Here is a 57,026-nt window from a genome sequence, read left to right as displayed (position 1 = left end):
CTGGGGGTCATGGGGGTATTCCAGCAACTCCGACAACTCGGACTGGGCCGTGGTCTCAGCGGTCACCAAGGTCGACGGCGCACCCGTCACCACCTGGTTCATGGTCGAGATGAAAGATCTCGAGCTCGATCACGGGAGCTGGGATGTCGCCGGCCTCGCCGGGACGGGCAGCAAGACGCTCATCCGCAAGGAGCCACTGTTCGTGCCAGACCGGCGAGTAGTGCGAGTGGACGACATCACGCTCGAGCAAGCGCCCGGTCACCACATTCCCGGCAACGAGATGGCGCGGTGGAACTTCTCGACGCTCGGTGGCGTCATTCTGGTCGCGCCGCTGCTGGGTGCCGCTCAGGGTGCGCTGGACTGGTTCGTGGAGGCGATGCGCACGAAAGTGAAGACGTCACTCAAAGCCGGAAGTTCCGCTCCGGCGGCGGCCAACCCCTTCATCCAGGCGCGGATCGGCGAGGCGGCGGCGCGGATCGACGCGGCGATGGCCTTGCTGCTGACGGGTCTGGCGGCTCATGAGAACAACGTACGGACCGGTGCGGAGGTGTCTGTCGCGGAGCGGGTTCGCCTGCGCCGGGACATCGGATTCGCCACTCGTCAGGCGCTCGAGGCCGTGACCATCCTGGTCGAGGGCGCCAGTGCCTCCGCGACCTCGCTGGACGTACCGCTGCAGCGGTTCTGGCGTGACGTAGTGGCCGGTAGCCGCCACGTCACACTGGATGTCGACGGCATCTACACCATGTTCGGACAGGAGCAGCTGGGCCTGCAACCGATCGGGCCGCACTGATCCGCCCGGTGCATGACGACATCAGCAGGAGCGGCCCGCCGTCGTCGCGGAGTCGGCAGCCGGATGACCGAAAAGGATCCCGCACCCATGACCGCACCCACAGTACCGCCGAGCCGAATTGATGCGGCACACTTCCGCCGGGCCTGCCGACTGCTCCCCACCACGGTCGTCGTGGTGGCGGGAATGCGTGACGGCAAGCCGATCGGAATGGTGGTCGGCACCTTCACCACCGTGTCGCTCGAGCCGTTGCTGGTCGGATTTTTCGGAGACGACAAATCATCCACGTTTCCGATATTGGCCGGTCTGGACCGGCATTCTTTCTCGGTCCTGGACCAGGACGACGCCGGCACAGCGGACCGTTTCCGCCTGCCACTCGACCAGCGGTTCGAAGGGCTGGATTGGTCGGTTTCCGGCCACGGCACGCCGGTGCTCGCGTCGGCGTTGCTGACTTTCCACACTCGACCGCACTCCGTCGTTCCCGCCGGAGACCATCGGTTGATGCTCGGGGAGGTCCTGGATATGGACACGGCTGCCGCTGAAGCGGGCCGGCCACTCCTCTTCGCCGAGGGACGGATGACCCGGTTGGCCACTATGCGGGATTCCTGATCGGTTCAGGGAGCAGGAAGCCCGCGTTCGAGCGTGACGGAGGGTATCGGGGTCGGTTTGTGGCGAGCGACCTCGATACCCTCCGGCGATCTCAGAAGCCTCGCTCGATCCACTCGGCCAGATGAGGCGCCTCGGTGCCGATGGTGGTGCCCTCACCGTGTCCGGTGTAGACCCGGGTGTCCTCCGGCAGCGCGAACAGCCGGTCGCGGATCGATCCGATGATGGTCGGGAAATCGGAGAACGATCGGCCGGTCGCGCCCGGGCCGCCGGAGAACAGGGTGTCTCCGGAGAACAGGGCTTTGGCCTCGGGCAGGTGCAGGCAGAGCGAGCCGGGCGAGTGGCCCGGCGTGTGGATGATCTCGAGCACTGTTCCGGCCAGCGCGATGCGCTGACCATCCGTGGCGTGCTGATACGACTCCCCCGGGTGCGTCATCTCCCACAGCTCACCATCGCCCGGGTGCAGCACCACCGGGGTGTAGAGCGTTCTGCCGAGTTCCGGTGCAAACGTCACGTGGTCGTTGTGCCCGTGGGTGCACAGCACCGCTGCGACATTGCGGCCCGCGACGGCCTCGATGATCGGCTTGGAGTCGTGGGCGGCGTCGATGACGACGACCTCGTCGTCATCACCGACGACCCACACATTGTTGTCGACCTCCCACGATCCTCCGTCGAGTTCGAACACCCCCGAGGTGACGACCCGATCGATCCGCAGCTGGCCACTCACAGGACAACCACCGACCGCAGCACGTTCCCGGCGTGCATGGTGTGGAAGGCGTCTTCGACCTCGTCGATCTTGATGCGCTCGGTGACGAACTTCTCCAGCGGCAGACGCCCTTGACGGTAGAGATCCACCAGTACCGGGAAGTCGCGATCGGGCAGACAGTCGCCGTACCAGGACGACTTCAACGCCCCACCGTGGGAGAAGAAATCCAGCAACGGCATCTCCAACCGCATCTCCGGCGTCGGGACACCGACCAGCACCACCGTGCCCGCCAAGTCGCGGGCGTAGAACGCCTGCTTCCACGTCTCCGGACGCCCGACCGCGTCGATCACGACGTCGGCGCCGAATCCGCCGGTGAGCTCCTGCACCGCCGTCACGACGTCGGTGTCGGTGGCGTCGACCGTGTGGGTGGCGCCGAGGTCGCGGGCCCAGGCCAGCTTCTTCTCGTCCCGATCTACCGCGATGATCTTCGAAGCACCCGCCAGCCGCGCGCCGACGATCGCCGCGTCTCCGACGCCACCGCAGCCGATCACCGCGACGGAGTCTCCCCGCCCGACCCCGCCCGTGTTCACCGCGGCACCCAACCCGGCCATCACACCGCACCCCAGCAGGCCGACCACCGCCGGATCCGATGCGGGATCGACCTTCGTGCACTGACCCGCATGCACCAGGGTCTTCTCCGCGAATGCCCCGATGCCCAGCGCGGGAGTCAGTTCGGTGCCATCGAGCAATGTCATCTTCTGGCCGGCATTGAACGTGCTGAAGCAGTACTGCGGCCGACCACGCTTGCAGGCCCGGCACTGTCCGCACACCGCGCGCCAATTCAGGATGACGAAATCACCGACAGCCACCGACTCGACATCCGCGCCCACACTCTCGACGACACCGGCGGCTTCATGCCCCAACAGGAAAGGGAACTCGTCGTTGATGCCGCCCTCCCGATACGTCAGGTCGGTGTGGCAGACCCCGCACGCAGCCACCGCGACGACCACCTCACCAGGACCCGGATCAGGGATCACGATGTCGGTAAGCTCGACGGGCGCTCCCTTCGATCGGGCGATCACACCGCGTACCTGCTGTGGCATGTTTCTTCGGTTCCTTCGTCTCGAGCTGGACAACCATGCACCTCTCGGCATGTCTCCCTGAGAGGCTAGGTGCCGCCGACCTCCGCGGTGACTAGTCGAAAGACCAGAAAAACCTATCCAGAACACCGGGTCGCCTGCCGAGGGGCCTACGGCTCGCAGAACTATTCGCCCTGCGTAAAATCGCCGGAATGTCCGAGATGATGGCCCCAGCAGCCGACGAAGGCGCCGCGGAGTTGGGCGCTCTCCGTGATGTCATCGCGGGCCCCCTCCATGCGGTCGCGCGTCGATTCTCCCGCTTCCTCGCCCCCCGGTGGCCACATACGGCTTTGGTGATCTTCACGCAGGAATGCACCGGTCGTCCACGCAAAGTCGCCGGCGCTGCCGCGATAGTCGACAAGATCACCCTCGAGGAACTCGAAGACCTCAAATCCGGACTCGAGCCAGGGGCGTCCTCGAGCACCACCGCGTCGATCGGCGGCACCCAACGGTGGGTGTGGGCACTGCGCGACGTCACCGACACCCTGTTGGTCCTCGTTCCCCGCACCTCAGGTCAGCAACTCGCGGCACCGGCCGAGTTGGCCGCGGTGTTCGGGGTCGTCGCCACGTCCATCAGGCAACAGGTCGCCCAAGCCAGCCCGGAGTATCTAGCGGAGTCCCGCGCCGCGTCGAGCGAGCGAGCGCGGACGATCGCCGAACTGACGGCCGCCCACGAAGCGGCACTCGTCGCCATACTGAACACCCTGCGCTCGACCGGCCTGGACGACAGCAGCGCTCGCCTCGCCGCTGCGGACTCCGCCTCCCAAGCCTTGGTGGCACTGCGCTCGACACAGAGCTCCGATCGGGAACGATCCGAAGAGTCGGCGAGCACCGCGTTCACACGACTGCGTAACGAAGTCCGGCAACTGCTGCGACACCACCCCGCGCGCGTCGACTTCGTGCCGCCACGCGGCGACGGCAAACCCCTGCCCGGCGAAACCGCTTACGCGGCGAGGGCGATGACGCGCGCTACCGTCCTGGCCTTCACCACCCAACCCACGCTCGCGCGGCTGCGCATCGCCTGGGCATGCGACGGCACCACCCTCACCGTCGATGTCCGCGACCATGAATCCGGCGAGCTCGACACCTCGATCCTCCGGCAGCAACTCCAAGGCAGGACGCAGACGTTGGGCGGCGACCTGCGCATCGAGACCGTTCCACAGTGGGGCAGCCGAGTAACCATCGAACTCCCCCTCCAACCCCCAGCCGCCCGTCCCGGCGAAGACCGACTGGCCGCACTGAACCGGCGAGAACGCGAAGTACTGGCCTTGATCAGTGCCGGAAAGCGGAACAAGGCGATCGCCCTCGATCTCGGCGTCACCGAGAGCACCGTCAAATTCCACGTCGCCGGGATCCTCAAGAAACTCCGAGTCACCTCACGCGGAGAAGCCGCGGCGCTGGGCCTGCGCGTACCCGCCGGACGCGCACCTATCGCCGACCCATTCTTTCCGCACGTCTAAGTGGCGCCCGGGCAGGATCGTCCCGAGTCGAACGTGCTCGAGCGGTACGCTCGCCGAGCAAACGGGGCGGGGGCCTGGGCACCAGGGATCCATGCCGCGACTCGGCGCGATCACTCCGGCGCGGAAAGGTGGGGCCGAGACCGACACGATGGGTTTCGCGGATCGGTGCTGACCGCGAAGACCGGGAATCTGCCTTCCCGGGGATGGGGCTGGAATCGAACGCGCACCGAGCGGTCCGGAGACGCCGGGATCTCCCCTTCGAGGGAGGTGTAGACCCACGGGCCTTCGTCGAGCTCCACGATGGCGATCGTCAGCGGCACCAACCCGCCTTGCCGGTCGGTCGGGGCCCGGTCCACTACCCGCCACGACACGACGGAACCCGTACCCGACGACGGCACGCTCTCGAGCTCGTTGGATCCGCAGGACGAACACCCGGACGTTATCGGCGCGAGCAGCTTGGCGCACTGCACGCAGCGATAGATCATCAGCATGTCATCCACGCGCAGTTCGCTGCGGTCTCCGACGACATCCGAAGTACGTTCCACCTGGTTCGTGTGCATACGAGCCTCCCCGAGACGGCGCTGGCAAGTCGTGTTCCAGCCTGTCCCGAGAACCGGTGTCCGGCGACGGTCGAATGACCGAGGGGTATACCTATTTTTCCGCCGCTGCGCGGTCCCGTTACGGGCGTTCCGCCGTTCCCCCGCCGTCGTCGCGGGTCTCGATAGCCTTGACGGTCTTGTCGAGGGCCTGTCGCAGGACGCGTCTGCCGACGGTCCCGACCACGACTTCGAGGACCCGGCCCTTGAGATTCTTGCCCTCGCGCACCACGACGACATCCACATCGGTCTTCCCATCGGGCCTGCGCTCGAAGGTGTAGGTGTGACCGGAGTGGCCGCCCCACACGTTCGAGTCGGTGGTCGTCATGACGACCCGGTCCGGGTTCGACCAGTCATAGTGCAGGCGTTCCCAGATGCCGTGCGAACCCTCCGTGACGTCGGCCTCACGGCGGCCCCGGTTGTGCACCTCGAGGTATTCGTCGGCGCTGTTGCCGAACACCTGCGAGCGGCCGGGGCCGAAATCGGTGAGTGCGGCCACGAACTGCTCCGGTGTCGAGTTCGTCGTCTCCTTGAAGTGGATGGTGGACATTGTCTGCTCCTTCGCTGTGGAGTGACGTGCCACGGTTCGGGCGTCTGCGCGCAGCTGGAATCACCGCACGTCTCGCAGGCCCGTGTCGCTCCCGCCGGCATCGACGGCACTGGTGCGAAGCCAGGAGATGAGAATGCTCTGAGCGATGTCCTCCTCTGGGTGTTCGCGCACACCGGCACCGGCCCGTGGTAGATCTGCCCGGACGATCAGGACCGCATGACGGCCCTCGACGTGCGCGGTGTTCCTGTTCATGAAGCATGAGACCTCGGCACACGCCGGCGCAAGGCTCGGGGCGCGATCGTGAACACATCCTTCGCCGGTTTCGCTACCCCGCTACGCAGGGCGCCGAGATCGCCAGGTCCGAGGGGGGCGGCATTCGAGGCGCGAGTGTCGCGAGCGGCATATGTCCCGGTAGCGACGACTTGGCGAACTCCACCTAGGAATTCGATCTAGGGCGGAGCACAATGTGTGCAGGGATGTTCCAGGATGGCCTGCCGTGCCGACAGACCACTTCGCCCACCGATGGAGGGCGGAACCGACAACATGCACCGAAACGGCGAGCGCCCGAAAGGGCTTTCGGTTTCCGCGCTGGCGGCGGTAGCGAACCCGTCGTACTCGCGCATCGACACGTGGAATCTGCTCGACGACGCGTGCCGTCGGCTCGCCGATGTCGGTCGTGCCGGGTTGGACACCACCCACGAAGCCGCCCGGGTGCGGCGTCTGCTCGATCGTCTCGGCACCTATGAGCGGTACTGGCTGTACCCGGGCCCGGCGAGATTGGCGGCGTTCCGCGGATATCTCGACGATCTGGCAACGGCGCGGCTCACCGAGGAAGTGTCGCTGGCCGTGCGCCTGCTTTCCGAGTACGGCGACCGCGCGGCTGTGTTCGACACATCGGCGCCGTTGGCCGATCAGGAGCTCGTGGCGCGAGCAAAGCAGCAGCAGTTCTACACCGTCTTGCTCGGCGACGATTCCCCGCCCGAGGCTCCCGACGGCCTGGCGGACAGCCTCCGGGCGCTGCGCGACCCTTCGGACGATGTGCAGTTCGAGCTGCTCGTCGTGACCAGCATCGAGGACGCCATCACCGCCGTCGCGTTGAACGGCGAAATCCAGGCGGCGATCATCCGGCACGACCTCCCCCTCCGCTCCTCCGACCGGGTCCCGCTGATGACCACCTTGCTCGGCGCCAACGACGACGTGGTCGTGACCGACCGCACCCGCGACTGGGTCGAATGCGGCGAATGGATCCGGAAACTGCGGCCGCATATCGACCTGTATCTGCTCACCGACGAGTCGATCGCCGCGGAGACCGAGGACGAGACGGACGTCTACGATCGGACGTTCTATCGGCTCAACGACGTCACCGACCTGTACAGCACGGTGCTCGCCGGCGTTCGCGCCCGGTTCGCCACACCTTTCTTCGATGCCCTGCGTGCCTATGCGGCCGCGCCGGTCGGCCAATTCCACGCGCTTCCCGTCGCACGCGGCGCCAGCATCTTCAACTCCAAGTCGCTGCAGGACATGGGCGAGTTCTACGGTCGCAACATCTTCATGGCCGAGACGTCGTCCACCTCCGGCGGGCTGGACTCACTGCTGGATCCACACGGCACGATCCGGGCGGCGATGGACAAAGCCGCCGAGACGTGGTGCGCGGATCGGACGTACTTCGTCACCAACGGAACCTCCACCGCCAACAAGATCGTCGTGCAGGCCCTCACCCGGCCGGGCGACATCGTTCTGATCGACCGCAACTGCCATAAGTCACACCACTATGGCTTGGTGCTGGCCGGGGCGTACCCGATGTACCTGGATGCCTATCCGCTCGAGCCGTTCGCTATCTACGGCGCCGTGTCCCTGCACACCATCAAGAAGGCGCTGCTGGATCTCGAGGCGGCCGGACAGCTGGACCGAGTGCGGATGCTGCTGTTGACCAACTGCACGTTCGACGGCATCGTCTACAACCCCCAGCGCGTGATGGAAGAGGTCCTCGCGATCAAACCGGACATCTGCTTCCTGTGGGACGAGGCGTGGTACGCGTTCGCGACCGCGGTGCCGTGGGCGCGACAGCGGACCGCGATGGTTGCCGCCGAGCAACTCGAATCGAGGTTGTCGTCGCCCGGGTACGCCGAGGAGTACCGCACGTGGCGCGCGTCCATGCAGGGAGTCGACCGTGCCGAGTGGAGCGACCGCCGGTTGCTTCCCGACCCCGGACGTGCGCGGGTACGCGTGTACGCGACGCATTCCACCCACAAATCGCTGTCCGCTCTGCGGCAGGCGTCGATGATCCACATCCGGGACCAGGATTTCACCGCTCTCGTCCGCGAGACGTTCGCCGAGGCATTTCTGACCCACACCTCGACATCGCCGAACCAGCAACTCCTGGCGTCGTTGGACCTGGCGCGCAGGCAGGTCGACATCGAGGGCTTCCAGTTGGTCCGCAACGTCTACGACATGGCGCTGGTGTTCCGGCACCGCGTCCGCAAAGACCGGCTGATCGGCAAGTGGTTCCGCATTCTCGACGAGGACGACCTGGTGCCCGACGAGTTCCGCACCTCCGAAGTCAGGTCGTACCGGCAGGTCAGACTGGGTGGCTTGGCGCAGTGGAACGAGGCGTGGCGGTCGGATCAGTTCGTGCTCGACCCGACCCGGGTCACCCTGTTCCTCGGCAAGACCGGCATGAACGGGTACGACTTCCGCGAGAAGATCCTGATGGACCGGTTCGGCATCCAGATCAACAAGACCTCCATCAACAGTGTGCTGTTGATCTTCACGATCGGCGTCACCTGGTCGAGCGTGCACCACCTGCTCGAGGTGCTGCGCCGGGTGGCCACCGACTTCGACAACAGCCGCAGCGCGGCCGGTAAAGCCGATCGCGCCCTGCAACAGCGCCGGATCGACGAGATCACGAAGGATCTGCCCGCACTGCCCGACTTCAGCGAGTTCGACAGCGCTTTTCGTCCCGACGGCGCCAGTTCCTTCGGTGACATGCGATCGGCCTTCTACGCCGGGTACGCGGAGTCCGACCGTGAACACGTCCTGCTCGGTGACGCCGGGCGACGGCTCGCCAGAGGGAAGCCCCTGGTATCGGCCACGTTCGTCGTCCCCTACCCGCCCGGTTTCCCGATATTGGTTCCGGGGCAAGTGGTATCGACGGAGATCTTGTATTTCCTGGCCGAACTCGACGTCAAGGAAATTCACGGATACAACCCCGATCTCGGGTTGTCGGTCTTCACCGACGCCGCGCTCGCGCGGCTGACCGCGGCTCGGCACCCGCGTGTCACGGCGCCCGACGGCGCCGGCAGGCAGCAGTCGGCCGTCGGCGGCACGGCGGTTCAGCCACTCCCGCAGTAGACGTCGCTCCGCGCGGTCTCGAGGATCCCACCGCAACCGAACCCCACCTTGGTGGGATCGAACCATGTGCAGGGTGCGGTGGTGTGCACCCTGAGTGTCCTTTCGCCTCGGTCCGGCGTCGATGAGTCTGGACAGCGTCCCAAACGACAGCGGGACCGCCCCGCGACACCGACCCGAAGGAGCACCCCGGATGACGATGAACCGACGGTCCACCCGCCGCTCGGCCCGCGCCCTCGCGATCGCCGCAGCACCCGCCCTCCTGGGCATGGGCCTGGTGACGGCCGGCGTGGCCCAGGCCGGCCAGGACGCCAACCCGCCGATCTGCTCCGGGACCAACCTGGTGTGCGGCCCGCAGACCGATCCGACCCCCGGCGGCCCGACCAACCTCACCCCCGGCACCGTGCCCCGCACCCCCGGTATTCCCGCCGACCGCACTCCGGGCGCTACCCACCAGCCATCGCACGCCCGGCCGATCGGCGGGTAGCCCGGCTCATGATGACGGTGCCGACATGCGATCCCGCCGACATTCGGAGCAGCCCGGCTCTCAACCGGCTCTGACTCCGCTCGACTGGGTGTCGTCGTCCTCGCCGCGCATCGTGTAGACGCGCTCGAGGAAGTCACGATGCGCGCGCAGCGTCGAGTCCAGCAGTTCACGCCAGGTGCGGCGATCGATGCGGCTGTCGCTGTCCAGCGACGACAGCGACGCCGGGCGCAGCTTGTCGGTGTGATCGACGATGAAGGTCAGTCTGCGACGCGGAAATTGCGCGCCGATGCGCGGATTGTCGTTCAGGAAGGCGTCCAGCGCGTAGAGGTAGTTGATCGCGCGGTTGTACTCCTCGTCGGTGAGGTGATAATCCATGCGCTTGATCTCCACGATCCACAGTTCGCCGGAGTCGTGCAGCAACACGAAATCCGGTTCGCGTTTCGCACTGCCTATCGCGGTTGTCACCAACGTGACCCCGAACCGCTGCGCGTACCAGCGCTCGAAGCTCGCCCGCACCCGCTGGAGGGATTCGTTCATGCCGAGTGGCGTCCACTCCGGGGCCAGCAACCACGGCGCGCTTTCGATCAGCTCTTGGAACGGCCGCTCCAGCGACCGGTCGTCGTCGATGAGGCTGCGCAGGCGGTCGACCACGGCCACCCGTTCGCTGGCTATCTGGCCCAGCGAATAGATTTCGGCCACCCGTGCCCGTTCGAACAAGGCGACGACCACGTCCAGTCGCGTGTCGTCGTCCTCGGCGATCTCTTTCAGCGTTTCCAGCAGACTGCGCTGCGGTCCGAGCGACAGAGCCAGCCGGACGATGCTCTCGACATGAGCGGGGTCTTCCAGCGCGGCGCGGTCCTTGTGCGCGACGAGGATTCGCGCGGCGTCGATCACCGAATCGCGGAACAGCCGGTCCCCCGGTGCGATCTCCTCCAAAGTCGCGTGGACGTGCGACTTCTCGACGAACTCTTCCCATACCCGCCGGCGGATCGACCTCTCCCCCATCCGGCCGATCTCCTTGATCAGCTCGCGTCCCCACACGGCCAGGGCTTCGCCGCGAGGGGAACTCCACATGATGTCCTGTCGATCGGACCGGACCAGGTCCTCCTCGTCGTCGAGCCAGTCCACGTGGATGGCTCCGACTAGATACGAACGCAATTTGAACTCGCCGGTGAAGCCGGCCGCGATGCCGAAATCCCTGGTCTGGGCAACGATCTTGCCGCGCGCGTAGATGCGGACCCCCGCCATCGCCTCGTCCCGGTAAGGCTGTTTGGAGTAGGCGACCCATCCCGCGACCGGAAGGAACTGGTGGCCCACCCGCACCGGACGGGGGCGCACGTCGATCCGCGTCTCCTCCATCACGTCGATCGGAAGATCGCTGAGAATGAAGCTTTCCGCCGCGCCGTCGGCCGCGCTGTTGTGCACTTCGACCCGCCAATCCGGCCGCTCGATCCCGAACCGCGCGGCCAGCTGCCGATTCAATTCCGGTCCGGAATTGACGCGCTTGCGGAAGAATTCACGCAGGATCACCGTGGTGCCCGGGTGCGGGGCGAAAGTGCCGTCGCGGATCCCGATCTGCGGGTAGTAGTCGCGCTCGGTGTCCGACAGCATGTCGTGCAGATCCAGCACGATGTGCGATACCGGCCAACCCCGCTCGGTCCGGCCCGCAGGCCCACCGCCCGCCGTGATCACCTCGATAGTGCGGCAGATGCCGAAAGCGGCCAGCTTCCCGATTCCCTTGCGGCCCATCACCGGACGTTTGCGGTCCCGGGACAGATCCGAACCCATCCGCATCCGGCGATCGGACCCGACCATCAAATAGTGCGCGTTGACCTCCGCCGCGGTCATGCCGTGGCCGTTGTCGGTGACCACGATCTCGTACTGGGGTTCCTCCGCGGAACGCACCGTACCCGCCAGCGTCACTCCCCACGGCAGCGAGACCTCGACCACGGTGGCGTCGGCGTCGTAGGAGTTGGCGATCAATTCGGCGAGTACCGCCGAGACCCGGTCGTAGAGTTTGATTCCGAGCTTGTCGATGGCCAACCGGCTGATCCGCATCGTGTACTTGTGCTCGCGCGAATCACGTCCTCGGTCGGTGGCCGGAGCGTCCGTATCCATCGTGGGACCCCATCTCCCCTCCGGCAGCCTCATACCGGCTGCCCCTGGCACCATCCAACTCGCACCGTTTGACCAGGGCCTGAACGCCCGAGGGCCAGTCCATAACGGCATGGTCCCGAAATGCGCACGCCGATAACCGGTGGCAACGGACCGATCTCGATCACGGCGCCCGGCGAGTCGCTGCCCACCGCACCGGCCCTGCCGATCGAAAGCGGATCGCCCAGCGGCGGAGCCGAAGCGGTGACGGACCGATAGCCGGAGGTCACCCGCGGCTATGCGCTCATCGCTCTGCGGCGCTGCGCAATTCACGACGCCCCTGTCGAGGGGCCGCAGTGTGGAGGCGAGGTATCGGCGCGATCCCGGACAGATCGCGGCGCACGACATGGTTGCGGTCGGCGAGCGAGCCCAGGCTGTAGCGTGACTGCAGGCCGAACAGCTGAGTACGGGTGCGGGCGCTCCAGCGGCGGGCGGCGGCCGTGCGGGTGGTGTGGAAGGTGACCATGTATCCGCCCTCGTACAGTCGCAGCAACGAGTAACCGGCGGGGTATTCCTTGATCGAAGCCACCTCCAAGAACTCCACCGGCACAGAAGTGTCCGGGCGTGTGCGCCGATTGCGGTGCGTATGCCCACTGTGGTGCAGGAACACACCGGGAGAGTGCCCGTAGAGCTGGTGCACGGTAGCCGCGTCGTGCCGGTTCAGGACGAACCCGGGGCCGCCGAGGTTGGTCATCCCCGCCTCCCGGGTCACCGGGTGGTGGCCGAAAACCACAGTCGGCTGGTCGGGTTCGTCGCGCAGCACATCGCGCAGCCGGGCCATCTGCTCGGCGTCGATGCGGCCACCCGAGCCGTCGAGATCCGTGGTATCCAGTGCGATCATCCGTAGTCCGCCGAGGTCGTAGCTGAACAACCGCTGCCGGGGCAGGAATTGCGGACCCCAGCAGTCGTGATGTCCGGTTCCCCGCAGACGCAGCCCCGACTGCCAGGCCGCACCGACCCGCGGCCGGTCGTGATTGCCGCGGCACACCAGTACGTCTCGGCCGAGCTCACCCCACGTGTCGAGCCGACGCCGCAGGTCACGCGATTCGGCGGGAGTGCCGCGATTGGTGAGGTCGCCTGCCAGCACCAGGTGGTCGACGGCGCGATCCGGCTCGCGCACATCGTGCAGCAGAGCCTCCAGCATCACCGCTGGATACGGGGCCATCCCGGGCTCCTGCCGGACACCGGTGGGCAGCGCGGGCACGATCTCGCCGCTCACCTCCTCACCGAAATGCAGGTCGTTGGCCAGCGCGATGGTGCGCAGCAACCGCCCCGGTGGCGGTGTCAGAGTGCGGAACTCGTGTCCGTAGTCGTCGTTCCACCACCAGCGCGCGGCCGAACCGGAAGCCACCCGCACGCCCCGGGAGCGGGCCTCCAAGCGATAGCGCCTGCCGGGTTCGAGCCCGGTGACTTCGACGTAATGGAAGGCGGTGGGCGTGGCGTCGGAGTGCACGATCGGCAGCGGCTTGGACGAATCCGCCGGCCCGAGCGCGAGTTCGGTATCCGCCGCGACCGGCCGTGTGCGTCCGATCCGGTCGACCGCCGCGGTCGTCCAGGTGACCGCCACCGACCGGTCACTCACCGTGATCAGTTCGAGGTCACGGGCTGCCATCCCCGGAGCCTCGGACGCGAGCAAGGCGAATCCGTCTACCGGGAGTACGGCCAGTGCGGTGAGTGCGGTCCTGCGAGAGACTCTGTGGTGGCCCATCGCAACCCCTGCCGTAGGCTTCGCCGATGTGTCGACGGACTCGACGGTATCGAGGCAACCGTGCCGGCCCGTGAACAACGGTCGAGCGCTGCCGGTCGATTGGCCGCCGGTTATCTGAATAGCCCACTGTCCACGTCGGCCTGCACTGCCGCAGCTGTCGCGCATTCGGTCCACCCTCGCGCAGGAAAATCGAGGAGATCCTCGCCCGGATGGATTCGCACATGGAAACCGAGGAGTGATCGCAGCGGCGGCAGGAGCACCCCCGCGCCGGGCGGCACTCAGCGATCGGTGAGCCGGAGCGGGCCGCGTATCTGGCGGGCCACCGCACGGAACCAGCCGGTGTCGTATCGGCCACCGTCGGCGTCGAAGGCGGGCCGCAGTTCGTACCAGCGCAGGCCGGGGCGCCGATGATGCACGCCGTGCAGATTGAAGCTCAGCGCCAGAATTTGCAGTGGCGCGGGCAGTTTCAAGTTCAGCGCCTCGAGCGGCTCGTCGAGATCGGTGCCGTAGTGGTAGGCGTTGTCCGACAGCGAGACGATCAGGCCGCGCCCGGCCGACGCCACCAGCAACATCCACCACTGCGAACCGTAGGCGGCGAACGCCGCGCCGTGCAGCACCACGACCACGACCGCGTCTACGCGGAACTGCCGGAACGTTTCGGGTCGCGTGACGCGTTCGAGCAGCGGCCGCGCCACCGTGTCCGGCCCGTCCAGCGCGCGGGCGAGCCGGCGCACCGCCGCCGCGGGCAACGCCGCCAGCGCGATCGCCGCCACCTCGAGCAGGTACAGCCCGCCGAACAGCCGCAGGTAGTACCCGGGCGCGACCTTCGCCCAGCTGGTACTCGCCGGGTCGTAGACCTCGGCCCGCTCACGAGTCCGGTTGTAGCGGTGATGGAGCAGGTGACCGGCTTTGAGCAAGGCGAACGGCGACCCGTACAGCACGGCGAGCACGCGCCCGTACCGGTCGTTGCGGGAACGCAGGTGGTGCAGATTGCCGTGTACGGCCTCGTGGATCACCGACCAGAGCGTCGTCGTCAGCAGCGCCATCGGCAGCAGCACCCATCCCCACGCGCGGTCGCGGGGGATCAGCAGCAGCGGGAGCACGAAGAGCTGGACGATGTTCAGTACGACCGCCGTGGCGGTCAACCACGATCCGATCCGCCGCCCGTCGTCGCGCCGCTGCGCGTGGACAACGCCACCGGTGCGCCGTTCGATCATCTCGCCCCCGGTCACCTCTCCGGTCTTCTCCGGGCTTCGAGCCTGCACGACCTGCCCCACGAACATCCCTACGGGGCCTGTCGCCCCTCTTACGTCCGTGCGACGAAACGGTGCTGCGGGAGACGGCCTACGACGGCCACCGATTGCCGAGCTATCGACACCCGCCGCTCACCACCGGCGCCGTCGTGCAAGCCGACGACGTGGTACCGGGAGCGGAACGAACAGATAACGGTTTCATGGATCGCCGGCTCGCCCGTGGCAGGCCGGGAAAGGCGAATCCATGAAGCTGACAGTCATCGGCGGAACCGGACGGATCGGCTCGCAGGTGGTCGGGAAGCTGGCCGCTGCCGGGCACGAGGCCATCCCGGCGGCGCCGTCCACCGGGGTCGACCTGCTCACAGGAGAGGGCCTGGACCGGGCGCTGGAGGGAGCCGACGTCGTCATCGACCTGGCGAACTCGCCGACCTTCGACGAGGCGTCGGTGGACTTCTTCCGCATCTCCATGCGCAACCTGCTCGATGCCGGAGCGAAAGCCGGAGTCGGACATCAGGTCGTGCTCTCGATCGTAGGCACCGACCAGGTGCCCGACCTGGACTACTACCGGGCCAAGACCATGCAGGAGGACCTGCTGCGGCTGGGGCCGACGCCGTACTCCATCGTGCGCGCCACCCAGTTCTTCGAGTTCATGGATTCGGTGCTGTCCTGGACTTCCGACGACGACACCGTCCGCCTGCCTGCCACCCCGATCCAGCCGATGGCCGCCGCAGACGTGGTCGACGCGGTCGTCGAGGTCGCCACCGGCGCCCCGCTGGGCGGCATCCGCAACGTCGCCGGTCCGGAGGTCTTCCGCCTCGACGACCTCGGCAGGCTCACGTTGGCCGCTCGGCACGACAGCCGGACCGTCGTCACCGACGACACCGCGGGCATGTTCGCCGCCGTTTCCGGCGACGTTCTCACGGCGGGGCCGGACGCGCAGCTGGCCCCCACGCATTACCGAGATTGGCTCGAGCAGCAGCGCTGAGCGTTTCGCGGCACCACCGGCAGCAGACACCTGCGCGCGCACCACCCGGGCCGGGCGGTTGTACCGCCCGGCCCGGGTTCGGTCGGCGTCAGCGACCGGAGTGGCTGTGCTGTCCGCCGCGCACCTTCGCTTCGTCGGGCTGCGCTTCGGCGCCCTTGCGTCCGGCCGCGCTCGGATCGGCGGAGTTGCGGTCGCCGAAGCTGCCGGTGCTGGCCTGGCCGCCGCGACGCGCCTGCTCCTCGGTGTCGGAACGGTTGCCGAACTGACCCGGGTTGTTCTGGTCTGCCATCACGTGCTCCTTTCTGTAGCGGATGAAACCGACGGTGGCTCTGGGTGCCACGTCTCGGTGCTACCCGCGCCGCCGTGCTCGAATCAGTCTCGGAGCTTCGTCACATGATCGAAAAGAACTGTCGCGACACGGCTTATCCGAGTATCCGTCGAACGGCCGTCCACACGCTCCGGGCGCCAACCGATTCGGTAGTACCGGTCGCCCGAGCCGGTCACCGCGAGCGGTGCCGAGAACCATCTCGCGCCAGTGCATTCCGATTTCGATTCGCATGGTGGCGTGTGCCACGTGGAGGTCGACGGCGCTGTTCCGGTGGGGCCGCCGCGCGGGGTGCCGAGGCGCGACCGTGGTAGCGACCCGGCGTGGGTGTTCCGAAGCCACGATATTCGGGGAGCGGCCCGTTTCATGCCCACCATCGGCGGGTCGGGAACGACGGACATACGGTCTGGGACCGGACGACGACGCGGACTACTGCCGCGACGAAACCCCTTGCCGCTCGGCGAGTTCGGCGAGCCGGTCGAGCGAGGCCGACAGTGAGCCCGCGGTGGTCGCGCGGGCGCGGACCTGACGCTTCTCGTCGGTCAGCGACGTCCAGTCGTAGGTGTGGGTGACCCGGGTGCGCCCCTCGCCCGCCGGCTCCAGCTCCCACCGCCAGAGGTGGCCGGGCGGCTGGTTGCCCGGCTCCGACGGTCGCCACGCGATGCGGCTGCCCTCGATGAACTCCACCACATGGTTGTCGCGCACGAACCCGTTGGTCAGGGTGGTGCTGAACACCGCTCCGGCTTCGCGCACCCGCTGCCCCGCCGCGGCCTCGGCCAGGTTGTCGTTGCCGTCCCAGCGCGGCTGCTCGGCGGGATCGGCGATGAGCTCGAAGATCTCCGCCTGACCCGCGTTGATCTCACGGCTGGCGCTGACGATACGGGGAACCTCGTTCTGGTCGGTCACGTGCTGATAGAAGCATCCGGGCCGAGAGCCGGGCAACCCTTCTGCTCGAGCCTGAGCTAACTCACCGCGACGTGGGCAAGTTCAGCGTCACCGCCAATGCCATCCCGGGTTCATCGTCACCGACATGACCACCGCCGCCGCACGCGTCGGCGTCTCCTTCGAGGACTTCCAGAAGACCGCAGCGGCGCAGATTCCCGTGCAGCGCGTCGGCACGCCCGAGGACAACACGCGCACCGCCTCGTTCCTCGTGAGTGAGGGTGCCGGTTTCGTTTCCGGCCAGGTGATCTACGTGGCGGGCGGTCCGACCGACCGACGAACCACCCCGCCCGCCGCGCCGGGGCGGGCGTGGGCGGTAACGTCGCAGCACATGAATCGGCGTGGGGCTCGTCGCGGCATGACGAGCTATGTTCTCTTGCTGCCGAGCCTGATCGGTGTCGGCGCGTTTCTGGTGCTGCCGATTCTGGTGGTGGCCTGGCTGAGTCTGCACAGCTGGAATCTTCTGGGACCGATGGAGTTCGTCGGACTGCGCAACTGGCGGTCGGTGCTCGCGGACACCGCGTTCGGCCACTCCGTGCTGGTGACGCTGGCGTTGACCGCGATCGTGGTGCCCGCGCAGACGGTGCTGGGTTTCGCCGTCGCGGCGTTGCTGGTCCGGCGGCGCGGCGCGACAGGTCTGCGGGTCGTGTACGCGCTGCCGTGGATGTGCGCGCCGGTGGCGGTGGGTGTGGTGTGGCAGTGGATGTTCGCTCCCACGGGGGGCGCCGTCAACGCCGCGCTCGGCCTGCGCGTCGCATGGCTGTCGGATCCCGCGCTGGCGCTGCCGTCGGTGGCCGCGGTGAGCGTGTGGGCGAATTTCGGGTATGTGGCGCTGTTCTTCGTGGCCGGGATACGGGCGATCCCGAACGAGATACTCGACGCGGGAGCGCTGGACGGGGCCACCGGCTGGCGGCGGATCCGCTGGCTGATCCTGCCGCTGTTGCGGCCCACCATGTTCTTCGTGCTGGTCACCGGCGTGCTGACCGCGTTCCAGACCTTCGACACCGTGTACGCGTTGACCAAGGGCGGACCGGGCGACCGCACCGATGTGCTCGCGATGCGGATCTTCACCGAGGCATTCGACGCCGCGCGTCCCGGCCGCGCCGCCGTCATGGCGCTCGTGGTGTTCGCCGTGCTGGTCGCGATCACCGTGGCGCAGCACCGCTACTTCCGGAATCGGACCACATATGAGTTCTGATCGCCTGCGTTCGGCGGCCGCCTGCACGGTGCTCTCGGCCGGCGCGCTGCTGACCGTGGCGCCCCTGCTGCTCAGCGCGCTCACCGCGGTGAAAACACCCGGACAGTTCGCCACCGCGGCACCGCTGGCCCTGCCGCATCCGGTCACCGCCGACAATTTCGGTACCGTGCTGGGTTACGGATTCGGGCGTGCGGTACTGGTGACCGCGCTGATGACGATGTTCGTCACCGGCGGCCAGCTGGTCACCTCGGTGCTGGCGGCATACGCGTTCGCCCGCACGGAATTCCCGGGCCGTGATGCGCTGTTCTGGGTGTATCTGGGCACGATGATGGTGCCGCCGATGGTGACCCTCGTTCCGCTGTATCTGATGTTCGCGAGGCTGGATCTGTTGAACACTTTCTGGGCGCTGGTACTGCCGTTCGTCTTCGGATCGCCCTACGCGATCTTTCTGCTGCGTCAGTACTTTCGCGCGATTCCGCAGGAGCTGATCGGCGCGGCCCGGCTCGACGGCGCGAACACCCTCGACATCATCGTGCACGTCATGGTGCCGATGAGTAGGCCGGTGCTGGCGACCTTGACGCTCATCACGATCGTCTCGCAGTGGAACAACTTCATGTGGCCGCTGGTCGCGAGCAGCGGCCGTTCGTGGCAGGTGCTGACGGTGGCGACGGCGAATCTGCAGACCCGCTACAACGCGCAGTGGACCCTGGTGATGGCGGCCACGACACTGGCCATCGCGCCGCTGGTGGTGCTGTTCGTGGTCGCCCAGCGGCAGGTGCTGCGCTCGATCGCGTGGACGGGCGTGAAATGAGGACATCGACCCGCGTGGCGCTCGCCCTCGCACTCGCGGCGGCACTGCTGGTGGCGGCGGCGCTGTGGCTCGGCCGTGACGGCGACGGTTCCGGTCGCACCGTGGTGGGTTTGCGGATCTGGGACGAGAGTCTGGTGCCCGCCTACCGTGCTTCGCTCGCGGAGTTCGAGCGGGCGAATCCGGACGTCGCGGTGCGGATCACGGTGGTGCCGTGGTCGTCCTACCGGCAGAAGTTGCGTCTGGACGTGGCCGGTGGCACCGCCGACGATCTGTTCTGGACGAATCTGTACGAGGACTACGCCGATGCCGGGCGGTTGCTCGACATCGGGGCAACGCTCGGCCCCGAGGCCGCGCGGGCCTGGGACCCCTCGGCGGTCGCGCAGTACACGCGCGGCGGGAAGCTCTGGGCCGTCCCGCAATTCGTGGATGCCGGAACCGCGGTGTACTACAACCGTGACCTGCTCACAGCCGCGCACATCGACCCCGCGGAGCTTACCGCGGCACGGTGGAGTCCGGGCGGCGACGACACCCTGCGCCCGCTGCTGCGCAGGGTGGCGGCGGTCGCCCCGTGGGCGTACAACGCCGGCCACGACTTCCAGTCCATCGAGCTGCCCTATCTGGGCTCGAACGGCGCCCGTTTCCAGGACGACGACGATCACTTCGTCTTCGACAGCCCGCAGGGCGTTGCCGCGTTCGGCTATCTGGTGCGGTTGATCGCCGATGGGCTCGCGCCGTCGCCCGCGGACACCAATACCGATCCCGACTTCGCGAAAAATGCTTTCTTGCAGGGCAAACTGGCGCTGTTGCAGTCCGGGACGTTCACTCTCGCGCAAATCTCCGAGCAGGCCCGCTTCGCATGGGGCGTCGCGCCGCTGCCCGCGGGCCCGGCGGGGCGGGTGAGCACGAACAACGCCATCGGCGTCGCGGGCAACGCGGCCACCCGGCATCCGGACGCGGTGCGCCGGGTGCTGGCCTGGCTCGGCAGCGGCGCGGGCAATCGTCACCTGGCCGAGGGCGGCGCCACCATCCCGGCAGTCGTGTCCGAACAGCAGCGCTACCGCGACTACTGGGCCGGGAAGGGGGTGGATGTGTCCCCGTTCTTCGACGTCCTCGGCGGCCCGCGTATCTCTTCCGGTGGCGGGCCGTGCTTTTCGGCCGCGCTCCGCGCTGTCGACCCGATTCTCGCCGAGATGTACTTCGGCCGGATCCCGGTGCCGCAGGCCCTGTCTCGTGCCCGGGCCGCGGCGGAGGCCGCCGTCGCGGAGAACTGATCGACCGTCGCAGACACCCGGCGCTGGGTCGCGGTGCCACACTCCGCGGTGCGCGTCCGACCCTTCCGGTCGTAGCACGCCGCCACGGCCGCTCCGGAGCACAGGTGCGGTGGCTCCGCAAGCGTGCGTGACCCGGTGCGGAGTCTCAGTTGTCGTACGACGCGACGCCGACCGGGCCGACGCCGACGCACAGGTCGAGTCCCGGTCCATCAGCGGAGATCAGCAGGGCCGAACCACTGCCGACGAGACGGACGAACACGGTGTTCATTCCCTTCTGGACCGGCGCCGACACGGCTTCGCCGTGCTCCAGGGCGACGCTGATCCGGCCGTCGCGGCTGGCCACGTAGTTGAGTTGAGCGGTCCACTTGCTGGCGAGCATCGGGCCGTCGAGGCGCAGGAGCGCACGCCCGGTGCCGTCGACGCGGTGCCCACAGCCGGGCACCGGGCCGGGGAGGATGGCCCGGTTCCACCAGACCGCCGCATCGACTATCGCACCGTCGTCGGCGATCATCCGCAAACGCGGTGTTGCGAGCGCGAAGGTACCGGGGGCGGCTACCGGCGCCAGCACGCTGCTGGTCAGATTCTGCGGGTAGACCATCGGATTCAGCACATTCCACGGCACCTCTTGTTCGAGCAGGGGCGCACCGTCCCAGGTGCGCAGCGCCGATCTCACGTTGGTGATGTACGTTTCGGACGGGCCGGTCCGCCACGATCGCACGAACGTCCAGGTGGACCAGAGACTGCTCGCGACGAACACCGCCGTCACCGCGACCGCCAGAGGCCGGACGGGAAGCGGACGCCGGGACGATCGGGGGCGAGCCCGCAGCATGAGCGCACCCGCGGCCGCCGCGACCACCGCCGAATCGGCGAAGTAACGCAGCGACTGCATCAACTCCGCCGCGGTGTTCGGCCCGCCACGAGCCAGCGCCACGGCCAGTTGAGCGATCACGACGTAGGCCGCGGCCGTCAGCCACACCGCCCCGATCCGCTGCCGCGCGCGCATCGACAGCGCTACCAGCGCGGCCAGCGCCAGCCAGGCCGCCACCACCGCCCATCCGGGAGGATCCGCCCACGGCGTCGACGGCAGCCACCGCTCCCACACCCACGGCCCGCCCGACAACGCGGGCACGATCCCCAGGGAGGCCGCGGTGGGCAGCAGGTCGCGCAACTCGTCCCAGTTGTCGGGCAGACCCGGGCCGTCGGCCACCGCGAGATAGGCGATGGACCAGAAGCCCAGCACCGCGGCCGATCCGATCCACAGCCACGCACCCCGCCGCGCCACCGTGCCGATCGGGGCCGCGCCGCCGTCGACGTGGTGGGCCAGCGCCGCGGCGGCGAAGGCGACGAACGGCACGACCGCCGACTTCTCGAAGAACAGCAGCGCCACAACGAGCACCGCGATCCCCGACAGCGCGTACCGGCGGCGACCGGTGCGGACCAGCAGCACCGCATCCCCGATCACCCACGCGAGGGCGAATTGCAGCGGCAGCGCGTTGAGGGCGGCCGCCCACCAGGCGAACGCCGGGATCGTCAATGGGCAGAAGAGGTAGAACACCAGCGGAATCAGAATCGGCCGGCGTGGACCCGCTATCACCAGCAGCATGCGCACCACGGCGACCGACGCCCCGAGCTGCATGATCAGCAGCGCCACCACCGGACCCGCCCAGATCAGCGGCGCGACCGTGGTCACCGCCCAGGCCGTGGCGAAGGCGAGCGGCATGAAGTGCCCGTCGTGGTTGTAGAGCAGCAGATCGGTGGACCACAGACCGTAGCGGGCCGCCCGGCCGACCAGGATGAAATCGTCCCAGTAGAAGAAGCCGCTGTCGGCCACCCACCAACGGATCGCCAGCTGCGCCACGATCAGGCAACCGGCGATGACGACCACCGGCCGGGTCTTCGCGATCCGCCGGAACCGGTCCCGCGCCGACGCCCGAGAGGCGCGCGGCGACTCCGGTCCGGCGAGCACAGCGGTGTCCATGCCATCCCACCGTAGCCGCGGACCTCGTCCGGGCGGCGGGCCATCGACGAGAATCCGGTGTCAGTGCCCGACCACACCACTCACTTCGTTCGGTGTGCTCGGCAACGTCACGCTCGCGGTCTTCGCTCCGGTGGCGAGGTCGACGCGGTGGACCTGCTTCGCGGCGGGATCCGAGACGTAGGCGACATCGCCGCGGACGAACAGCGCCGGTCGCGGCTTCTGCCACTCCAGCGGCTCCTGCCAGGAGCCTGTCACGGGGATCGTGCGCACGACGGCGCCCGCGACGGGATCGATCACGTGGATGTGGCCGTCGGTGCCGAGGACGAGGGCTTCGCCGTGTGGGCCACGAGCCAGCGAGCGGAAGGTGTAGCTGGTGCCCAGATCGACCAGCCGCAGCGTGCCGGTGACCGTGTCGATCAGCGAAACGCGCTGGGGGCGTTCGAGTTCGGCGTCCTTGTCCTGCTTGTAGTCGCCGAGGACGACGGGCGAGGTCTCGCTGCCCGCCTGGTTGCCGATCCGGCCGTACTCGGTCGGGCTGGTGACCTTGGTGATCGCCCCGTTGCGGTAGACGAGCACGCCGTTCTCACAGCCGATCACCACGGCCTCACCCGCGGCGGTCGCCTCGCCGTGCACGCCGGGGCAGTCCTCGCTGCGCGCCTTCTCGGTGCGGTTCTCGTCGAGCACCATGATCCCGGTCCGCTTCTCCTCCGTGCCGAGCGTGACGACGAGCTCGCCGTTGGCGAGTTCGATCGCGACGCCGTGGTGCGGGGCGGCCGCGCGGTAGGTGGCGGGCTTCGGCGCGCCCTCGGCGAGATCGGCCGAGTCGAACGCGACGACTTCACCGGTGCCGTCGCTGAACAGCACCGTCCGTCCGGCATGCCGGACCACGTGCCCGGGATGCGGGCCGGGGAACTCGATACCGGTGAATTCTGCTGTGCGGGCGTCGAAAACGCGGAAGCCCGCTTTCGTCGAGACGATCAGGTGGCGGTCGTCGCCCGCGGGGTTGAGCCGGTTGAAGCCGTCGAGCTCGACCGTACCCGCGAGTTCGAGGGTCGTTCCGTCCAGCACGTGGATTCCGCCGTCATAGGTGACCGCGACGGGATCGGCGATCCGCCGGGTGTCGCCTTCGGCGGAAGTATCGGCGCCGCAGCCGGCCAGCACCAGGGTCAGCAGGCCGACCAGCGCGGGCGATTTCGTGGTTCGTGACCGAACGAGCATGAGCTACTCCGTCTTTCGTTCTGGTGTTCCGGTACTAAGCGGTGGCGAGGCCGCGGACGATCGACTCGGTATTGACCCGCATCATTTCCAGGTAGGTGCCCGCGCCGCCGCCGGGTTCGGTGAGCGACTCCGAATACAGCGGGATCACCCGCACGTGCACACCGGCCTGGTCGGCCAGCACGCGGGCCAAGCGGTCGGGCTGCGAGGAGTCGGCGAAGATCGCGCCTACCTCGGCGGCCCGGATGGTCCCGGCGAGGGCGGAGAGGTCCGACGGGCTGGGTGAGGCGAGCGTGGTCCCGCCCGGGATCACGGCGCCCACCACTTCGAAGCCGTATCGCTGTGCGAGGTAACCGAAGACGTGGTGATTGGTGACCAACTTCCGCCGTTCGGCGGGGATCGTCGCGAACCGCTCCGCCATCCAGCGGTCGAGCCGGTCGAGTTCGGTCAGGTAGCGGTCGGCGCCGGCGCGTACGGCCGCGGCGTCGACACCGTCGACCTGCTCGATGATCCGGTCCCGGATGACCTCGACCGCCGTGCGCACCCGGCGCGGGTCGGTCCAGAAGTGTGGGTCCGGCCTGCCGTTCGCTTCGTCCGCGCGGTAGCCGATCGGGTCGATCGCCGCGCCGACGGATACGCCCGCCACCCCGGATTTCTCGGCCGCCTCGATGTTGCGCAGCACGCTCTCCTCGAGGCCGAGACCGTTGTAGACGATCAGGCGCGCGCGTTCGAGCTGCGCCGCCTGCTGGGCGGAGATGGCGAAGAAGTGCGGGTCCGCGTCGGCGGGCATGAGCACCGTCACCTCGACCGTGTCCCCCGCGACAGCGCGAGTGAGGTCGCCGAGGATGTTGGTGGTGACGACGACTCCGTCGCTTTCGGTGTCGTTCGAGCATGCGGTCAGCGCGAGCAGCGCGACGGCGACCAGCGCGCACCAACGAGCGGCACGTCTCATCGGCCCGTCTCCACCATCGCCGTGGGCACGATGTCGAGGCCGAACGTGCGCGCGATGCGCAGATCGTCGGTGTAGTCGATCTCGTGGATCGCCCGCGCCGCGGGATCGTTGAGGTAGGCGCGGTGCTCGTCGACGAGGATCAGCGGCGCGGGCGCCCCGTCGGGCACCGGCGTGGTGAGCGGGCGCGCCTCGGCGGTCTCCCGGCCGGACACGGCGTCGTAACTGTGCAGAACGCCGTCCGCGGTGAGGGCCAGCAGTGCCGCACCCGCTCCCGCCGTGTTCGCCGCGACCACCGAACCGATGTCCACCGCGGTCCAGGTCTTGCGGTGAACGTCGAGCACCCACACCCCGCGCCGGCCCGCCCTGGCCACCAGTGTCGTACTACCCGGGCGGTGGACGAACTCGGTCGCGCGATCGCCGTCGGGGGTGCCGTGCGGATAGGGGATCTTCTCGCCGGTGAACACCGCGTTCCGGGCCGTCACCACCAACGCGCCATCGGCGCAGCCGAAGACGACGCCGCGCCTGGTCACCGCGGAGCCGTGGGGACGCGGACATTCTTGCGCGAGCACCGCGGCGGTCGCTCCGTCCCGAGTGCGTACCTCGATCCGGTCCCGGGCGGGCACGGCCACCAGCAGGTGCTCGGCGTACGGCACCGCGGCTCCGTCCGCGATCACGCCGCGTTCGTGCCGCGAGCCGATGCCGAGCGCCGGCCGGTCCAGCAGCGTCGTGCCACCGGTTTCGGAAAGCAGTGCGGTCACCGCGCTGTCGGCATGTGCGGCCGATACCGCCCTGTCGGCGAGGGTGCCCAGATCACGGGCGGGCGCGCGGTAGTAGTGCACGTGATCGCCGTGGTCGACGGTCCACGTGCCCGCGTCCACGATCCGCACCCCGTCACGGGCGGAGAGGAAGGCGAAACGTCCGTCGGCGGTCAGGTGCCCGACGCCTTCCACCCGGCCGAGATCGATGACGTCCTCGGTGATGAGGTCGACCACCCGCACGGCGCCGCTGCCGCTGTCGGTCACGACCAGACGCGGCTGCGCTTCGTCGGCCTCCTCCGCGCCCGCGACGTAGCCGTGCGGTGTCGTCTCCGCAGAGCGAGTGGAATCGCTCGTGCCGCAACCGATCACGGACGCGGCCGTGGCGGGGACCAGCAACATCGCCAGTGGTTTCGATCGCCCGCGCGCGGACCGGATCCGATCGCGCAACCAGGACGACAGCGCCGAGACGAAGAACAGCGCGACGGCCGTCGCCGCGATGGTCGCCCCCGCGGCGGTGCGCGCGTGCCACGAGATCAGCAGACCGGCGAAAGTGGCCACCGCGCCGAGCGCCGCGGCGCTGAGCATGATCGCCGGGATCCGATGCACCCAGTAGACGGCCGCCGCGGGCGGCGCGATGAGCAGGCCGAAGACCAGCAGGGTGCCGACGATGTGGAACGACGCGACGATCGCCAGGGTCAGCAGACCGATCAGCGCCACATTCGCCAGGCGGGGGCGCAAACCGAGGGTGTGTGCCTTGCGCGGGTCGAAGGTCAGTGCGACGAACGCCCGGTAGCCCAGCACCGAGACCACCGCCGCGAGCAGCGTGGCCGCGACCAGATACCACAGGTCACGCTCCGCGACGGCGAGCACGTCGCCGAAGAGGAAACCGGTCAGGTCGACCGCGAACGAGGGCGAACGCGACACGATGATCACGCCTGCCGACAGCATCCCGACGAACAGCAATCCGATGCCGGTGTCCGCGGCGAATCGCGTACCCCGGCCGAGCACCGAGACGCCGACGGCCATCGCCGCGGCGCTGCATGCCGCGCCCAGCAGCAGGTTTCCGCCGGCCAGCGCGGCGATCGCGACGCCGGGCAGCATGCCGTGCGCCATCGCGTCGCTGAGGAAAGCCATGCCGCGCACCACCACCCAGGTCCCCGCCAGCGCGCACAGACACGACACGAGCAGTCCGCCCCACAGCGCCCGCTGCACGAATGAAACCTCGAACGGGGCCAACCACTCCATGACACAGCACTCTACAATGACAACGGTTTTCATTTCAATCAACGGGAGGGAGTTCCATGCCACCAGCTGTCCATATCGCCGAGGTGACGGCCGGTTACCGGGGACATCCGGTGCTGCGCAAGTGCACCGCCACGATCCCGGGCGGCCAGGTGACCGCGCTCGTCGGGCCCAACGGTTCCGGCAAATCCACCCTGCTCGGCGTCCTGGCGGGCGTCATCACGCCCACCGCGGGAACCGTGCGCCGCGGACATCTCCGGCGACCGGCGTTCGTCCTGCAGCACAGCGGCGTTCCCGCCACCCTGCCGATCACCGTCGGCGAAACGGTCGCCATGGGACGCTGGGCAAAGCGCGGCGCATGGCGGCGGCTCACTCGGGACGATCGCGCCGTCGTCCGCGCATGCCTGGACCGGATGGCCATCACCGACCTGGCCGAGCGCAGGCTCGACAGCCTCTCCGGAGGCCAGCGCCAACGGACGCTGCTCGCACAGGCACTTGCCCAGGAGTCGGACCTACTGCTGCTCGACGAACCGACCACCGGCCTGGACGCGGCCGCGCGGCAGGAGATCTCCGACGCCATCCACCAGGTGGCAGCCCAGGGCGTGACGGTCGTGCACGCCACGCACCGGCGCGAGGACGCCCTGCGCGCCGACTGCTGCCTGCTCATGCGGGACGGCCGGGTCGCCGGGCACGGCGATCCGCGCACCGTCCTGCGCGGAGACCGCTCGCACCCACCCGGCGCGTCGAGCAGGTCAGGCACCCGCCCTCCCTGATGATGTTCAGCGTTACCGGCGCGGAGGGCGCCGCCCGCCCGCCGGAGCAGTGCGACGCAATCGATCGACTCGACCGAGGATGGGAGAGCGTGTGGCGAAAATGGGTAGGCGGAAACGATCCCGGCTGATCACCAGCGGAATGCTGCGGGAGAAGCAGCAGGAGGCAGAGCGCGGCGCACCGGCGCACCCGGCGCCGCTTGCTGCGCGCGAGGTCGAGACGGCCGGCGCACTCGACCTCGACGCGCTCGCCACACGCGTGCGTGCGCGGCGGCGGGAGATGAAGTGGACCCAGGCGGACGTGGCGGACAACGGCGGCCCACCGGCCAAGGTGATCAGCGAGATCGAGCGGTCCCGCAATCCGCGGCCCGATGCCGAGGTGCTCGACCGGCTCGACGCCGGACTGGAATGGCCGCCGGGCACCAGCGCGACGATCCTGCGCCCCCAGCAGAGGAGCGAACTCTCCGCGGCGCGCTGAGGCGGAGGATCCGAAACTCGGCCGGTCGGAGAATTTTTCGTACCCCGACCGGTCGAGCCGGAACGCTCGTCGGTTGCTGCGGGCACTGCTAGGCTGCTCAGCGACTGGACGACTGTTCTTGCGCCGCCGGAGTGCGCGGGTCCGGCCGTGTTGGACACAGGTGTGAACCCGATGAAGGAATGGACGAATCATGCAACTCCGCGGCATCACTGCGGCGGCGATACTAGCCATCGGCTCGTTGACCGTCAGCGCGGGCGGCGCGCAGGCCGAGCCCGCTCAGGACATCACCTACTCGGCCAAGATCGTCGACCGGACGGTGGTCGCCGCGCTCAGGGGCGGAACCTTCGAATTGTCCAAAGCACTGCGTGATCAGCCCGCGGGCGACGAGAACGCTCGGCTGACCGAGCGCAACGGAGTGCTCGTCGACCACGCCGGCGCACCGGCCGACATCGCGCGAGTGATCGACGTGGTCGACGTCCGGGACCACGACGGCCATGTCGTGATGACATTGCCACTCGACTTCCGGATCGCGGAAACCGTCATCCCGGTGCACCCGGAGCTGAAGAAGGACAGCACGGTGCTCGAGCTGAAGCCGACCAGGCCGGAGGGCAGCTCGATCACCGAGCCGCTGGTGGCCAAGCCCATCGCCTCGATGAGCGAGAACCAGCGCGCCCGTGACGAATTCGCCGGCCAGTTCGGACTCGCCACCGCCATCGGCGGTTTCGTCGGCACCGCCATCGGCGCCACCATCGGCTGCCTGGTCACCATCGCCGTCGGTTGCGTGGCCGGGCTGCTGACCGGCGCGAGCCTCGGCGGCATCCTCGGAACCATCGCGGTAGGCGGACCCACACTCGTCGTGGCGGGTGTCGATCTGCTCACCACGTTGCAGGCGGCCGACGGCACCACCCGCTTCGCCGACAAGCCCGCCCAATCCGCTTCGGCCCCGACCAAGTAACCGCGTCCCGGCGGCGTGCGACACGCCGCCGGGCGACACCTCCGATCGACCGCGCCGCTACAACAGCGGCGCGGTCGTCGTGTTCGAACGACCCACCCGCTCGTCGTTGATCAAGTGGTAGGCGCGCCCCAGGTCGTCGAGCGCACGCTCCCATCTGGTGTCCGCGTCGTGGCCGCGGGGATTGCGGCTGAGCAGCAGCAGGGCCTCGACGGCGTCCGCCGACCGCGCGGCGGCGTCCAACAGCACCGGCACCGGTTCCACGGTGGCGCCCGCCGCCAGCGCACCGATGCGGTCGTGCAGCCAGTGCGCGTCGAAACGCACCTGCTCGGCGGGATTCTCGCCGGTCACCGGCAGGGTGCTGACCGCGGCGGCCCGTGCGGCCTGCTCGTCGTCCATCGTCGTGGTGACGACCTGGCGCAACTCGCTGCTCGCGATCCGGTGTAGCAAACCGATGAGTAGGGCACGTTCGGCGTCCGGACCGTGCAGACCCGGGTCACCCGTCCGTGCGCCGACCTCGTCCGGGTCGACGCGCAGGATCGACAGAACCGCTCGCAACTGCGCAATCGTTACCACTTCGTCCGCCCCTCCTCATCGTCGCGGCCCCACCATCACACCCTCGGCGACAGCCTGCCAAACGCGAGGCGCGTCAACCGTCCGGTAGCCGTTTTGCCGATACGGCGTGTCGTCACGCTGCGGTCCAGGTCACCTCGAACCGCAGGGTAGACCGGGGGCCGACTTGGGTACTCCAGACCTCATGAGAGCGATACCGGCGCGGGTCACTGGTGACACGACCACGCCCGCAGTGCGCGAATCCGACCACGGCGGTGCGATCGCGAACATGAAATGGCGGCGGATCAGGGAGGTGATCGCCACCCGAACCGTCACCGATGACACCCGAGAAGTCTCCATCGAGGTGGGAAAACCGCAGATGGCACCGGGTGAAACCGGTGTGGTGTGCGGTTTCCGGATCCAGGGCATCGGCGAAGGATGGGCGCACGGCGTCGATTCCATCGCCGCGCTCTACCGCGCGTTCCAGGAGATCGCTCAGCAGCTGCGGGAGGCCAACAGCCACGGCGCGCACTTCGCGGTGACCGAGCCGTCCGACCCCGACTTCCCCGCGGCCCCCGCCCGCCCCTCGCGCGCCGCCACGACGGTCGCCTACGAGCCGCAGGCGCTCATCGCGGCCCGCACCCTGCACGATGCCGACGGCTCGTTGTCGATCATCATCGGCAGGCCCTATCTGGCGGCGGGCCGGCGCCGGCACCTGTGCCGATTCCATATCAGCAAGCAAGGTGCGTCGCTGGCCGGCGGCGTCGACGAGATCCAGGCATTGCACACCGCGATCAGCATGATCAGCGAACGCCTCGGACTGCCGCAGGATTGGCCGGTCAGCCGCCTGTCCTGAGCCCGTGCGCACAATTGGCGGGACGAACCGCCCAGCCGGTCCGGATTCGGCATCGAATCATCGGTGGTGGATCGTTGTTCGACCGGCGTGGCACTCCCGCGCCTGAGCAGTCGCCGGCCATCCCCCGCGTCCGGAACCAGACCGTGGCGGAGCGTCGCCAGGAGGGAACTGCCCATGGAATTCATCTCGCCGGTGGACGCCCTGTTCCTCATCGCGGAATCACGCGAGCATCCGATGCACGTCGGTTCGCTGTCGATCTTCGACCCCGTCGAGGGCACCGGACCCGAATTCGCCCGGCGCGCGTACGCCACGCTCGCGGCCGACCAGAACTTCCACCGCACCTTCCGCAAGCGGCCCGCCAGCCTCTTCGGCACCCCGCAGCTGGCCTGGACCATGGACAGCGCCATCGAGCTCGACTACCACATCCAGCGGTGGGCGCTTCCGGAAGCGGGTGGCCTGGACGCCCTGACCGAGATGGCCGCGGGACTGCACAGCACCCTGCTCGACCGGCACCGGCCGCTGTGGGAGGCACATCTGATCGAGGGACTCGCGGGCGACCGGGTCGGTGTGTACGCGAAGATGCACCACGCCCTCATCGACGGCGTCGGCGTCCAGCGCCTGCTGCAGCGAACGCTCACCTCCGACCCGGAATCCGGCGAAGCGCTGGTGCCGTGGCATCTCCCGCCGTCGACCCGGCCCGGCGCGAACGCACCGCGCAGCCACACGCTCGGCTCCCGGACGCGCGCCCTGCTCGCCGCGGCGAGTTCCGCGCCCTCGGCCCTGCGCCTGGCCCGCACCGCGCTACTCGAGCAGCAGTTGACGCTGCCCTTCGCCGCACCGCGCACGATGTTCAACGTTCCGATCGGCGGGGCCCGCCGCTGCGCCGCCCGCTCCTGGCCGCTGGACCGGATCCGCCAGGTCAAGAAGATGACCGGCACCACGCTCAACGACGTGGTGCTGGCGATGTCGGCGGGCGCGCTGCGCACCTACCTGCTCGAACACGTCGCCCTGCCGGACCGGCCGCTGATCGCCATGGTTCCGGTCTCCCTGCGTCCCGAATCCGACGATGGTGACGGCGCAGGCAACGCCGTGGCGGCACTGTTGTGCAATCTGGCCACCGACCTGCACGACCCCGCAGCGCGGTTGGCGGCGATCAGCTCCTCGATGCATCGCAGCAAAGAGATCTACCGCGCGCTGTCTCCCGTCCAAGCCGTCTCACTGTCGGCGCTGACGCTCAGTCCACTCGCCCTGTCGCTGCTGCTTCCCGCCACCGCCGCGCTGACCAGCCCGCCGTTCAACATCGTGATCTCCAACATCCCGGGGCCGCGCGAACCGCAGTATTGGAACGGCGCGCGCGTCGCGGCCTGCTATCCGCTGTCGATCCCGCTCGACGGGCAGGCGCTGAACATCACCCTCACCAGCAACGCCGACAGTCTCGACGTCGGCATCGTCGCCTGCCGCCGCAGCGTACCGGACGTGGCCAGGCTGCTCGATCATCTGGAATCCGCGTTGACCGACCTGGAGGATACCGTCTACTGAGCGCTGGACGCTGCCGCCGGAAGGTCAGGGCGATCCCGCGGCACGAGAAGCGGCTCGCGCACATGTGCGGTCAAGCCGCGTTCGAGACGAGTTCGTCCGGACCGAGCGCGCGTGCGCGCAATTCTTTGAGAATCCGGGCGAGGATGCGCGACACCTGCATCTGGGAGACGCCCAGTTGTTCGGCGATCTGATTCTGGGTCCGGGACTCGTAGAAGCGCATGATCAGCACCTGCCGATCGCGCGGCGGCAACTCGGCGATCAGGGGACGCACGGCCATCGCCTGCTCCAGCAGGTCGTAGCACGGTTCCTCGGCCCCCAGCGTGTCGGCGAGCGACTGCGGGGCACCGTCGCCGTCCTCCCGGCCGCCGGCGTCCAGCGAGTTGGCCTGGTAGGCGTTGCCCGCGATGAGCGCCTGCGTGACCTCGACGAGGTCGACGCCCAATTCCTCGGCGATCTCCCTGGCCGTCGGCATCCGCCCGAGGCGGTGCGACAACGTCTCGGTGGCCGGGCCGATGCGCAGCTGGATCTCCTTGAGCCGCCGCGGCACTCGCAGCGACCACGTGTGGTCCCGGAAGTGCCTGCGCACCTCGCCCATGATGGTGGGGACCGCGAACCCGAGGAAGGAACTGCCGCGCGAGACGTCGAACCGGTCCACCGCCAGCACCAGCCCGACCCGGGCGATCTGCAGCAGATCCTCGTAGGACTCACCGCGGCCGGAGAACTTCCTGGCGATGTGCTCGGCGAGGGGAAGGCACCGCCGGGTCACCTCCTCGCGCAGCGCCGCTCGGTGCGGATCGCCCTCGTCCATGGCGGCCATCTTCTCGAACCACGGCTCGATGTTGTCGTAGCTGTCGCCCCCGCGGGTGCGGCCCGCCGTGCCTTTTCCGTCGGTCGTGAACTCACGTGTCATCAAATGGTCCTCGTTCCCAACTGAATTCGATAACGGTCGGGTACCCGCCGATTTCGGAATCAAAAGGGTCACGGGAAATCGAGCGGGATCGGGTGAGCATGCGGACCAGTTCCCAGCTCAGCGGATCGCTGTGCGCGTTGTCGCCGACCGCGGCGACGGCATCGACGCGCACGCTCATCCGGCCGCCGCCGTAGGTGAACGCGCAGCCGAGCATCGAGCCCGGCAGAGCGTCCACCAGCAGCATCGTGGCCGCCTCGTTGATCGCCAAGCGGATGTCCGAGGCCGCGTCGAGGGGCATTTCGGCGACCAGGCACACGGTGTCGGTCATCGCGCGGAGCAACGCGAGGTGTCGCGCGTCGGCGGGGATCCGCACCGTGACCGTGGCGGTCGCGGTGGCGGGCGGGCCGAACGCGCAGGTGATCAGCCGCATCAGGCCGTGGCGAGCTGCGCTTGCCACATCCAGTGCAACTGCTCCAGCCGCGCCGCGATCGCCAGGAACAGATCCTGGGTCACCGGATCTGCCTTCTCGGTCGCCGCGATGCGCTCACGCAGCCGCTTGATCATGGCGGCGAGGTTGCCGACGATCGTGTCGATGACGTCGGTGTCCTGCTGCCAGCCCGCGCCGATGCCGAGTGCGCCGGAATCCTTGGCCACGCTCGCGGCGCGCCCGTCCGGGCTCACTCCCACGGCGGTGGCGCGTTCCGCGGCCGCGTCCGTGAACTCCCGTGCCGCGGTCACCAATTCATCCAGCGCCAGGTGCACCGATCGGAAGTTGGAGCCGATCACGTTCCAGTGCGCCTGCTTCGCGATCAGCGACAGGTCGATCAGGTCTACCACCGTTGCCTGGAGCGTCTCGCCCGCGACGCGCTGCTGCTCCGGGTCCAAAGTACTGGTGATGGGTTGAGACATCGCGCTGAACCTTTCTGCCGTCGATCGGGTCATCGACGGTCTACCCAGCTCTGTGGCGATAAACCCCACTCGTCGGCACGGCCCGGAATCACTGCTGCCGACTCCGCGGCGCTGCCCCGTTCCGGACTGCGGCTGCACTATGGTGTGATCCACACGACACGGGAGGTGCGCGGGATGCCGGAACGTACGGCCACGCCCTTGCGGGCGGCGACGCTGACCGGCTTCGCCGATCGTGTCTCGACACCGGGCTACGACCGCTCTCGAATCGCGACGGGCATAGTGCATTTCGGTGTGGGCGGGTTCCATCGAGCGCACCAGGCGATGTACGTCGACCGCTTGCTCGAACGCGGGCTCGGGCAGGATTGGGGCATCTGCGGGGTCGGTGTGCTACCCGGCGATCGCCGCATGCGCGACGTGCTGCGCGCCCAGGACGGCTTGTACACGCTGTCGACGGTCACGCCGGACGGCACGTGGACCACGCGCACGATCGGCTCACTGGTCGAATACCGGTATGCGCCGGACGATCCCGAGGCCGTCGTGGCGAAGCTCGCCGATCCGGTGACGCGCATCGTCTCGCTCACCATCACCGAAGGCGGCTACCACATCGCCGCCGCTACCGGGGAGTTCGACCCGGACGATCCCGCGATCCGCGCCGATCTGGCCGCAACCGCGCCGCCCGGCACCGTTGTCGGGCTCGTCACCGAGGCGCTGGCCCGCCGCCGATCCCGCGGTGTGGCGCCGTTCACCGTGCTGTCCTGCGACAACATCGAGGGCAACGGGAACGTCGCGCGCCGGATGTTCGGCGCGTTCGCCGCGCTGCGCGATCCGGGGCTCGGAGCCTGGGTGGCGGAGCAGGTGCGCTTCCCGAATTCGATGGTGGACCGGATCACCCCCGTCACCCCACCCGGGGCGACCGCGGAGATCGAGCGGCGCTACGGAATCATCGACCGCTGGCCGGTGGTGACCGAACCGTTCGCGCAGTGGGTGCTGGAGGATTCGTTCGGACTCGGCCGACCCGCCTTCGAGGAGGTCGGCGTACAGCTGGTCGCCGACGTCACCCCGTACGAGCTGATGAAACTGCGGTTGCTGAACGCGAGTCACCAGGCACTGTGCTACTTCGGATATCTGAGCGGCTACCGGCTGGTGCACGAAGCCGCACAGGATCCGGTTTTCCGGCGGTTCCTGACGCGCTACCTGGACACCGAGGCGACGCCGACACTGCGCGCGGTGCCCGGGGTCGACCTCGGCGACTACAAGCGGACGCTGCTCGACCGATTCGCCAATCCCGCGATCGGCGACACCATCGCCCGCCTGTGCGCGGAATCCTCCGACCGGATCCCGAAGTGGCTGCTGCCCGTGGTCCGGGCGCAGCTGGCCGCCGGCGGCCCGCTCGACTGTTCGGCGGCGGTCGTGGCGAGCTGGGCACGCTATGCCGAGGGCGTGGACGAGCACGGGCAGCCGATCGAGATCGTGGACCGGCTCCGCGACCGGCTGGTCCCGCTCGCGCGGCGCCGGCGCGAGCAGCCCACCGCTTTCCTCGGCGAACGCTCGTTGTTCGGCGACCTGATCGACCACCCCCGGTTCGTGACCGCGTATCTGGCGGCTCTGGACAGCCTGCACACCCGGGGCGCACACGCCACCGTCGAGCAGTTGGCCGGTTAGGGGTACCTTCGCCTTCGCACCGGCCATGCGCGGACTGAGGACGGACTACGTCCGACCGCACCCATTAGCGCGGGGTGACGCGGGCGATCGCCCGGCAGTCCATCCCGACGGCGAACCACACGTCCAGTCTCGAGTCGGTGCGGCGGGCGACGAGCTCGACGCGCTCGCCGGAGCGCACCGGTTTCCCGTACTCGACCACCACGCGGTGCGGACCCGATTTCAGTTCGGCGTGATCGGCGAGCACTTCTTCGAGCGCGGTGAGGTAGACCGCGTTGTTCATATGGTCGAGCAGGTCTATGTCGGTTGCCCGCAGCGGGAAGGGCCGGATCTGCACGCCGGGCTCCCCCGCCGCGGGCATGGGCTCGGTGAGCTCGGCTTTCCAGCGCAGCCGGTGCTCGCTCGTACAGTCCAGCATGGGTGCGAGGAACCGGTCGCTCATCCGGGTCGGCACACCCGATTCGGTGCCGAAATGGATCAGGAAACTCTCGGTCTCCACCAGCCCGCCAGCCGTGCCGCAGATCTGCACCCGCATCGTGCACCACCGGGTCGACGTCGCCGACGGCCACCGCCGCAACGTCGCCCGCTCACCGAATCCGAGCGGCTTCAGCGCGTCGATCACCGTCCTGCGGATCACCCACAAGCGATGGATATCGCCGTCCGCCAGAACCTCGAGATGGTCGTAGCCGACGTCCTGCAGATAGCGCGCGACACCGTCGAGTCGCAGGCACTGGTCGCGATCGGTGTCGGCGAGACGCACGGGCCATCCCGTCTCGAACGGAGTCAGGACGGCCGGAGGTTCCGGCAGCACGCTGGGAATGACCATGCCCGAATGATGCCAGGTATTTGCCGAAGCTGCGGGAGGTGCCGCCCATATCGTCACCTACACGAGAAGGTATCGTTTTTTATTAGGCAATTTGTCAAATTATCGATCACGAGCACCGGCTCGCCGACAATTAGCTTCGATTAGGTCAGCCCGTGGCCTTCGCACCCGACGCACCGCTGGTAGCGGCAGCGCGGGCGAGACGCCGCATGTGCCGGTGCGCGGAGGCTGCGGAAATTCCCGCAGCCTCGCCGATTCCCGCAGCCTCGCCACCGCCTATTTCTTCGAGCGGTCCCGCTTCTCCCGCACCCGCACCGAGATGCGGACCGGGGAGCCGTCGAAACCGAATTCCTCACGCAGCCTGCGCTCCAGGAAACGCCGGTAGCCCGCCTCCAGGAAGCCGGTGGTGAACAGCACGAACGTGGGTGGCCGGGTGGTCGCCTGGGTGGCGAACAGCACGCGGGGCAACCTGCCGCCGCGCATCGGCGGCGGGGTCGCGGCGATCACTTCCTTCAGCCAGTTGTTGAGTCTGCCGGTAGGAATGCGCTTGTCCCAGGATTCGAGCGCCGTCTCCATGGCGGGCACCAGCTTCTGCACCGCTCGGCCGGTGTGCGCGGAGATGTTCACCCGCTGTGCCCACGGCACCCGGACCAGTTCGCGATCGACCTCGCGCTCCAGTTGCAGGCGACGATCCTCGTCGACCAGGTCCCACTTGTTGAACGCCAGTACCAGCGCCCGCCCGGAATCGGCGACCATGCTGATCACCCGCAGGTCCTGTTCGGTGATCGGCTGCGAGGCGTCGATCAGCATGATCGCCACCTCCGAGGCCTCCAGCGCGGATCTGGTGCGCAACGATGCGTAGAACTCGGTGCCGCTGGCATTGGCCACCTTGCGGCGCAGCCCGGCGGTGTCGATGAACTTCCAGACCTTGCCGCCCAGTTCGACCAGGGAGTCGACCGGATCGACCGTGGTGCCCGCGACATCGTGCACCACGGAGCGCTCGTCGTTCGCCAGCTTGTTGAGCAGGCTCGACTTGCCGACGTTCGGCTTGCCGACCAGCGCCACGCGCCGCGGGCCGACGCCGCCGGTCCCCTCGCGCGGAGTCTCGGGAAGCACCTCCAGGACGTCGTCGAGCAGGTCGCCGGTGCCGCGGCCGTGCGCGGCGCTGACCATGCGCGGCTCGCCGAGTCCCAGCGACCACAGCGCCGCCGCTTCCGCCTCGACCCGCTGGTCGTCGACCTTGTTGGCGACCAGGATCACCGGAACCGAGGAGCGGCGCAGCTTCTTCACGGCCGCCTCGTCGGTGGCGGTGGCTCCCACGACGGCGTCGACCACGAGCAGGATCGCGTCGGCGGTGTGCATGGCCAATTCGGCCTGGCGGGCCACCGATTGCTGCAACCCCTTCGCGTCGGGCTCCCAGCCGCCGGTGTCCTGGACGAGGAACCGCCGACCCGCCCAGTTCGCCTCGTAGGACACGCGGTCGCGGGTCACCCCCGGGATGTCCTCCACGACCGCCTCACGGCGGCCGAGGATGCGGTTGACCAGCGTCGACTTGCCCACGTTCGGCCGGCCCACCACGGCCACCGTCGGCATCGCGACGTGCGCGGCGTCCTCGAATTCGCCCTCGAGATCGGCCAGCTCCCAGTCGGCTTCGTCGCTCCAGACGCCGTCGCCGGCGAGCACGTCCCCGTTCATCGTTTCCCTCCGGTCCCGCACGCCGAGACCTGCTGCGCTACCACGCGATACAGCTCGTCGATGACCTCGTCCATGGACAGTTCGCTGGTGTCGACTCCGACCGCGTCCTCGGCGGGGCGCAGCGGGGACACCTTGCGGGTCGAGTCGAGGGTGTCGCGGCGCTGCACGTCGGCGAGCACACCCGCGTAGTCGTCGCCCCGGCCCTCGGCGATGTTCTGCTGATTGCGCCGGTACGCCCGGGCCTCGGCGGAAGCGGTCAGGTAGATCTTGGCGTCCGCGGCGGGCAACACGACGGTGCCGATGTCGCGGCCCTCGACCACGATCCGCCCCGCGGCCGCCGTGATTTCGCGCTGCATCGCCACGAGCAGCTCACGCACCTCGGGCACCGCGGAGACCGCGGAAACCGCCTTGGTGACGGCGTCGCCGCGGATCTCCGACCGCACGTCCTCGCCGTCCAGCTCGATCACCTCGCGGCTGGGATCGGTGCCGATGGACAGTGGCAGCTCCTTGACCGCGGCGGCGATCGCCGCGGTATCGGTCAGCTCGATGCCCGCGCGCAGCACGCGCAGCGTCGCCACCCGGTACATCGCGCCGGTGTCGAGGTAGCGGGCGCCGAGCCGGGTGGCCAGACGCCGCGAGACGCTCGACTTCCCGGTGCCCGACGGCCCGTCCATGGCGACCACCAGCGAGCTCGTACCGGCCATCCGCGCAGGCGCCTGCACCGGGATCTCCACACCGTTCACAACGACACCGCCTCGTAGAGTTTGCCGACTTCGTCGCGGCCGAGCGCCCGCAGCGTGCCGGGCCGCTGGTCGCCGAGCGCGACCGGACCGATATGGGTGCGGACCAGCCGGATGACCGGATGATCCACGGCGTCGAGCAAGCGGCGCACGATGTGCTTACGCCCCTCGTGCAACACCAGCTTCACCAAAGAACGTCCCTCCCCCAGCTCGAGCACCTGGAAGCGGTCGACCTTGGCGGGACCGTCCTCCAGCTCGATGCCGTCGCGCAGCCGCTTGCTCACCGCGCGATTGTTGACCTCGCCGTGCACCGTGGCCAGATAGGTCTTGGAGACCTCGAAGGACGGGTGCATCAGCCGGTGCGCCAGATCGCCGTCGTTGGTGAGCAGCAGCAAGCCCTCGGTGTCGGCGTCCAGCCTTCCGACATGGAACAACCGCTGGCCCGCGGCGATCCGCTCGGCCACGATGTCGCCGACGCAGGGACGTCCCAGATCGTCGGACATGGTCGATTGCCAGCCCCTGGGCTTGTTCAGCGCGACGTGCACCAGTTCCTCGCGCACCACCACCCGCGTGCCGTCGACGCGCACCACCGCGTGCTGCGGGTCGACGCGCAGGCCCTGCTCGCGCACGATCATGCCGTCGACCTCGACGCGGCCCTGCGCGATCATCTCCTCGGCGGCCCGGCGCGAGGCCACGCCCGCCTTGGCGAGAACCTTCTGCAACCGCTCCCCCTCCCCCCACGGGAGCTTGGCGTGTTCTCCGGACGGGGCGGGCTCCACGTTCTGGTGGCGCGCGGGCTTGGCGTTGCTCAGCAGTGGCGGCGGCGCGACCTGCCGCTGCGGCTTGGGCTTCTTCTTGTTCGCCGCGGCCGTGTGCCGCTGCGAGTTCGGAGCCGGAGCGGATCCGCGCTGGGCCGCTCGGGCTCCGCCCTGCTGGGCGCTACGGGAGGCGACCCCCCGTTGGGCCGAACGGGCGTCGCGCGAACTCGAGTTGCGGCCGGCGCCGCCCCGTTCGGGCTGTGCCCCGTGTTTCCTACGATCCGGTGTGCCATCTCGGCGAGCGGGCGTATTCATGATGTCCTGTCAGTCTTCGGTACCGAGGTCCACATCGGCCTCGGCGGGTTTCCTCAACCTGGTGTACCGGGGGTCGGTCTCCAGGCTCTCGTTGATCTCGTCGATCAGGTCGACGCCCGGAAGCAGGGGCGCCAGCGGCGGCAGATCGCTCAGCGAAGCGAGTCCGATCCGTTCCAGGAACAGCTCGGTCGTGCGGTACAGCGTCCCGTTGGTTTCCGGGTCCACGCCTGCCTCGGCGATCAGACCCCTGGCCAGCAGTGTGCGCATAACCCCGTCGACGTTCACGCCGCGCACCGCGCTGACCCTGGTCCTGGTCACCGGCTGACGGTATGCCACCACCGCCAGCGTCTCCAAGGCCGCCCGGGTCAGTTTCGATCGGGAGCCGTCGAGCAGCATCCGCTCCACATACGGCGCGTACTCGCTGCGAGTATAGAAGCGCCAGCCGTCACCGACGAAACGCAGATCTATCCCACTGGACCGCGCCGACAGCTCGGCGGACATCTCCCGCAAGGTCCGCTCGACGCGCTGCGGGTCGTCACCGAGGGCAGCCGCGAGCTGGTCGACCGGCGCGGGAGCGTCGACGACCAGCAGCATGGCCTCCAGCGCCGAACGAAAATCGGCGTCCGCGAGCGGTTCGGGGGTGAGTTCCACCACTGCCTCACTCACGACCGCGCCTCGCCGGAGTTCGGCGCCGCCGGGCGCGACCGCGCGCTGTGCTCGCTCACCCGTAGTCCTCCTCGATTGTCACGGTGTCCACCTGTTGCGCGGCCTCGTCGCCGATCCAGCTGACCGCCAACGGACCGAGCGGATCGGGCTGATCGAACTCGATCGTCTTGCCGCGATACAGCTCGAGCAGCGCCAGGAATCGGGCGACGATCTGGATCGGGACTTCGCAGTCGGCGACCAGCTCACCGAAGGAGGTCCACGCACCCGCACCACGCTGTTTGAGCCGCTCCAGCACCAGAGCCGCCTGCTCGGCCACCGAGATCGCGTGCGTGTGCAAGTGGTCGAGCCCGACCTTGGGTACCGGACGGGGCCGGAAGGCCGCCGCGGCGATCGCGGCGAACTCGGCCGCCCCGACCCCCAGCCTAACCTCGGGCAGCAGACCGGCGTAGCGCTCCTCCAAGCCGACCGCGCGCGGATAGCGGCGCAGCGCGGCCGCCTCCAGTTCGCCGAGCAGTTCGGCGACCTGCTTGAATGCGCGGTACTGCAGCAGCCGGGCGAACAGCAGGTCGCGCGCCTCGAGCAGTTCGAGATCCTCGGCGTCGGTCATCTCCCCGGACGGCAGCAGGCGCGCCGCCTTCAGATCGAGCAGCGTGGCGGCGACGACCAGGAATTCCGTGGTCTGGTCGAGGATCTTGTCCGCGCGCAACGTGTTCTGTTGCGCTATGTTCGCGGTCAACGCCTTGGTGTAGGCGATGAACTCGTCGGTGACCTTGTGCAACGCCACCTCGGTGACGTCCAGCTTGCGCGAGCTGATCAGGGTGAGCAGCAGGTCGAACGGTCCCTCGAAATTGCTCAGCCGCAGCCGGAATCCGGACGCCTGCGGCTCGGGCGTCGGCGTTTGCTTCGCCTGCGATGTCGCGGCTGCTTCCCGTGCGCCCGCGTCGGCGGGCTGCGTGGGTGGTTCCGGGGACGGTTCGTCCGCGCTGTCGCGCGGAAGCGAGGTATCGCCCCCGGGCGCGGGCCGGGGCGTGGCGTCTCCGACGACGGCCGGGTTCGGGCGTCGAGCGACGGAGGCGTCCCGGCCCGCGGCGATGAAGGCGGCCGCCGCGTTTCCGAGTGCGGGTCCCCGCACAGCAGCGGGCGGGCCCGGCCGTCCGGCGTCGGGCGCATGGTCGTCCGGCGACGACGTCGGTCCGGGGGTGGAAGACCCCTGGCCGGACGGGTTGTGGTGGGACGCAGACGAGGGGTCGGAGCGGCCGGTCACCGGCCGGATCGGTGGATGACTTCCCGGGCCATCGACCGATACGCCTCGGCGCCACTGGATTTCGGCGCCCAGGTGGTGATCGGCTCGCCCGCGACGCTGGCATCCGGGAAACGGACGGTGCGCGCGATGGCGGTGTCATAGACCAGATCGCCGAACACCTCGACGACGCGCGCCATGACCTGGCGGGAATGCAGCAGTCGAGAGTCGAACATGGTGACCACTATTCCGTACAGGCTCAGCCGCGGGTTCAGCCGGTCCCGCACCTTCTCGACGGTGTCGTTGAGCAGCGCCAGCCCGCGCAGCGAGAAGTACTCGCATTCCATCGGGATGATCACGCCGTCCGAGCAGGCCAGGGCATTGACCGTGAGCAGGCCGAGCGAAGGCTGGCAGTCGATGAGGATGTAGTCGTAGCGGTTGCGGATCGGCTCCAGCGCGCGGCCGAGCGACTGTTCCCGGCCGACTTCGTTGACCAGTTGGATCTCGGCGGCGGAGAGGTCGATATTGCTCGGCAGCAGGTCCAGGTTCGGGACCCGGGTCTGCATCAGCACGTCGTCGATCGACACCTTGGAGCCGATGAGCAGGTTGTGCACGGTCAGGTCGAGATCGTGGTGGGGGACACCGAGTCCGGCCGACAGCGCGCCCTGCGGGTCCAGGTCGACCAGCAGCACGCGACGGCCGTATTCGGCCAGTGCGGCACCGAGATTGATGGTGGAGGTGGTCTTGCCGACGCCACCCTTCTGGTTGCACATGGCCACGATCAACGCATCACCGTGCCGGCCGACCGGCGGCGGGTCCGGCACCAGCCGCAACGGCCGTCCGGTCGGGCCCAGCGTCCCGTCCTCCGGGACCGGCTCCACGCCGTGGCCCCACAGCGTTTCCGCCGCGGCGTCCGAGTACGGACCCGGTCGTGAGCCCGTAAGCGGCTCCGCCCCAGCACCCATCGGCGGCTCTGCCGCTCCGGCTGTCGTCACGATCCGCTGCTCCTTATACGTTCCTGCCGGTTGCCTCGCCGAGCGTAGCGAGGCCGATCGGTGCCGACCTCGCTTTCGTGCGGTCCAGCTCTCGATAGACGCTACCGCTTGACGGCACTCGAATGCCGCGCCTGCGCGCGGCGTGTTCGTGCCGCGCTGGTCAACGCCATTGCGGTCCGCCATCGAAATGCACGTCGAACTGGTCGTGCAACTCGTTCTTGCTGTGCCAGTCCGCCTCCCCGCGTGCGATCCGGCCGAGTCGCCGGAAGTTACTCGAAGACTTTGCCATACCGTTCACCCAGCGTTGTGCTCGGTACCGAGCCGTCGGCGACGGCACCGCGTCCACCCGCCAGCCCACGTTGTTCCGTCGCGCGGCCGAGCCGCCCCGCGCAGGCACGAATTGCCGACGCGGGTGCACGAATTGCCGACGCGGCTGCGCGAATTGCCGACGCGGCTGCGCGAATGCCGACGCGGCAACGGTCTACCGGGCGCGGGGATGCGCGGTGGCCCAGACCTCGCGCAGGGTGTTGACCGTCACCAAAGTGTAGATCTGGGTCGTGGTCACCGAGGCGTGGCCGAGCAATTCCTGCACTACCCGGACATCGGCGCCCCCGTCGAGCAAATGGGTGGCGAAGGAGTGGCGCAGCGTGTGCGGCGACACCGCCGCCGCGATGCCCGCGCGTTCGGCGGCGGTGTGCAGGACCTGCCAGGCGCTCTGCCGGGACAGCCGGGCGCCGCGGACATTCAGGAACAGGGCTCCGGCGTTGCCTTTTCCGCGTGTGGCGAGCACGGGCCGCCCCCGCACCAGATAGGCGTCCACGGCGGCGAGCGCGGGCCGTCCGATCGGCACCAGACGCTGTTTCCCGCCTTTGCCGCGCAGTACGACCGCCCGCTGCTCGATGTCGAGATCGTCGACGTCCAGCCCTACCGTTTCCGAGATCCTGGCGCCGGTGGAATACAGCAATTCCAGCAGTGCGCGGTCGCGCAGGCCGCGCGGTCCGCCGTCCACGCCCGCAGCGTGATCGCCCTGGCCACCGCCCGCCGCTTCCAGCAGTTTCAGCACCTGGTCATAAGGCAGCGCCTTGGGCAACCTGCGCCCCGGCGCGGGCGGCTTCACCGCGTGCGCCACATCGGTGTCGGTCAGTCCCTCCGCGGCGGCGAAGCGATGCCAGCCGCGCACCGCGATCAGCGCGCGGGCCACCGAACTCGCCGCCAGCGGCGGATGCCCGGGACCGCCCGAGCGCAGCGCCATGGTGAACTCCGCGACGTCGGACTCGTCGACCCGGTCGAGCGAACCGATGCCCCGCGCGGTCAGGAAGTCCAGGTACCGGCCGAGGTCACGCCGGTAGGCGGCCAGGGTGTTGGGCGCGACGCCGCGCTCGACGGCGAGGTGGTCGAGATAGGTGTCGAGCTCGCGACCGAGCACCTGCGGTCAGTCTTCGGACTTCTCGGCCGCCTTGCGGCGGAGGAAGGTTGTCGGCTGCCCGTCCCACGGCGCGTCCGGCGGCCGCGGTTCGATGCCGCCGGCCCGCGCGGCCGCCAGCGCGAGTACGCCCGCCACCGCGGTGGCGTTGACGATCTCGCCGCTCAGCGCGGCGCGGACCGCCGCGTCGACCGGCATGCGGACCACTTCCAGGTCCGCCTCCTCGAATTCCGGCTCCGGGCGCTGCGTTTCGTACAGCCCGCGGGCCAGGTAGACCCGCAGCGCTTCGTCGGTGAACCCGGGCGAGAGCGCGACGTCCACCAGGACCGCCCAGTCCCGGGCGGCCAGCCCGGTCTCCTCGGCCAGCTCCCGGCGCGCCGCGAGCAGCGGGTCCTCGCCGGGCACGTCGAGCAGGCCGGCAGGAAGTTCGAGCAGCCGCCTGCCGATCGGGTGGCGGTACTGGTTGATCAGCACCACGTTGCCGTCGTCATCGATCGCGGCGACGGCGACGGCGCCGTGATGCTCGATCACCTCGCGCTCGACGACCCGGCCACCCGGCATGCGGACCTGATCGAGCCGCAACGCGAGGATCGCGCCGCTGTAGACGGTCTTGCTGGATTCGATCTCGAAGTCGTGGCTGCCCGGCTCGGCAGCACCCCCGTTGGTCATGCCACTACGCCTGTTCCGCCGCTCCCGCCAATTCTTCGCCCGGAATGTCCACCGGAAGTCGTTCGGCCGCTTTGTATCTCAGCGCCGCCGAGATGAACGCCGCGAACAGCGGATGCGGGCGGGTCGGCCGGCTCTTCAACTCCGGGTGCGCCTGCGTGGCGACGAAGAACGGATGCACGTCGGCAGGCAGCTCGACGAACTCCACGAGGTGCCCGTCCGGCGAGGTGCCGCTGAACGTCAAGCCGCTCTCGGCGACCTTGTCCCGATAGGCGTTGTTCACCTCGTAACGGTGGCGATGACGCTCGGAGACATGCTCGCTGCCATAGGCCTGGGCGACGACCGAGCCCTTCTCCAGCCTGGCCGGGTAGGCGCCCAGCCGCATGGTGCCGCCGAGATCGGCCTCCCCTGCCACGGCCTGCTCCTGATCGGCCATGGTGGAGATGACCGGGTGCGGCGTGTCCGGTTCGAATTCGGCCGAGTTGGCTTCCGCCAGCCCCACCGTGCGCGCCGCCTCGATCACGACGCACTGCAATCCCAGGCACAAGCCGAGCAGCGGAATGCCGCGGATGCGCGCGTAGCGGATCGCGCCGACCTTGCCCTCGATGCCGCGGACGCCGAATCCGCCGGGGATCAGAACAGCGTCCACGTCGTGCAACGCGTGCTGCGCGCCGGAGGGGGTCTCGCACTCGTCGGAGGGCACCCAGCGGATGTTCACCTTGGCCCGCGAGGCGAACCCGCCCGCGCGCAGCGCCTCGGTGACCGAGAGGTAGGCGTCGGGCAGGTCGATGTACTTGCCGACCAGCGCGACCTCGACCGTCTCGCGCGGCGAGTGCACCCGGTCGAGCAGGTCGCCCCACACGGTCCAGTCCACGTCGCGGAACGGCAGGCCCAGCCTGCGCACCACGTAGGCGTCCAAGCCCTCCCGGTGCAGCACGCGCGGGATGTCGTAGATCGACGGCGCGTCGGGTGTGGAGATGCAGGCGTCCACCTCGACGTCGCACATCAGCGCGATCTTGCTCTTCAGCGCCTGCGGAACCTCACGGTCGCAGCGCAGGATCAGCGCGTCGGGCTGGATGCCGATATTGCGCAACGCGGCCACCGAGTGCTGGGTCGGCTTGGTCTTCAGCTCGCCGGAGGGCGCCAGGTAGGGCACCAGCGACACGTGCAGGAAGAAGACGTTGTCGCGGCCGACGTCGTGGCGGATCTGGCGGGCGGCCTCCAGGAACGGCTGCGACTCGATGTCGCCGACGGTGCCGCCGATCTCGGTGATCACCACGTCCGGGGTCTGGCCCTGTAGATCCGGCCCGCGCATCGCGAGGATCCGGTTCTTGATCTCGTCGGTGATGTGCGGGATCACCTGCACCGTGTCGCCGAGATATTCACCGCGGCGCTCCTTGGCGATGACCGACGAATAGATTTGCCCGGTGGTCACATTCGCGTCCCGGGACAGGTCCCGGTCGAGGAAGCGCTCGTAGTGGCCGACGTCCAGGTCGGTCTCCGCGCCGTCCTCGGTCACGAACACCTCGCCGTGCTGGAAGGGGTTCATCGTGCCGGGATCGACGTTCAGATACGGGTCGAGTTTCTGCATCGTGACGCGCAGCCCACGCGCCGTCAGCAGCTGACCTAGGCTCGAGGCGGTCAGGCCCTTACCCAATGAGGAGGCGACACCACCGCTGACGAAGATATGCTTCGTTTCCGTTCGCGCCTGAATCCGTGTTTGACCCACGGGTCTTCACGGTAACACGAATCCGCCCGTCCGTTCGAATGCCACGCGCGTTTGCCCGCCGATCGCGGGCGTCCCTGCCTGCCGTCGCGGCCGGACCGCGGCAGATCGCGCCGCGGTCATCGTGCGCCGGCGCCGAAGACTCGCGTCAGCCGTCGATCAGGGCCGGGACCAGCGCGACTTCGGCGCGTCGCCGACGACGTCCGTGCGACCGATCAACCCGGCACCACGGCCAGAGTGAGCGAGGCGGCCTTCGCACCGGTGCCGTAGCGGCCGGACCCACCGTTGAGCTGTTCGGTGAGCGCCAGCACGGTCGTGACCCGGCCGAGCTCGCGCTCGACATTGTCGACGGTACTCACCTGCGCCGCGAGCGCGGCGTCGGCGCGGACCACGGCGATCGGCCCCTGCCCGTCGGCCGCGCCCGCGCGACCGGCGAGCACCACTCCCGCACCGCGGCCGCGCAAGGCGCCCGCGAAGCGCGCGGTATTCGAGCCGGCGCCGTCCTGGGCCGCGCCGTCCCGGGCGGTAGCGCCGTCGCCGGTGATCACGACCGCGAGCTGCGCGGGCCGCACCGGTGTGTCGCCGTAGGCGAGGAAGCCGCCGCCGCGCAGGGTCGCCAGGACCAGATCGAGCTCCTCCGGGGTGCTCCGGGTTTGCCCGCTGGCAGGATCGAGCAAAAGCACCAGGCCCAGCAGATCTCCGGCCATACTGCCCTGGTCCACCGCGCCGGTACGCAGTTGCGCTCCGGCCGGAATGACGTTCGTGACGGCCGTGCGCATCCGATCGCCCTCGCTGCCGTCGATGAATGCCTCGGTGAGCGCGATCCGGCCGGTGATGCCCGCGCCCGCGGCCGCCAGCGCTCTGGTCACCGCGTCGACGTCCCCGGGATCGGCGTCCGGAGTGGTGAACACGACGACGCTGCGGTCGGCCAGCGCACCGCCGAGAATCCGACCCGACGAACCGGCGATGAACCGGTCGGCGGCCGTGGTCTGCTCGCCGAGCAGCCGGTTCCGCTCGGTCAGGGTGTCGACCTGCTGCCGCAGATCGGCTTTGTCAGCCCGCAATCCCGACAGCAGATCGGCGCCGAGCGTCTGGGATCCGAGCACCACACCGATCGCGAGCGCGAGAAAGATCGCGACGATCGAGATGGCGTGCTGGCGCAGCGAAATCATCGTTCTCCCTCAGAATTCCCAAGCTCCGGCTTGCCCTTGCGACCACCGCGCGAAGCGGTTCCAGAGGTCCACACCCCAGTCCAGTACGTCCCCGCCGCTGTTGGACGCCAGCACCACGACGATCACCGCGACCAGCGCCGCGAGCACCACCAGCGCGACGGCCACCCCGGACACACGGTTGCGGTACAGGGTGGCCACGGCTTTGGCGTCCATCAGCTTCGTGCCCACCTTGAGCCGAGTCAGGAAGGTAGCCGGGTTGCTGTCGCGGCGTCCCCGGTCGAAGAAGTCGTCGAGCGAGGCGGGCGCTCCGGCGGTGACGATCAGCGCGGCGCCGTGATGGTCGGCGAGCAGCAGCGCCAGATCGGCGGCCGAACCGGAGGACGGAAAGGTCGTCGCGCCGATGCCGAGGTCCTGGATGCGTTCGAGCCCCTTGGCGTGGCCGTCGGTGTCGGCGGGCAGGATCACCTCGGCGCCGCACTTCATGGTGGCGGTGGTGATCTCCTCGGGATCTCCCACGATGACGTCGGGCCGGTACCCACGCCTGCGCAGGGTGTCCGCGCCACGGCCGACGCCGATCAGGATGGGGGCATACTCCTTGATGAACGGCTTGAGCCGCTGCAGATCCTCCGCGTGATCCGGACCGTCGGCGACGACGACCACGTGCCGGTTCTTCACCACCAGATCCAGTTCCGGCACGCCGAACCCGTCGATGAGCAGCGCGCTCTCGGTGCGGATGAACTCGATGGTGTTGCCCGCGAAGGCCTCGAGATGATCGGCCAGGCCGTTGCGCGCCTCGATCATCCGCTCCGCGATGGCAGGCCCGGTGAGCTCGATGCCCTCGACGAGCACCTCCGGCTCCTTCTTGATCAGCCGGTCGGCGTAGACCACGCCGCCGTCGACGCGGACCTTGACACCGTCCTTGATCTTCTTGAACGCATCCGAACTCACCGTGTCCAGCAGCAGGATTCCGTGGGCCACGAGCGCCTCGGGTCCCAGGTTCGGGTAGCGGCCGGAGATGGACGGCGAAGTATTGATCACCGCGCCGACGCGCGCCTCGACCAACCGGTCGGCGGTCATCCGATCGAGGTCCATCTCGTCGAGGACGACGACATCGCCCGGCCCGACCCGGCCGAGCAGCCGCCGGGTGTTGCGATCCACCCGGGCCGTCCCGATCAGACCAGGAAGCGTTTCGGTGTTTTTCGACAACAGCGCCGGCATCTTCATGGAGCGAATGATGACCGCAAACCCTCAACCATTGCTGGAGGCGCGCCGTCTTACTCAGCTCTATTTCAGCAGCAAGCTATGAGATGGCAATCACTGTCGCCCACCGATCCAACCGCCTCGAGCTTGCTCGATCGATCCGCGCCCTCAGCTCTGTTCAGCGGATTCCTCAAATCAGACTGAAGGCGAACCCGCATGGATACCACCGCGGTTGAATCCACTAGCAATCAAGTTGCGAACTCTGCCGCGCGCCCCATCGTTGGCCTATAACAGCACAATGGCGAGTTTCAGCGAATTATTAGCTACTTGTCACCGGAAGCGATCAGCACCACTTCGCGTGCGGGCGGCACACGGTCCAGCCACTGCCGTCGGGACGTTGCGTCCGGGTCCAGGCCGTTTCGCCCGTGCCGTTGCCGACACCGCTTTCCTCGGCTCGCGGCTTGTTCTGCCGGTGATACTCCCGCAGAGCACGCTGGTGTTCGTTCTGCCGCAGCGGATTCGGGTCGGCGTGCCGGTATCCGAACGGATCGATCCGGTGCCACCCCGTCGAGTCGCCGTGCGAGCCCGAGCGTCCCGAGTGGTCGGTGCGGGACAACGACTCCGCGCCCGCGCCACCCGCGGCGACGACCGTCCCCACGGCGAGACCGGCGATGATCAGCGCGAACGCTCCCGGTTTCGATCGCCCCCGGCATCGCCCGGTTGCCGAACCGGTCTCGATCGGCACTGGCAGAACATTGCGCATGATGACCCCTTCGCCTCGACGCTTCCCGGCTATCCGACGGAATTCACCCGCCGTTCACCTACTGATATCAATAGTAGATGATGAATCGGACATTATGGACATCGACGACGCGTTAGGCGACAAGATCACCAAAACCAGTCAGTAGACCGCTCATCCGCGCTAGGCCATCCACAAGTCCGACGATCAGCTCCGCATCATCACAGGCCCTCGCACGGACATCACTAGTAGATCGGGACGCCGACGCGCTGGTCGCCCGCCGCGGCGCGTTATCGACAACGGCACCACGCGATCGTGGCATCGGCGGCGTGGAAAACCTGCCACCCGGACGCCTCGCCGCCGACGGTGGTGGGGACAGCACGATCACCGCGCCGCGCCCGCCGCAGTTATATGCTGCCGGTCACACGTAACTGAAGAGGAGAATTCATGGCCGGCACCACCGTCGACGCCGTCATCGGCGCCCCGCGCGAGGTCGTATACCGCCTCTTCGTCGACCGCGAGAGCATCAGCCCCTACCTTCCGGTCCAGGTCAAGCTGGTCAAACCCGGCCTGACGGAGCGGGAAGGCGTCGGCGCCCAGCATCTGATCGGCTTCGGCCCGATCGGTGTCACGGAGGAGATCACCGCGCTCGTTCCCGGCGAACGGATGGAGTACAAGATCGTCAAGGGCGCGCCGGTGAAACGGCACGTCGGCATCGTCACCTTCGCCGACGCCGACAACGGCACCCTGGTCTCCTACACGATGGAGTCCGACCCGTCGCTTCCGATACCCGCGAAGGTGCTGGAGTTCGCTTTGCAGAACCTGATCGGCCAGTTCATCAAGGGCGCGCAGAAGGCAGTGCGCTGACCGGCGCGCTCAGCGCGCCACCTCGGCACCCGCTTTCTCCGCGCGCGCCGTGGCCAGCAGTTCCTCCGCGTGCGCCCGGCCGGTCTCGGTGTCGTCGAGACCGGCCAGCATACGTGCCAGCTCGACCACCCGCTCGTCGTTGGTGAGCGCACGGACTCCGCTGTTGACGGTGCCTTTGCCGTCGTCGGATTTGTCGACCACCAGATGCGTGTCGGCGAACGCCGCCACCTGCGGCAAATGGGTCACCACGATCACCTGGTGGGTGCGCGCCAGCCGGGCCAGCCTGCGACCGATCTCCACCGCGGCACGCCCGCCGACGCCCGCGTCGACCTCGTCGAACACCATGGTCGCTCCGTGATCGGACCCGGCGAGCACCACCTCCAGCGCCAGCATCACACGGGACAGCTCACCGCCGGACGCGCTCTTGCTCAACGGCAACGACTGTGCCCCCGAATGCGCCGCCAGCCGGAACTCGGCCTCATCGATGCCGGTGGACCCCGCGTGCAATTGCTTGCCGTCGATGGTGAGCGGCGCCGAGTCCTGCGCACCGGCGGGCACCGGCCGCACCTCCACTTCCAGACGCGCCTTGCCCATCGCCAGACCGCCCAGTTCGGCGCTCACCGCGGTGGCCAGCTTGCCCGCCGCCTTGGTCCGCGCGGCGCTCAGCTTCTTCGCCGCTTGGCCCACCCGTTCGGCGGCGATGTCCACCTCGGCGGCCAGCTTGGCCAGCGCCTCCTCGGAGACGTCCAGCGAGCCGAGCCGCGTGCGCGCCTCCTGCGCCCAGGCAAGTACGCCATCGATGTCGGGCGCGTACTTGCGGGTCAGCGTCTTCAATTCCGCCTGCCGGGTGAGCAGCGAATCCAGCGCACCCGGATCCGAAGGCAGATCCGAGAGGTATCCGCTCAGCTCGGCGGTCACGTCCACCGCCACAGCGATGGCGTCGGCCAGGCGCGGCGCGAGCGCGACCAGCGCCGGATCGTCGGCGGCTTCGATGCGGGCGCGCGCGGCGCCGAGCGCCTCCAGCGCGCTCGAACCGTCTTCGGGCGTGTCCGCGGGTCCGGCCAGTGCGGCGTGCGCGGTGGCCGCCGCCTCCCGCAGCGAGTCCAGATCGCTGAGCCTGCGCACCTCGTCGACGATGCGCACGTCTTCGCCGGGTTCCGGCGCGACGGCGTCGATTTCGTTCAGCGAGTGCTTCAGCCGATCGGCTTCGAGGGCCAATTCCCTACTGCGAGCGGTCCGTTCGAGCAGTTCGGTGCGGGCGTCGAGCCATGATCGGCGCAGCACCTGGTATTTCCGCAGCAACGCGCCCACCGCGTCGCCCGCGAACTGGTCCAGCGCCGACAGCTGCTGGTCGGGGCGCTGCAGACGCAGCTGATCGTTCTGGCCGTGCACGGTCAGCAACGGCGCGGTGAAATCGGCCAGCACCGCAGCGGGCACGCCGCGGCCACCGAGATGCGCACGCGAGCGCCCGTCGCTGCCGACCGTGCGAATCGCGATGACGCTGCCATCGTCGTCCTGCTCGGCCGCGGCCGCCTCCAGCACCTGCGCGACCTCGGCGCGGGCGGCGTCGTTGACCTCGTCGATGGTGAACCGGCCCTCGACCACGGCACGGGACGCGCCGAGCCGGACCCGGCCCGCGTCCGCGCGCGCACCGCTGAGCAGATGCAGGCTGGTCACCACCATGGTCTTGCCCGCGCCGGTCTCGCCGGTCAGGCAGGTCAGTCCCGCGTGGAACTGCGCGGTCGCCGTGGAAATGACGCCAAGCCCGTCAATCCTGATCTCTGTCAGCACTTGTGCTCTCCGTTCGCCGTCGGCCACGCCAGCCTGTCACGGGCAATTGGAACTTGCGCACCATCCGGTCGGCGAACGGTGCGGAGTCCAGCCGCACCCAGCGCACCGGTCGAGCGCCGCGAACCGCCTCGACCCGGCCACCGCTGGGCAATGCGAGCGTGCGCCTGCCGTCCAGGAAAACTATCGCATCGTGTCCGGTCGCCACGGACTCGACCGCGATCCGGGAATCGGGGCTGGTCACCAGCGGTCGCGCGAACAGGGCATGGGCGTTGCTCGGAATCACCAGCAACGCTTCCAATTCCGGCCACACCACCGGACCGCCGGCGGAGAAGGCGTAGGCGGTCGATCCGGTAGGGGTGGAGATGAGGATGCCGTCGCAACCGAACGACGACACCGGGCGGCCGTCGACCTCCAGCACAACCTCCAGAACGCCCATACGCGACGCATTTTCGATGCTCGCCTCGTTCAGCGCCCATCCACTCTCGACGACCTCGTCCTCGACCCGCACCGTGACGTCGATGGTCATCCGGTGCTCGATCGTGTAATCGCGCCGGACCACCTGAGCGAGCGCATCGTCCAAGTGCTCGGCCTCGGCCTCGGTGAGAAAACCGATGCGGCCGAGATTGATCCCGAGCACCGGCACCCCGGCCGGGCGCGCCAACTCGGCGGCACGCAGGAATGTTCCGTCCCCACCGAGCACGAGCACCATCTCGCAGCCGACCGCCGCCTGCGCGCTGTGCTCGACCACGCGCACCGGAAAACCACCCGGCCCGGATTCGAACCGCGTGCTGTCCGCTTCGTCGGCGAGCACGCGCAGGCAGATGCCCGCGTCAGCGAAGATCTTCGCCACCCGGTGGGCGGTTTCGATGATCTCCGCGCGACCCGGATGCGACACCAGCAAGATCTCCCGGCCGCAGGGCTGGGCCGGCGCGTTCACTGTGGACCCTCCTCAACCGCACGCTCGACCAGTTCGGCGACCTGCTCGGCGTCGTATTCGAACGGCCCGTCGTTGCGCAGCCACAAGAAGTATTCGACATTGCCCGACGGGCCCGGCAGCGGGCTCGCCACGACACCGGCGGTGCGCATGCCCAGCCCCGCGGCCGCCGCCGCCACCGTGCGCACCGCTTCGCCGCGCAACGCGGGATCACGCACCACGCCGCCCGAGCCGACTCGCTCCTTCCCCACCTCGAACTGCGGTTTCACCATGGGCAACAGGTCCGCGCCCGGCGCGGCGCACGCGGCCAGCGCGGGCAGCACCAGACTCAGCGAAATGAACGACAGGTCGCCCACCACCAGCTCGACCGTGCCGCCGATGGTTTCGGGCGTCAGGTTGCGCACATTGGTCCGATCGAAGACCCGGACCCGCTCGTCGTTGCGCAGGCGCCAGACCAGCTGGCCGTAGCCGACGTCGACCGCGACGACCTCCCGCGCTTCCCGTGCCAGCAGCACGTCGGTGAAACCGCCGGTCGAGGCGCCCGCGTCCAAGCAGCGCTTGCCCGTTACGGACAGCCCGTCCGGCTCGAACCGCTCCAGCGCCCCCAGCAGTTTGTGCGCACCGCGCGAGGCCCACGACACCTCGTCGGGCTCCGCTCGGACCACCAGCGGCGTGCCTGCCTCGACAGCGGTCGCCGGCTTTACCGCGACCGTTCCAGCTATCAGGACGCGACCCGCGCCGATCAGCTCGACCGCGTGTTCCCGCGATCGCGCCAACCCGCGGCGAACCAGTTCCGCGTCCACCCGCGCGCGTCTGGCCACCTCAGATCTTGTCCACCGTGGCCAATGCCTGTACCAGCACGTCATGTGCCTGCTCCAGGATCCGAGCGCGACGGGTGATATCGACTCCGGCCTCGGCGCTGTCGGCCGCGGCCCTGGGCCGTCCGGGGTAGTCGAGTTCGGCGAGCAGGCTGTCGACCTCGCCGCGGATACGTTCCGGGTCGGCAGGCTCCGCGTGCCCTTGCGCACCGGGCAGGTGCTGGCCGGGCAGCGGGACACCGGGGCGGGGACCCGGCGCACCGGCGGCCGTACCGGGGCCGTTCGGACGAGGCGTAGGAGTAGTCATCGTGGCGTCAACGCTATCGGATTTCCGAATCGGACGCGCGGACCGTAACGGCTCGGCCCGGGTTGCGCTGGAGCAACTCGCCGAGGTCGGCTTCCGGCACGGCGGCCACGGCCGGATGATTGAGAGCGTCGAGCGAGTCGGCGACATATGTCGGGACCTGCCCGTCCGGCGCCTTGCGCAGTTCGTCCAGCGTGCTGACACCCGTGAGTACCAGCAACGAGTCCAGACCGACGCGGTGTGCGCCCTCGATATCGGTGTCGAGACGGTCACCCACCACCAAAGCGGAGCGGGAACCGGCCCGGACGAGCGCGTCCTCCAGTAATGGCGCATATGGTTTACCCGCCACGATCGGCTCCCGATCGGAGGCGGCACGCAGCGCGGCGACCATCGCTCCGTTGCCGGGCGCGAGGCCGCGTTCGTTCGGCAGGGTCCGGTCGGTATTCGCCGCGACCCACAGTGCGTCCGCACGGAGGGCGTAGGCTGCTTCGGCGAGGTCCGGCCACGAGGTGCTGGGTGAATGTCCTTGCACCACAGCGGCGGGCGCGTCACCGTCGAAGCGTCGGATCGGCCGCAGCCCGACACCGTCCACCTCGTCGGCCAAGTCGTCGGTGCCAACCACCAGCACGTGCGCACCTGCCTCGAGCCGCTCGGCCAGCAGTCGCGCCGCCGCCTGAGCACTGGTGACCACGTCGGCGGGGGATGCGGGGAAGCCGAGTTCGGACAGATGCGCGGCCACCACCCGCGGCCCGCGGCTGGCATTGTTGGTGACGTACACCAGCCGCTGGTCCGCCTGCCCTGCCGCGTCCAGCGCCTCCGGCGCTCCCTCGATCACCTCGTGACCGCGATACAGCGTGCCGTCCAGATCCAGCAGCAGGGCCCGGTAGCGATCTCGTAGTCGCTTCACACCACTCTCACTCCGTGTCACCGATCGGCGCCGTGCCGACTCATCACCGCCGGACCCTCCGCCCGGCGAGTCCGAGACATCGACACTACGCCGGCGAGCGGACCGAAAAGACGTGGCGTCAGCCACTCTCGCCGCACCGGAGCACAGGCGCCAGCGCAACGCCGTGGTGAGCAACGATGACTACGGGTGTCGGTGGCAACCGGGATTCCGCTGCCGCTACAGGCGTCCACTGGAAGGCTCGCGATGTGCCGCGTTTCGGTCCTCGGATCCGCTAGGGGGTTTCGTGTCGTCGCTCAGGGTGCCAACTACACACGGCGCAACCGCCTCGCCTCCTGCACTGTGGCCGATCCAGACCTGTCCGGTCGAGGACACCGACGACAACGCCCTCAGGAGGAGTCGGTGCAGGCCGCACCCGCTGCCTGCACAGCAGGATCAGATGTCGCTGTCTCCGGTGAGTTCGGCGGCGCGTTCCTCGGCGTCCGTCTCTCCGTCCAAGTCGGCGGAGGCGGCGTTCAGGAACCAGGTCAGGCCCTCGTCGGTGCGGCCCGCGGCGACCAGTGCGTCGGCATAGGCGTAGAAGAGGCGGGCCGCGGCGGAACCTGTCCGGGAGGGGTCGAGATCCGAGGTCTGCAGTGTCACGACGGCTTGGTCGTACTGGCCGAGGTCCATGCGCGCGCCTGCCACGACGATGCGCAGTTCGGCCGCGTCGTCGCCGCGCAGGGCACGCGCCTCGTCACTGCGACCGAGTTCGATCGCGCGTTCCGGACGCCCCAGGCCACGCTCACAGTCGGCCATGACGGCCAGCAGCCCGGAACCACCGGACATCCGGCGCGCCGTACGCAGCTCCGACAAAGCCTCCGCCCATTCCCCGGCGTGGTAGGCGACCACTCCTGCGGTTTCGCGCACGACCGCGATCCGCCCGGCGCGCTGCCGCGCCGCCCTGGCATGCGCGAGAGCGAGCCCGGGATCGTCGTCGAGCAGACGCACCGCCATCACCAGGTGCCGGGCAACCGTCTCCGCATTGCCTTTGTCCAAGCTGAGCAGATCACGCCGCACGGCGGGATCGAGATCGGTCGCCTGCACGTCATCCGGGAGATCGGGTTCCTCCGGCCGCGGCGGTCGGCGGTCGAGCGAACGACCTCCGCCGACCCGGGCACCTTCGCCGCCCCGGCGACGTTCCTGCGGCGACTCGCCACGCGGTGTCGAATCCTCGCGGTCCGCGCGCCGACCCTGACGTTCCGGTGCCTGGCGACGGTGATCGTCATCGCGGCGCTGGAAACCGGACTCACGACGCCGTCCAGCGTCACCGCGATCGTCGAAGTCGCCACGACGCTTGAACCCGCCCCGCTCGCCGGTATCACCGCGGCGGGCTTCACCTCGATCGCCGAAATCGTCACCACGACGGTCCGATCCACCGCGGGGGGAGTCACCCCGATGGAACCCGCCGCGAGTACCGGATTCGCCGCCCGAGCGGAAGCCACCCCGCGATTCATCGCGCCGGTCTCCTGATTCACTCCGGCGTTTGGAGCCACCGCGCTGGTCGGAATCCTCGTACCGCCGGAAACCGCCTCGCTCCCCAGGTGCGGCACCTCGACCGGCGGCACCACCACGGCCCGCGGGCTCGTCCCGGCGGTGGAAACCACCGCGCTTGGGCGCGTCGCCGCCACGGCGAAAGCCACCGGCGTCACCGGTCCGGTCGTTGGAGTCCCGGCGTCCGAATCCCCCGCGCTCGCCCCCGCCCTTGTCGCGACCACCGCTGTCTCCGCGACGATCGAACCCGCCGGAATTATCACGGCGTTGGAAAGAGCCCCGCTCGGACGAGCTGTCCCGGGCACCGTAACCGCCCGATTCGCCGCGGCGACTGTAGCCACCGCGTTGCCCCGAGTCACCGCGACGGTTGAACCCCTCGCCGCGGCCCGCGTCCTGGCTGTCGCCGCGCCGGCCGGACCCGGAATCGGGAGCGCCGCGCCGGAAGGGCCTCCGATCGTCGTCTTGTTCCGGCACGGTGCTCCCTTTCTTTGTTCCGTAAGAAGTCGGTATTCCCCCACAAATTCAATCACGTTCCCGCGGTGGGGCGCGGGGACGGCTGGTTCGCTGGAGCTCCAACAGGTGCTCAAACGCCGATAGGGGACCCAGAGTCTGGGTCCCCTA

At 68.9% G+C, this 57,026-nt stretch carries 52 protein-coding genes and 2 pseudogenes (1 of these 54 running past the window's edge); 17 read left to right on the top strand and 37 right to left on the bottom strand.

What is annotated here, in order from left to right; translation table 11 throughout:
• Together ACT89H_RS22940 and ACT89H_RS22935 are read left to right on the top strand one after the other, a co-directional pair.
• Positions 1 to 790 carry the 3' portion of an acyl-CoA dehydrogenase family protein gene (locus tag ACT89H_RS22940; protein WP_445110708.1) on the top strand. It extends 422 nt beyond the left edge of the window, so the window shows 790 of its 1,212 coding nt (coding positions 423-1,212); the start codon falls outside the window, past its left edge; it ends in the stop codon at positions 788 to 790.
• An 87-nt stretch (positions 791 to 877) separates the two neighbouring features.
• Positions 878 to 1,396: a flavin reductase family protein gene (locus ACT89H_RS22935; RefSeq protein WP_445110707.1), complete on the top strand. Its 519-nt coding sequence runs from the start codon at positions 878 to 880 to the stop codon at positions 1,394 to 1,396.
• Positions 1,397 to 1,487: 91 nt separating this feature from the next.
• On the opposite strand, the gene ACT89H_RS22930 is transcribed toward ACT89H_RS22935, so the two are convergent.
• Entirely contained in the window at positions 1,488 to 2,120 is a 633-nt protein-coding gene (locus ACT89H_RS22930) for an MBL fold metallo-hydrolase (protein ID WP_445110706.1), read from the bottom strand.
• On the bottom strand, positions 2,117 to 3,202 hold the full coding sequence (locus ACT89H_RS22925) for an S-(hydroxymethyl)mycothiol dehydrogenase (protein ID WP_445110705.1): 1,086 nt from the start codon (positions 3,200 to 3,202) through the stop codon (positions 2,117 to 2,119). The genes ACT89H_RS22930 and ACT89H_RS22925 overlap by 4 nt, the downstream gene beginning before the upstream one ends.
• A gap of 188 nt (positions 3,203 to 3,390) precedes the next feature.
• Here ACT89H_RS22925 and ACT89H_RS22920 point away from each other — a divergent pair, with 188 nt between their 5' ends.
• A complete protein-coding gene (locus ACT89H_RS22920; RefSeq protein ID WP_445110704.1) occupies positions 3,391 to 4,698 on the top strand; it encodes a LuxR C-terminal-related transcriptional regulator in 1,308 nt (435 codons plus the stop codon).
• Positions 4,699 to 4,808: 110 nt separating this feature from the next.
• Here the strand turns inward: ACT89H_RS22920 and ACT89H_RS22915 are convergent, their stop codons facing one another.
• Positions 4,809 to 5,258 carry a Zn-ribbon domain-containing OB-fold protein gene (locus tag ACT89H_RS22915; RefSeq protein ID WP_445110703.1) on the bottom strand — a complete coding sequence of 150 codons (450 nt, stop codon included), beginning with the start codon at positions 5,256 to 5,258 and terminating at the stop codon, positions 4,809 to 4,811.
• 118 nt (positions 5,259 to 5,376) lie between these two features.
• Complete coding sequence (locus ACT89H_RS22910) at positions 5,377 to 5,844, bottom strand: hypothetical protein (RefSeq protein ID WP_445110702.1); 468 nt, start codon at positions 5,842 to 5,844, stop codon at positions 5,377 to 5,379.
• Between the two features lie 543 nt (positions 5,845 to 6,387).
• Between ACT89H_RS22910 and ACT89H_RS22905 the strand changes: the two genes are divergently transcribed.
• Positions 6,388 to 9,195, top strand: a complete 2,808-nt coding sequence (locus ACT89H_RS22905) for an aminotransferase class I/II-fold pyridoxal phosphate-dependent enzyme (protein ID WP_445110701.1) — start codon at positions 6,388 to 6,390, stop codon at positions 9,193 to 9,195.
• Between the two features lie 190 nt (positions 9,196 to 9,385).
• Complete coding sequence (locus ACT89H_RS22900; RefSeq protein WP_445110700.1) at positions 9,386 to 9,679, top strand: hypothetical protein; 294 nt, start codon at positions 9,386 to 9,388, stop codon at positions 9,677 to 9,679.
• Positions 9,680 to 9,739: 60 nt separating this feature from the next.
• Here the strand turns inward: ACT89H_RS22900 and ACT89H_RS22895 are convergent, their stop codons facing one another.
• From ACT89H_RS22895 to ACT89H_RS22885, 3 genes are all read right to left on the bottom strand, one after another.
• Positions 9,740 to 11,797, bottom strand: a complete 2,058-nt coding sequence (locus ACT89H_RS22895) for an ATP-binding protein (protein WP_445110699.1) — start codon at positions 11,795 to 11,797, stop codon at positions 9,740 to 9,742.
• Between the two features lie 280 nt (positions 11,798 to 12,077).
• Positions 12,078 to 13,445: a metallophosphoesterase family protein gene (locus ACT89H_RS22890; RefSeq protein ID WP_445110698.1), complete on the bottom strand. Its 1,368-nt coding sequence runs from the start codon at positions 13,443 to 13,445 to the stop codon at positions 12,078 to 12,080.
• Positions 13,446 to 13,819: 374 nt separating this feature from the next.
• Positions 13,820 to 14,818, bottom strand: a complete 999-nt coding sequence (locus ACT89H_RS22885; protein WP_445110697.1) for a fatty acid desaturase family protein — start codon at positions 14,816 to 14,818, stop codon at positions 13,820 to 13,822.
• 220 nt (positions 14,819 to 15,038) lie between these two features.
• Between ACT89H_RS22885 and ACT89H_RS22880 the strand changes: the two genes are divergently transcribed.
• Positions 15,039 to 15,779, top strand: coding sequence for an SDR family oxidoreductase (locus ACT89H_RS22880; RefSeq protein ID WP_445110696.1), 741 nt, complete (start codon positions 15,039 to 15,041; stop codon positions 15,777 to 15,779).
• 88 nt (positions 15,780 to 15,867) lie between these two features.
• Here the strand turns inward: ACT89H_RS22880 and ACT89H_RS22875 are convergent, their stop codons facing one another.
• Together ACT89H_RS22875 and ACT89H_RS22870 are read right to left on the bottom strand one after the other, a co-directional pair.
• The gene (locus tag ACT89H_RS22875) at positions 15,868 to 16,068 is read right to left on the bottom strand and encodes a hypothetical protein (RefSeq protein WP_445110695.1); all 201 of its coding nucleotides are present in this window, start codon (positions 16,066 to 16,068) and stop codon (positions 15,868 to 15,870) included.
• Between the two features lie 465 nt (positions 16,069 to 16,533).
• A complete protein-coding gene (locus tag ACT89H_RS22870) occupies positions 16,534 to 17,010 on the bottom strand; it encodes an SRPBCC family protein (protein WP_445110694.1) in 477 nt (158 codons plus the stop codon).
• A 112-nt stretch (positions 17,011 to 17,122) separates the two neighbouring features.
• Here ACT89H_RS22870 and ACT89H_RS22865 point away from each other — a divergent pair.
• The 4 genes and pseudogenes from ACT89H_RS22865 to ACT89H_RS22850 all read left to right on the top strand — a co-directional run.
• Positions 17,123 to 17,302: pseudogene (locus ACT89H_RS22865) on the top strand (SDR family oxidoreductase); the annotation flags it as partial.
• A 75-nt stretch (positions 17,303 to 17,377) separates the two neighbouring features.
• On the top strand, positions 17,378 to 18,244 hold the full coding sequence (locus ACT89H_RS22860; protein WP_445110887.1) for a carbohydrate ABC transporter permease: 867 nt from the start codon (positions 17,378 to 17,380) through the stop codon (positions 18,242 to 18,244).
• Positions 18,234 to 19,055, top strand: a complete 822-nt coding sequence (locus ACT89H_RS22855; protein WP_445110693.1) for a carbohydrate ABC transporter permease — start codon at positions 18,234 to 18,236, stop codon at positions 19,053 to 19,055. The genes ACT89H_RS22860 and ACT89H_RS22855 overlap by 11 nt, the downstream gene beginning before the upstream one ends.
• Positions 19,052 to 20,326 carry an ABC transporter substrate-binding protein gene (locus ACT89H_RS22850; protein ID WP_445110692.1) on the top strand — a complete coding sequence of 425 codons (1,275 nt, stop codon included), beginning with the start codon at positions 19,052 to 19,054 and terminating at the stop codon, positions 20,324 to 20,326. The genes ACT89H_RS22855 and ACT89H_RS22850 overlap by 4 nt, the downstream gene beginning before the upstream one ends.
• Before the next feature lie 145 nt (positions 20,327 to 20,471).
• Here the strand turns inward: ACT89H_RS22850 and ACT89H_RS22845 are convergent, their stop codons facing one another.
• The 4 genes from ACT89H_RS22845 to aztB are packed head-to-tail and all read right to left on the bottom strand — an operon-like array spanning position 20,472 to position 26,474.
• Complete coding sequence (locus ACT89H_RS22845; RefSeq protein ID WP_445110691.1) at positions 20,472 to 22,304, bottom strand: hypothetical protein; 1,833 nt, start codon at positions 22,302 to 22,304, stop codon at positions 20,472 to 20,474.
• A 60-nt stretch (positions 22,305 to 22,364) separates the two neighbouring features.
• On the bottom strand, positions 22,365 to 23,522 hold the full coding sequence (aztD, locus tag ACT89H_RS22840) for a zinc metallochaperone AztD (protein ID WP_445110690.1): 1,158 nt from the start codon (positions 23,520 to 23,522) through the stop codon (positions 22,365 to 22,367).
• Positions 23,523 to 23,556: 34 nt separating this feature from the next.
• Positions 23,557 to 24,471, bottom strand: a complete 915-nt coding sequence (gene aztC / locus ACT89H_RS22835; protein ID WP_445110689.1) for a zinc ABC transporter substrate-binding protein AztC — start codon at positions 24,469 to 24,471, stop codon at positions 23,557 to 23,559.
• A complete protein-coding gene (gene aztB, locus ACT89H_RS22830; RefSeq protein WP_445110688.1) occupies positions 24,468 to 26,474 on the bottom strand; it encodes a zinc ABC transporter permease AztB in 2,007 nt (668 codons plus the stop codon). The genes aztC and aztB overlap by 4 nt, the downstream gene beginning before the upstream one ends.
• 56 nt (positions 26,475 to 26,530) lie before the next feature.
• Between aztB and aztA the strand changes: the two genes are divergently transcribed.
• From aztA to ACT89H_RS22815, 3 genes are all read left to right on the top strand, one after another.
• Positions 26,531 to 27,244 (top strand): zinc ABC transporter ATP-binding protein AztA, encoded by a 714-nt coding sequence (gene aztA, locus ACT89H_RS22825; RefSeq protein WP_445110687.1) that lies wholly within the window; start codon positions 26,531 to 26,533, stop codon positions 27,242 to 27,244.
• Positions 27,245 to 27,335: 91 nt separating this feature from the next.
• On the top strand, positions 27,336 to 27,719 hold the full coding sequence (locus ACT89H_RS22820; protein WP_445110686.1) for a helix-turn-helix domain-containing protein: 384 nt from the start codon (positions 27,336 to 27,338) through the stop codon (positions 27,717 to 27,719).
• Positions 27,720 to 27,909: 190 nt separating this feature from the next.
• Positions 27,910 to 28,674, top strand: coding sequence for a DUF8020 domain-containing protein (locus ACT89H_RS22815; RefSeq protein ID WP_445110685.1), 765 nt, complete (start codon positions 27,910 to 27,912; stop codon positions 28,672 to 28,674).
• Positions 28,675 to 28,731: 57 nt separating this feature from the next.
• Here ACT89H_RS22815 and ACT89H_RS22810 read toward each other — a convergent pair whose 3' ends face one another.
• Complete coding sequence (locus tag ACT89H_RS22810; RefSeq protein ID WP_445110684.1) at positions 28,732 to 29,247, bottom strand: hypothetical protein; 516 nt, start codon at positions 29,245 to 29,247, stop codon at positions 28,732 to 28,734.
• 181 nt (positions 29,248 to 29,428) lie between these two features.
• On the opposite strand from ACT89H_RS22810, the gene ACT89H_RS22805 reads away from it, so the two are divergent.
• Both ACT89H_RS22805 and ACT89H_RS22800 read left to right on the top strand, forming a co-directional pair.
• Positions 29,429 to 30,079 carry a DUF6968 family protein gene (locus ACT89H_RS22805; protein ID WP_445110683.1) on the top strand — a complete coding sequence of 217 codons (651 nt, stop codon included), beginning with the start codon at positions 29,429 to 29,431 and terminating at the stop codon, positions 30,077 to 30,079.
• A gap of 174 nt (positions 30,080 to 30,253) precedes the next feature.
• Positions 30,254 to 31,618 (top strand): WS/DGAT/MGAT family O-acyltransferase, encoded by a 1,365-nt coding sequence (locus ACT89H_RS22800; protein ID WP_445110682.1) that lies wholly within the window; start codon positions 30,254 to 30,256, stop codon positions 31,616 to 31,618.
• Between the two features lie 70 nt (positions 31,619 to 31,688).
• Here the strand turns inward: ACT89H_RS22800 and ACT89H_RS22795 are convergent, their stop codons facing one another.
• From ACT89H_RS22795 to ACT89H_RS22785, 3 genes are read right to left on the bottom strand one after another with little or no spacing between them, the layout of a single operon-like run.
• Positions 31,689 to 32,528, bottom strand: coding sequence for an RNA polymerase sigma factor SigF (locus tag ACT89H_RS22795; RefSeq protein ID WP_445110681.1), 840 nt, complete (start codon positions 32,526 to 32,528; stop codon positions 31,689 to 31,691).
• Complete coding sequence (locus tag ACT89H_RS22790) at positions 32,518 to 32,985, bottom strand: anti-sigma factor (protein WP_445110680.1); 468 nt, start codon at positions 32,983 to 32,985, stop codon at positions 32,518 to 32,520. The genes ACT89H_RS22795 and ACT89H_RS22790 overlap by 11 nt, the downstream gene beginning before the upstream one ends.
• Complete coding sequence (locus ACT89H_RS22785) at positions 32,958 to 33,437, bottom strand: Dps family protein (RefSeq protein ID WP_445110679.1); 480 nt, start codon at positions 33,435 to 33,437, stop codon at positions 32,958 to 32,960. The genes ACT89H_RS22790 and ACT89H_RS22785 overlap by 28 nt, the downstream gene beginning before the upstream one ends.
• 174 nt (positions 33,438 to 33,611) lie before the next feature.
• Here ACT89H_RS22785 and ACT89H_RS22780 point away from each other — a divergent pair, with 174 nt between their 5' ends.
• Positions 33,612 to 35,099: a mannitol dehydrogenase family protein gene (locus ACT89H_RS22780; protein ID WP_445110678.1), complete on the top strand. Its 1,488-nt coding sequence runs from the start codon at positions 33,612 to 33,614 to the stop codon at positions 35,097 to 35,099.
• A gap of 64 nt (positions 35,100 to 35,163) precedes the next feature.
• On the opposite strand, the gene ACT89H_RS22775 is transcribed toward ACT89H_RS22780, so the two are convergent.
• The 14 genes from ACT89H_RS22775 to ACT89H_RS22710 form a co-directional block, all read right to left on the bottom strand.
• Entirely contained in the window at positions 35,164 to 35,922 is a 759-nt protein-coding gene (locus ACT89H_RS22775; RefSeq protein ID WP_445110677.1) for an acyl-[acyl-carrier-protein] thioesterase, read from the bottom strand.
• A gap of 273 nt (positions 35,923 to 36,195) precedes the next feature.
• Entirely contained in the window at positions 36,196 to 37,614 is a 1,419-nt protein-coding gene (gene der, locus ACT89H_RS22770; protein ID WP_445110676.1) for a ribosome biogenesis GTPase Der, read from the bottom strand.
• Positions 37,611 to 38,318: a (d)CMP kinase gene (gene cmk / locus ACT89H_RS22765; RefSeq protein WP_445110886.1), complete on the bottom strand. Its 708-nt coding sequence runs from the start codon at positions 38,316 to 38,318 to the stop codon at positions 37,611 to 37,613. Before cmk ends, der begins: the two co-directional genes overlap by 4 nt.
• A 35-nt stretch (positions 38,319 to 38,353) precedes the next feature.
• The gene (locus tag ACT89H_RS22760; RefSeq protein ID WP_445110675.1) at positions 38,354 to 39,427 is read right to left on the bottom strand and encodes a pseudouridine synthase; all 1,074 of its coding nucleotides are present in this window, start codon (positions 39,425 to 39,427) and stop codon (positions 38,354 to 38,356) included.
• A gap of 9 nt (positions 39,428 to 39,436) precedes the next feature.
• Complete coding sequence (gene scpB, locus ACT89H_RS22755; RefSeq protein ID WP_445110674.1) at positions 39,437 to 40,093, bottom strand: SMC-Scp complex subunit ScpB; 657 nt, start codon at positions 40,091 to 40,093, stop codon at positions 39,437 to 39,439.
• 55 nt (positions 40,094 to 40,148) lie between these two features.
• Positions 40,149 to 40,955 carry a segregation and condensation protein A gene (locus tag ACT89H_RS22750; RefSeq protein WP_445110885.1) on the bottom strand — a complete coding sequence of 269 codons (807 nt, stop codon included), beginning with the start codon at positions 40,953 to 40,955 and terminating at the stop codon, positions 40,149 to 40,151.
• Between the two features lie 398 nt (positions 40,956 to 41,353).
• A complete protein-coding gene (locus tag ACT89H_RS22745; protein WP_445110673.1) occupies positions 41,354 to 42,328 on the bottom strand; it encodes a ParA family protein in 975 nt (324 codons plus the stop codon).
• 160 nt (positions 42,329 to 42,488) lie between these two features.
• Positions 42,489 to 42,617: a hypothetical protein gene (locus ACT89H_RS22740; RefSeq protein ID WP_445110672.1), complete on the bottom strand. Its 129-nt coding sequence runs from the start codon at positions 42,615 to 42,617 to the stop codon at positions 42,489 to 42,491.
• Positions 42,618 to 42,809: 192 nt separating this feature from the next.
• On the bottom strand, positions 42,810 to 43,754 hold the full coding sequence (gene xerD / locus ACT89H_RS22735) for a site-specific tyrosine recombinase XerD (protein WP_445110671.1): 945 nt from the start codon (positions 43,752 to 43,754) through the stop codon (positions 42,810 to 42,812).
• A gap of 6 nt (positions 43,755 to 43,760) precedes the next feature.
• Complete coding sequence (locus ACT89H_RS22730; RefSeq protein ID WP_445110670.1) at positions 43,761 to 44,420, bottom strand: NUDIX domain-containing protein; 660 nt, start codon at positions 44,418 to 44,420, stop codon at positions 43,761 to 43,763.
• Between the two features lie 4 nt (positions 44,421 to 44,424).
• A complete protein-coding gene (gene pyrG, locus ACT89H_RS22725) occupies positions 44,425 to 46,146 on the bottom strand; it encodes a CTP synthase (protein WP_445110669.1) in 1,722 nt (573 codons plus the stop codon).
• 212 nt (positions 46,147 to 46,358) lie between these two features.
• Entirely contained in the window at positions 46,359 to 47,315 is a 957-nt protein-coding gene (locus ACT89H_RS22720) for a copper transporter (RefSeq protein ID WP_445110668.1), read from the bottom strand.
• 9 nt (positions 47,316 to 47,324) lie between these two features.
• On the bottom strand, positions 47,325 to 48,539 hold the full coding sequence (gene steA, locus ACT89H_RS22715; RefSeq protein ID WP_445110667.1) for a putative cytokinetic ring protein SteA: 1,215 nt from the start codon (positions 48,537 to 48,539) through the stop codon (positions 47,325 to 47,327).
• A gap of 319 nt (positions 48,540 to 48,858) precedes the next feature.
• Positions 48,859 to 49,278, bottom strand: a complete 420-nt coding sequence (locus ACT89H_RS22710) for a hypothetical protein (RefSeq protein ID WP_445110666.1) — start codon at positions 49,276 to 49,278, stop codon at positions 48,859 to 48,861.
• Positions 49,279 to 49,701: 423 nt separating this feature from the next.
• On the opposite strand from ACT89H_RS22710, the gene ACT89H_RS22705 reads away from it, so the two are divergent.
• Positions 49,702 to 50,121, top strand: coding sequence for an SRPBCC family protein (locus ACT89H_RS22705; protein ID WP_445110665.1), 420 nt, complete (start codon positions 49,702 to 49,704; stop codon positions 50,119 to 50,121).
• 9 nt (positions 50,122 to 50,130) lie between these two features.
• On the opposite strand, the gene recN is transcribed toward ACT89H_RS22705, so the two are convergent.
• The 6 genes and pseudogenes from recN to ACT89H_RS22675 form a co-directional block, all read right to left on the bottom strand.
• Positions 50,131 to 51,912 carry a DNA repair protein RecN gene (gene recN / locus ACT89H_RS22700; RefSeq protein WP_445110664.1) on the bottom strand — a complete coding sequence of 594 codons (1,782 nt, stop codon included), beginning with the start codon at positions 51,910 to 51,912 and terminating at the stop codon, positions 50,131 to 50,133.
• Complete coding sequence (locus ACT89H_RS22695) at positions 51,890 to 52,849, bottom strand: NAD kinase (RefSeq protein ID WP_445110663.1); 960 nt, start codon at positions 52,847 to 52,849, stop codon at positions 51,890 to 51,892. The genes recN and ACT89H_RS22695 overlap by 23 nt, the downstream gene beginning before the upstream one ends.
• Entirely contained in the window at positions 52,846 to 53,667 is an 822-nt protein-coding gene (locus tag ACT89H_RS22690) for a TlyA family RNA methyltransferase (RefSeq protein WP_445110662.1), read from the bottom strand. Before ACT89H_RS22690 ends, ACT89H_RS22695 begins: the two co-directional genes overlap by 4 nt.
• A gap of 1 nt (position 53,668) precedes the next feature.
• On the bottom strand, positions 53,669 to 53,971 hold the full coding sequence (locus ACT89H_RS22685) for a hypothetical protein (RefSeq protein ID WP_445110661.1): 303 nt from the start codon (positions 53,969 to 53,971) through the stop codon (positions 53,669 to 53,671).
• A gap of 13 nt (positions 53,972 to 53,984) precedes the next feature.
• A complete protein-coding gene (locus ACT89H_RS22680; protein ID WP_445110660.1) occupies positions 53,985 to 54,875 on the bottom strand; it encodes an HAD-IIA family hydrolase in 891 nt (296 codons plus the stop codon).
• Between the two features lie 432 nt (positions 54,876 to 55,307).
• A pseudogene (locus ACT89H_RS22675) lies at positions 55,308 to 56,390 on the bottom strand (tetratricopeptide repeat protein); the annotation flags it as partial.
• Positions 56,391 to 57,026 lie beyond the last annotated feature (636 nt).

The sequence above is a fragment of the Nocardia aegles genome, from assembly GCF_052545135.1.
Note: the sequence above shows the minus strand (reverse complement) of the source record. Positions and strands in the feature narration are given on the sequence as shown.

What these genes read in the sequence shown, in the direction of transcription:
- aztC (WP_445110689.1), bottom strand. Translation starts at nt 24,471, where the DNA reads ATGAGACGTGCCGCTCGTTGGTGCGCGCTGGTCGCCGTCGCGCTGCTC.
- ACT89H_RS22795 (WP_445110681.1), bottom strand. Translation starts at nt 32,528, where the DNA reads ATGACACGTGAGTTCACGACCGACGGAAAAGGCACGGCGGGCCGCACC.
- ACT89H_RS22785 (WP_445110679.1), bottom strand. Translation starts at nt 33,437, where the DNA reads ATGTCTCAACCCATCACCAGTACTTTGGACCCGGAGCAGCAGCGCGTC.
- aztA (WP_445110687.1), top strand. Translation starts at nt 26,531, where the DNA reads ATGCCACCAGCTGTCCATATCGCCGAGGTGACGGCCGGTTACCGGGGA.
- ACT89H_RS22905 (WP_445110701.1), top strand. Translation starts at nt 6,388, where the DNA reads ATGCACCGAAACGGCGAGCGCCCGAAAGGGCTTTCGGTTTCCGCGCTG.
- ACT89H_RS22720 (WP_445110668.1), bottom strand. Translation starts at nt 47,315, where the DNA reads ATGATTTCGCTGCGCCAGCACGCCATCTCGATCGTCGCGATCTTTCTC.
- ACT89H_RS22855 (WP_445110693.1), top strand. Translation starts at nt 18,234, where the DNA reads ATGAGTTCTGATCGCCTGCGTTCGGCGGCCGCCTGCACGGTGCTCTCG.
- ACT89H_RS22780 (WP_445110678.1), top strand. Translation starts at nt 33,612, where the DNA reads ATGCCGGAACGTACGGCCACGCCCTTGCGGGCGGCGACGCTGACCGGC.
- ACT89H_RS22900 (WP_445110700.1), top strand. Translation starts at nt 9,386, where the DNA reads ATGACGATGAACCGACGGTCCACCCGCCGCTCGGCCCGCGCCCTCGCG.
- ACT89H_RS22685 (WP_445110661.1), bottom strand. Translation starts at nt 53,971, where the DNA reads ATGACTACTCCTACGCCTCGTCCGAACGGCCCCGGTACGGCCGCCGGT.
- ACT89H_RS22875 (WP_445110695.1), bottom strand. Translation starts at nt 16,068, where the DNA reads ATGGCAGACCAGAACAACCCGGGTCAGTTCGGCAACCGTTCCGACACC.
- der (WP_445110676.1), bottom strand. Translation starts at nt 37,614, where the DNA reads ATGAACGGGGACGTGCTCGCCGGCGACGGCGTCTGGAGCGACGAAGCC.
- aztB (WP_445110688.1), bottom strand. Translation starts at nt 26,474, where the DNA reads ATGGAGTGGTTGGCCCCGTTCGAGGTTTCATTCGTGCAGCGGGCGCTG.
- ACT89H_RS22705 (WP_445110665.1), top strand. Translation starts at nt 49,702, where the DNA reads ATGGCCGGCACCACCGTCGACGCCGTCATCGGCGCCCCGCGCGAGGTC.
- ACT89H_RS22880 (WP_445110696.1), top strand. Translation starts at nt 15,039, where the DNA reads ATGAAGCTGACAGTCATCGGCGGAACCGGACGGATCGGCTCGCAGGTG.
- ACT89H_RS22920 (WP_445110704.1), top strand. Translation starts at nt 3,391, where the DNA reads ATGTCCGAGATGATGGCCCCAGCAGCCGACGAAGGCGCCGCGGAGTTG.
- ACT89H_RS22925 (WP_445110705.1), bottom strand. Translation starts at nt 3,202, where the DNA reads ATGCCACAGCAGGTACGCGGTGTGATCGCCCGATCGAAGGGAGCGCCC.
- steA (WP_445110667.1), bottom strand. Translation starts at nt 48,539, where the DNA reads ATGAAGATGCCGGCGCTGTTGTCGAAAAACACCGAAACGCTTCCTGGT.
- ACT89H_RS22730 (WP_445110670.1), bottom strand. Translation starts at nt 44,420, where the DNA reads ATGACCAACGGGGGTGCTGCCGAGCCGGGCAGCCACGACTTCGAGATC.
- ACT89H_RS22860 (WP_445110887.1), top strand. Translation starts at nt 17,378, where the DNA reads ATGAATCGGCGTGGGGCTCGTCGCGGCATGACGAGCTATGTTCTCTTG.
- ACT89H_RS22760 (WP_445110675.1), bottom strand. Translation starts at nt 39,427, where the DNA reads ATGAATACGCCCGCTCGCCGAGATGGCACACCGGATCGTAGGAAACAC.
- ACT89H_RS22890 (WP_445110698.1), bottom strand. Translation starts at nt 13,445, where the DNA reads ATGGCAGCCCGTGACCTCGAACTGATCACGGTGAGTGACCGGTCGGTG.
- ACT89H_RS22895 (WP_445110699.1), bottom strand. Translation starts at nt 11,797, where the DNA reads ATGGATACGGACGCTCCGGCCACCGACCGAGGACGTGATTCGCGCGAG.
- ACT89H_RS22740 (WP_445110672.1), bottom strand. Translation starts at nt 42,617, where the DNA reads ATGGCAAAGTCTTCGAGTAACTTCCGGCGACTCGGCCGGATCGCACGC.
- ACT89H_RS22935 (WP_445110707.1), top strand. Translation starts at nt 878, where the DNA reads ATGACCGCACCCACAGTACCGCCGAGCCGAATTGATGCGGCACACTTC.
- ACT89H_RS22800 (WP_445110682.1), top strand. Translation starts at nt 30,254, where the DNA reads ATGGAATTCATCTCGCCGGTGGACGCCCTGTTCCTCATCGCGGAATCA.
- ACT89H_RS22775 (WP_445110677.1), bottom strand. Translation starts at nt 35,922, where the DNA reads ATGGTCATTCCCAGCGTGCTGCCGGAACCTCCGGCCGTCCTGACTCCG.
- ACT89H_RS22910 (WP_445110702.1), bottom strand. Translation starts at nt 5,844, where the DNA reads ATGTCCACCATCCACTTCAAGGAGACGACGAACTCGACACCGGAGCAG.
- aztD (WP_445110690.1), bottom strand. Translation starts at nt 23,522, where the DNA reads ATGCTCGTTCGGTCACGAACCACGAAATCGCCCGCGCTGGTCGGCCTG.
- ACT89H_RS22850 (WP_445110692.1), top strand. Translation starts at nt 19,052, where the DNA reads ATGAGGACATCGACCCGCGTGGCGCTCGCCCTCGCACTCGCGGCGGCA.
- ACT89H_RS22805 (WP_445110683.1), top strand. Translation starts at nt 29,429, where the DNA reads ATGAGAGCGATACCGGCGCGGGTCACTGGTGACACGACCACGCCCGCA.
- ACT89H_RS22915 (WP_445110703.1), bottom strand. Translation starts at nt 5,258, where the DNA reads ATGCACACGAACCAGGTGGAACGTACTTCGGATGTCGTCGGAGACCGC.
- ACT89H_RS22710 (WP_445110666.1), bottom strand. Translation starts at nt 49,278, where the DNA reads ATGCGCAATGTTCTGCCAGTGCCGATCGAGACCGGTTCGGCAACCGGG.
- cmk (WP_445110886.1), bottom strand. Translation starts at nt 38,318, where the DNA reads ATGGCCGGTACGAGCTCGCTGGTGGTCGCCATGGACGGGCCGTCGGGC.
- ACT89H_RS22845 (WP_445110691.1), bottom strand. Translation starts at nt 22,304, where the DNA reads ATGGACACCGCTGTGCTCGCCGGACCGGAGTCGCCGCGCGCCTCTCGG.
- ACT89H_RS22815 (WP_445110685.1), top strand. Translation starts at nt 27,910, where the DNA reads ATGCAACTCCGCGGCATCACTGCGGCGGCGATACTAGCCATCGGCTCG.